Source organism: Bacillus sp. BHET2 (genome assembly GCF_005938125.1).
Lineage (GTDB): Bacteria > Bacillota > Bacilli > Bacillales > Bacillaceae_B > Rossellomorea.
The window spans coordinates 862,528-920,198 of the sequence record NZ_VCQN01000001.1; the positions used below are offsets into that span (position 1 = coordinate 862,528).

Genomic DNA, 57,671 nt, shown 5'->3' on the forward strand with positions numbered 1-57,671 from the left:
TTTATTGCTTTCGATGGGGAAAATATTTTTTTCCGGATTCGCTTAAATGGTGATCCGACCCAGGGACAAGGATTTAGGCAATTCGCATGGGGGGTTTTATTCAATACAACTGGAGACCCTGGTACCTATGACTGGTTGTTAAACGTTGATGGATTAAATGAAGCCATTAATATCTATGAAAACGTTATTAAGGAGTATAACTCCTGGACTGATGCAGCCGAAGGAATCAATGGAGAGCCGAATTTTTCACAACCGATTACAAACTTTGATTATGCTAGGGTGATTTTAGCGGACTCATCCATTGATGGTGATCCTGACTACTTTTTAGAATGGTCTTTACCGGCAGCCACTATTTTTACTGTGATGGGGATCGATGAAACGACTACGATATCCACTATCTACTTCTCCTCTGCCAACTCCAATAACTATAATAAAGACTCCCTCCGCTCAGATGAAGGCTTTGAATTTATCGACGCCTTTACAGACCCCATCACGATTGAGGAAACGGATGTTCGAGCACGTTTGAATGCAACAAAGTCTCTTTCAAGCGGTCCTTCTCAAGTTGAATTTGGTGAAACATCAACCTGGACAGGTACGATTACTCTATCAAATACAGGAAAAGCATTGGCTACCACTATCTTGGCAAATGATGTAATCGGACTGGATAACATTGTAGTTTATTCGATTGATTCAACCTCCCAAGGCAGTGCTGTGCTAAATGAAACGACTAAGACGGTCACGTGGGACGTCGGGAATTTAGACCCTGGGGAATCGGCCACACTTGCATTTACTGCAACTGGTAGCTTTACTGATGATCAGCAAACGACCTTTTTCTTAGATCAAGTAACGGCGGACGGCGTGGATAACCTTTCGGGAGAACCGATTCAATCGAATACAGCCAGTATCCCTATTACTGTTTTCAATAATGCATCCATAAATGGATCAATCATTGATTCATCCAACGGAGAATATGTTTCCGGAGCAACGGTAGAGTTAAAGCAAGGTCCGACAACGATTGCTACAGTAAGCTCAGATGTTAACGGTTTTTATAGCTTTGTTGATGTGATACCGGGAAATTATACAATCGTTGTATCAAATCCTCCAAATTACACTCAAACATCCGTCCCGGTTTCAGTAGCAAGTGGCGAGTCCCTTTCTCAGGATATTTTCCTCTCCCCGGCTACGAGTACCATTCAAGGAACCGTCACAGGTAGCATGGCACCACTAGTGAATGCCACAATCAGGTTATTGAATAATCTTGGAATCGAAGTTGCCACGACTTTGACCGATATTTCTGGAAACTACTCTTTTCCCGCTACCACTCCAAGTTCTTACACCGTTGAAGCGATCGCAAACAGCTTTCAATCTGCACAGCAGCAAGTCATAACCGAGCCAAACGGCATATCCATTGTCAACTTCGATTTACTTCCTGATCCGGGCTCTATTCAAGGGACCATTTATGATTTAATGAACTCCAACCCTATATCGAATGCACTTGTCGAGGTGTTAACGAATCAGGGAGTGTTTGTAGCATCAACAACTTCAGATCCACTGGGATACTACTTAGTAGAGGATCTAGCCGAGGGAATGTACATCGTCCGGGCAAGTGCTGCGAATTATGGATTCAACTCGGTAAGCACCTCTGTTGTTAGCGGTGCGACGACTACTTCAGATGTTCCGTTGCAACCTATACCTGGAACCATTAGTGGAAATGTTACAGACGATGTTAGCAGCCAACCGATCCCCGATGCGATCGTACAAGTCGTCAATTCCTCAGGACAAGTGGTCACGTCGGGTATGACAGATTCATTAGGGAATTATACAATTGAAAATCTAGTCCCCGGGTCCTACTCAATCGTTTTCAGTGCAAATGGATACTCAAATTCCGTCATAGGAGCCGTCGTCACTCAAAATCAAACGACTACTCTCAATGCATCACTTAGCCCGATCGCTGGTCTCGTCATGGGTACCGTAACAGATAATGCAATGAATCCTATTGAAGGGGCATTAGTCACCATCATCCAGAATAATATTCCCATTGCTACTGATATCACGGATCAAAATGGGAATTATGAAATCCCTAACTTAGCACCCGGGTCCTATACAGTAGTGGTCAGTGCTGAAAACTTTACTACAGAAACTGTCGGAGTGATCATTATTAGTGGGGAATCGACCGTAGCTGATGCTGTATTGGTACCTGATCCAGGTACGTTAACAGGCAATGTAACAAATGATTCTGGAGACCCCATTGCCGGGGCAACGGTAAACGTTCAAACTAGTTCCTCTATTATCTTAACGACTGTTACGGACTCGAATGGTAGCTATACAGTGGAGGGATTAGCCCCAGGAAACTATACCATCTCCGCAAGTTCACCAAATTATCAAACACAATTAACAGGAGCCGTCATCGAGTCTAATACAATAACCACAACGAACTTTGTACTTCCTCCAAATCCAGGTACAATCATTGGTCAAATCACGAGTGCACAGACAGGTGATCCCATTTTAGGGGCAAACATTGAAGTAAGGTTCATCGATTCAACTGGAGCCGTAGTATCCACTGTTTTTTCAGATAATAATGGGAATTTTTCAAGTGATCAATTAGCCCCGGGAGTCTACACATTAGTCTTCTCGGCAGATAACTTCCAAACCACAGCGATTTCTGCTTTAGTGGAAGCGGGAGAGACGACTATGGCGAATGTTGCGTTAGAACCGGACCCTGGCTCTATACAAGGAACGATCATCGACGCTATTACCCAAAATCCGATTGCAAGTGCCGAAGTAACGGTGGTAGATGGCCAAGGATTCGTTGTGACAACCGCCATAACCGACGCGTCTGGAGGATTTACAGTCAATGGTTTAACTCCGAACAGCTATAATGTCACGGCTATGGCGAATGGATACCAGAGTAATACAATCGGAGCCGTTGTATTAAGTGGAAATACGACTCCAATCATTATTGAGTTAGAGCAAAATCCAGGGCAAATTACAGGAATCGTTACGCCCGTTGTTCCTGGGACATTGGTAAGGCTCTATAATGCGAATGGTGTCTTCAATTCATCTGTCATTGCAGATGCGAATGGTGCATTTACATTCGATAACCTCGCTCCTGGAAATTATTCTGTCACGGCAAGCGCAAACGATTATATTACTGCTACAACAGGCGTTCAAGTGGTTGCGAATCAGTCATCGCCGGTTTCCCTTTCCATGCAGCCATTACCATCATCGGTTTCAGGAGTGATCGTTGATGCCAGTAACAATCCAATTCAAAGTGCTTTAGTTGAAATTAGAGATGCTGTTGGCACATTAATCGCAGAAACGTATACAAACGCAAACGGGGAATATATCATTACTGGCCTGGGTTCTGGTTCATACACAATAGGAGTATTCGCTGACGGTTATGCTCCATCGTTCACAGGAGTCACTCTTTCAACAGGGGAGATGCTGACCAATATCGATCTCACTCTTGTTTCGGAAAGGGGAGGGATTAGCGGACTGGTGACGAATGCAAATACTGGTGAAGTGATCCCTGGTGCAACCATCACAATCACGGATGTTCAAACTCAAGAAATCGTCGCTGTCACAACAACAACGTCTTCAGGAAACTATATTGTAGGTGACTTGCCTATAGGAGAGAAAATTGTTACTGCATTCAAAAGTGGTTTTTCTACCGCACAAATTGGAGCCATTGTCGTAGGAGGTGAGACGACAGGTGCAAATTTAGCATTAAATCCAAATCCTGGTACCATCACTGGGATTGTAGTTGATCAAAATGGAGATCCCATCCTGGAAAATAATACAACCATCATCATTGAAGATGAAAACAAAACAGTCATCACTTCATTACTAGCAAATCCTGATGGGACCTTTACCGTGCCTGATCTCGCACCGGGCACATATTATGTCGTTGCATCTGCTCCAGGATTTGCGACCTCTACAGTAGCTGCGGTGGTGGAGTCCAATCAAACAACGAATGTAACCAGCGTGTTAGTGCCATTTCCTGTTACCTTAACAACAAATGTAATTGATGCAACCACTTTGCTACCGATTCCAGGTGCTACTGTTACAGTTGAACATACGAATGGAGTAAGGGTAGGAGTCGGTTTAACGAATGAGAATGGCCAAGTGACGTTTAGCAATTTACCAAGTGGAGAATTACTGGTAACCGGGTCTAAAGATGGTTACGGGAGTGACTCGAAATCAATATTTGGTAACCCGGATGATTCCATCACAACGACATTGAGCCTTTCACCGATATCGGCAGGAGTAAATGGTTTTGTAACCAACCGGACAACAGGAGAACCCATTCCTGACACAGTGATACAACTATTCGATGCTACATCTGTTCTTGTCAAAACAGTCCTTACCGATCAATCAGGAGCTTATGTCCTTACAGATCTTTCGCCTGGAAACTATACAATTGTTGTCAACGCAGATGGATTTGGTCCAGAAACAGCGGGAGTTTTCCTGTCGCCAGATCAAATTGCTACGATCAGCTTCGCCCTAACGCCATCAACGTCCATTATTGAAGGGACGGTAACGGATTCCATTACCGGCTTGCCTGTACAAGGGGCAACGATTGTCATTCGTCAGGATGGACCAACAGGACCGATCATTTTCACTACCGTAACAGACGAAAATGGTTTTTATCGAACGACTGAACTCTCATCCAGAGTATATGTCCTAGTAACCCGTGAACCGGAGTACAGCTCTGAAAACGAGACAGTTGTGGTCCGTGATAATCAAATTATCATATTGAACTTTGAACTTACACCTAATGGCGGAAGTTTACGCGGAAACGTTAGGAGTGCAAATACCGGTGCTCCATTATCAAACACATTAATTACGGTGATTAATGCGGATGGGGACATCATTGCCACCATTCCTACTGATATAAATGGCGAGTATTTACTATCAGGTCTGGCTCCTGGAAATTATACGATCACAGCCACAAATCCCAACTATCAAGCAGGTATTCAGCCTGTCATAATTGAGACTTTTGAAACAAAAACAGTTAGTTTTCTTTTGCGAAGTAATCCTGCAAACATCCAAGGTTATATTACGGATGGAGATACCGGCAACAAGCTAATCGGAGCATTGGCAGAAGTGTTCGTTAACGGTGTTTTAGTCGGAAACGCCCTGTCAGATGGGATGGGATATTACCGAATTCAGGGGATTCCCGTTGGAAGAGTGACTCTCAGGGTTAGCTATCCTGGATATGGTACTTCGATCAATACGGTTGATTTACTCCCGGATGAAATACGAACGATCAATGTACCATTATCTAGATTTCCTGCTTCCATCGATGGGCGTGTAACGAATGATGCCACGGGTGGTCCAATTGCAAATGCACGTCTAACCATCACGTTGGAAGGTGAGGATCTACCCATTCAGACCACCTTTACTGATGAATTTGGACGATACTCCTTAGTAGGCTTACCTCCAGGGACCTATCGATTGTTTGTGAGTGCAAGAGGGTATGAGGATGCCTCATTTACAATCATTCTAGCACCGAATCAAGTCCTTCAGTTTAATATTAGGCTTACACCGATAGCCCCTGAGAATAATTTAAGGCCTGAATGCATTTCAATTGATAAGGTATATGATTGGGTCGTGTTCGTGGCTTCTCAAAAACAAACCGTTTTCTTTCCCCAACCTGTGCTAACAGATCGGGATTCACTGAGCTTACTCACTAGTGTCGTTGGAAAACCTGCAGGAAAAATCATCCACCTTGTTAATGGAAATCCTGGTATTGTCAGCATCCGTTTTGATGCAGTTGTTCAAGTTGAAGTAGTGAGTAACAGCGATATGAATCCTATCCTTGTCTTTGATGTTCCGGTCCAATTTGAAGAAGAACTGGCACTATGTACGCCAGAACCATTGACCCTGAATAATATAACCGTAAAAGTCATGGAAACATTTGTTAGAGCAGGTAACACCATTACAAATGAACAATTTACGCTTCTAACGAAATTTTGCGTAGAAGTGGAGAGTATGTACCCAGTGAAGCTTGAAGTGTTAGGGGAATTTTGCTCGCCGAGGACGAATCCCATCACACCGGAAGATCCAGATCTTTGTTCATAAATAAATCAGTAGGGCATCTTCTACGTATCACATGAATGACCAGTATCGACCAATAAAGTAAGGTGAATGCCTTGCTTTTACATAGAACAGAATATCTTCATCAAATGAAGAAGGAGTCACTAAATGATTCTTCTAACTTAAAGATAAAGAAATTACCTATTTTCATAATCTCCATTATTCACGTCTACTCCAAATCTAGCAATTTGCATAGTATAGAGAGAAGGGAGGTGAAAGAATTGAAGAATGATAAATGCATTTCCCCTGGTGTTCCCCTTTATGACGTTCAATATGGACTGGATGCAATCATCCCTATCAATACTCAAGTATCTGCCGGACTTCAAGTCGTAGCGAATGAAACAGCTTTATCACAAGGACTTGATCTTCAAGTTCAATTTACGCTAGTGGACCCTTCACATGTACAAGCTATTACCGTATATGCCCTTGTTGAAGGTGAAGTGATCGAGGCTCAGTTTAATGAACAAGGATTTTTTCGGACTGACATTGGAACAGTAAGAGCAAATGAAACGATTACCACTCTGGTGACGGTATCTGAAGAAGCAAATATCGGTGTAACAGTTGAGCTGATTGAGGCTGGACCGTGTACGGTGCTTTCCAGCGAGTTTCTCGCTGCAGCTGCTGTTGATCTAGCATAATTCGCCTAAATATAATCGCGAAGGGAGGGAATCATATGGCCCATACACAGCATTTAGTCAATTGGGGCTTGAATCCAATCTTGGCAGTTGACGTGCAAACACCTGCACCCATCTTTGTCACTGCCAATGCGGAAGCAGAAGCTCTAGGAAATGAGTATCGGGGAGTTTTGTATCTTTCGAACCCCAATTTAGCCAAGCATCTTGAAATCTGTATTAACGCGGACACTGCACCGGAAGTATTGAAATTCAACTCTGCAGGAATAGCTACGTTGCCACTGGAATTGAATGAGACCGTTTCAACGACAGTCATGGCACGTAGAGTGATATCAGGAGTCATGACTTTACAATTGACCGAATTGGAAACAGGCACCGTAGTAGCAACAAGAAACTTTGTTTTTGATGCACTTTAACCGATTAATAGATGATATAGAATCATAACAGTGTGGAAAAAGTGCTCAAGTAATTTAGCTTTGAGCACTTTTTAAGTGGCTTACATATGAAAGTAAAGAGGAGTACAGTTGAACTCGATGAATGAAATTGTTCTGTTGAGATTTGCTTCTAGTTTACATAATATATATTATAGGAAGTTAAATAAATTATTCGTTTCCAGTCTCGTATCACAAGTATACTGTTAACATTGAGACAACAGAAAAAATTAGGTAGATCATGAATTGTACATTTTCAACAATAAAATCATCGTTATGTAGATTATCGTGACTTTCACTTAAAATTCCATTTATCCAATTTGATCATTATCATTATCAATACTTAAAATTCACAATGGCTCAAGTATAATGTTTTGTTCATTTTCAGTTATTATCCGCTCAATAAATTGTTTTACTCGTTAGGAATATCCAGTTCGATTATCTGATTCGTGAACCATTTCCTTATGCTCGATTTTCATTCTCTTCCATTTAGTTTACATAATAATAATGTAACAATATTTTTTCACTTATTCTTTTTTGCAGTACATACGTATTCAACTTTTTGATTCTTTTCCAACAATTGAGATCAATTACCCTCAAAATTCGCAGCAGCCTCCTTCCTTTCTGTATTTTCACCTATCTTGCTACGCATAGAAAAAAGCATAAAGGGCCTAAATGCGGTCCTCTCTATGCTTGTGCAATCATTTAAGTAAATATTGTCTAGGTGTACCAAAATATAGCGTTTGTTGAAAATCAGGGAATATGGATTCAAAACAGATGATGATGGGTGCATCCAATAGCCATGGATAGTAAGTGTAAAAGCCTTTATCTCCATTTATTATAGCAGTTAAAGCCAGTGGTAACTCCTTTTTGAAAATCATAAAACGTACGTTTGAAAGCTGATGATCGAATTCTCCTCCGCTTACATATACTGTCCCGGTAAATGTATATTGACCAAGATTTCTTTTCCATTCACCCAACACTTCGTCCCTCATTGCCGGATTAATTTTCTCCATTTCATAGTGGCAGCCAATGCTTAAAAATAGTTCGCCAGTCATATCTGAATGGGTGAATGTGTACTTCCTGTTATCAATCGGATTGAAGATAGATGCAGGAGGTAGATACTGAACAGCTAACTTCTCAGGCTTAAAATCACTCATAAGTAAGCCTCCTTCACAAAAATGGGCTTACAACAGAGTATGACAGTAGCCTACAAACGGTTCCGCTTCTAATTTTCTTTCCACATAATTTTAATCAAGTTCCATTTATTCTTGTCATAATACCAATACGAGGTGACCGTGCCGATCCCATCTGCATGATAAGCTCCACTAATTTGCTGGTAGCCTTTCAATCCTTTACCTGGCTTACCAAAGAGTTTGGTAGGGGTGAAAAATGCATATGGTCCAACCATTAATTCCATTGGTTCATTTAATTTTCCATCGGTGTATATCCCCAATCTTTCGTATTCCTCTTTTCGATCGCTTAAATCCACTGTGTAGGATTGATTTGTATCCACAAACGTTATCGATGCTTGATATTGATCTTCAAATTGAGCTTGAATCGTAAGTGGCTCAGGTAACCCGATATCAACCAGTTTATTATTGGCTAACGTATGAAGAGCCATATTGTATAGACCGCCGCTTCCACCCGTTGCAGATGAATACAGCATATCCTTTATTCCATCATGATTTAAATCGTCGAATTGTATTTTTGGTTCATAGCCACCATCATAATCAATCCGTATGTCACTACCCTCTGACGTCGTAATATCTGCCCAGATTTGTTTTAGAAACAAGGCATCAGGAGAAAATGGAATCGCTTTGAGCGTAATCGTATCCTTTTTACCATCGCCGGTTACATCTTTTTTATAAACTTTTAGGGTCATTTCATTCACTGGCTGTTCTTCCGGCGGTTCAGCGGAAAAGTTTCCAGCTATGGCATGGAGTGACATAATAAAAAAAGCACCGAATGCAAATAGTAATTCTTTTCTCATGATTCTCTCTCCTCGTTGAAAAGTATTCTTTAATATTTTCACCAGAGAAGGAAAATCTATGTAAAAATTATTGTTTTTCTTTTCTCAAGTAGGTCATTACCGCTTGTCCAATTAAGTGATTGTTTTCACTGAGTGTTTTAATCATAAGAAGCAGCTCATTTTTAGAATAACTGTCGATTTCATCTATAAGGAATGGCTCATGATTTTCTCCTTTGTAATCCTGCAAATAAAAAACTAGTGCGGCAATATGCTTACAGTAACCACTAAAAGGACAAGTACAAATGCTTTTTTCGAATTGATCTAAATAGACGATTGTATCATAGTCATCCCCTTTTCCATTCACCACTCCATGGACATGAGTAGGAAAAATCACTGTGTCGATGATCCGGTTACCTCTGTAGTACGTTAATCCTCTGTTCATGATTGTTTCATTCACGTGAATCTCCATTTCAATCATTAAATCGCTAAAATCATGCATCGAGTCACCCTCCTAAAAATGAATGTTCAAAAAGACCAACCCACTATAAGGTTGGTCCTTCATGCTATTCTTGTTCTCTTGTCTCAGGCTTTACTTCCCAACTTTCAATTCCTTTTAACCCTTTAATAGAGTTTGAGTAGAAAACGGGATCTTTTCCTTGTTTCTTTTGTTCCCGATAATCTTTTAATGCCGCTATGGCAATCTTGGCTAATAGCGTAATGGCAATAAGATTAATAATCGCCATCAGACCCATAAAGAGATCTGCTAAGCTCCACACGATATCCAGTTTGACAACTGCCCCGAATATCACCATGCCTAAAACGGCCATTCGATAGATGAAAAGGGATACGGGACTGTATTTAATAAACTCGATATTCGTTTCCCCATAATAATAGTTTCCAATAATCGAACTGAAAGCGAATAAGAAGATGGCGACAGCTACAAAGGTATCTGCCCATGAACCTACATGGAAGCTCAAGGCTGCCTGTGTTAATTGAATTCCATCGATTCCAGTCGTATATTGATCAGATAATATAATCATGAAGGCCGTTGCCGTACAGATTAGTAAGGTATCAGTGAAAACTCCGAGCGTTTGAATAAGTCCTTGTTTAACAGGATGAGTCACTCCGGCTGATGCTGCTGCATTCGGCGCACTCCCCATACCTGCTTCATTCGAGAATAAACCACGTTTGATTCCCATCATGATGGCTGCTCCAACCCCGCCACTTGCTACTTCTCGAATCCCGAATGCATTTTCAAAAATCACCACAAACATGTCAGGCAGTAATGTGATGTTGGTGACTAGAATATAGAAAGCCAAAATCAGATAAAGTACTGCCATAATTGGCACAACAAATTGAGTGACACTGGCAATCCGCTTAACTCCACCGAATATAACAAGTGCGGTCAAAACGGCCAGAATGATTCCAACTGTCATACGATCAAATGAATATGCTTCTTCCATTGCGAGTGAAATCGTATTCGATTGTACGGAGTTAAATACAAGACCAAAACAAAATGTAATGATAATAGCGAAAAGGATCCCCATCCAGCGGGCATTTAACCCCTTTTCCATGTAGTAAGCTGGACCACCACGGTAGCCGTCCGTTCCGTCTTTCACTTTGTAGATTTGAGCTAGTGTACTTTCTACGAAGCTTGTCGCTCCACCAAGAAGGGCGATCAGCCACATCCAGAATACTGCTCCTGGTCCACCCCCTGCTATTGCCGTAGCAACACCTGCAAGGTTTCCTGTACCGACGCGTGAAGCAGTACTAATCGTGAATGCCTGGAAGGATGAGATGCCCCGTTTTCCTTCTGAAGAAATCGTAGTCTTATCTGTTAATAATCTTCCCATTTCTCCTAAGTAACGGAATTGTGCGAATTTTGTTCGTAATGAAAAGTATAAACCCAACCCGATCAATGCTACGATCAATATGTAAGACCACATATAATCATTCAATGTGCCTATTATACTTGTTAATAACTCCATTTTTGCTCCCCCTAGTTGTAAGTGTTTATGACCAATAATGTATGAACCTATGTTTGTTTACCCATTCAGACACTTTTTAAATCTACCAAAAAAAAGATGCCTCTTCAACTGATAAATTCATATTGATGAAAGAATATTAATTGTTGTACAATCTTCTGTTGGGATTGTACAACAATGGTGGATGGATATGCATTTCATATTCATCCAATAGCAAAGAAACAGATGTTGGCGCCGGATTAAAAGGTGAAATCATTCGAAAACCGCTTAAACAAAAAAGACCAGATGGGGATCTGGTCTTTTAATGTAGATCTATTCTTTCGATTGGATTAATAGTGATTCTGACCATGTTTCATTGACAGCTCCACTGTCTCCTTCATCAATCACAAATGATCCGTTTGAATAACGATCATTTGGTCTAAGATCTTTCACATGGACTTCGTCTATCTTGCCTTTTTTCGTAATGAGTCCAACTTTATCCGTATCTTTCACTACTTCTATACTAACCACTCGATGTGGATTTGATTTTAATTCACGAAGCATGATGACTCCACGCTTAGCACGGGATGTTTTTTCAAATTCTGCTAATTTCATTTTCTTCACTGCACCACGCTGGGTGGCTAAGAAAATAAAATCTTTCACAGGGTCTCTTATTAATTTTCCAGATACAACAAAGTCATCCTCTTTAAGATTGATACCTTTCACTCCAGCTGCCCTCGGTCCAACAATATTCACATCATCTTCTGAGAACCATAATCCAAAGCTTAAATGTGTAGCAAGGAATACATCATAGGATCCATCGGTTAAGTGCACATCGATTAACTGATCGTCACCTTTTAAATTGATGCCTACAAGAGGGCGTGAGTATCGTTGTGCTTTGTACTGAGGAAGCTCAGATCTCTTGACCATACCGTTCTTAGTAACAAATAGTAAATAATGGGCTGAAGTAAATTCTTTAATCGGAATCGCTTTTAACACCTGCTCATCTCGCTCAATCGGGACGATGTTCCCTATATGCTGCCCAAGATCTTTCCAACGAATATCCGGGAGCTCGTGGACAGGGCAATAGATATAGTTCCCTTTGTTTGTAAACACCAGCAGAACATCGGTTGTATTCATTTCAAATTGACCAAGGAGCCTGTCTGTTTCTTTCATGGCGAGGTCCTGACCGTTAGAAGCAGAATAGGAACGGAGACTCGTCCGTTTCATGTACCCGTCTCGTGTCACCGTAACCATAACATCCTCACTCGCTATCAGAACTTCAAGATTGATCTTGATTTCCTCTATTTCATCTTCAATCTGAGTTCTTCTGACGTCGGCGAATTGCTTTTTAATACCTTTTAATTCTTTTTTAATCACACTATAAAGCTTGCTTTCACTTTCAAGGATTGCCGTCAAATCATCTATTGCTTTCGCCAATTCTTCTGCTTCTGCTTGTAGCGCTGTAATATCTGTATTCGTCAAGCGGTATAGCTGCAGGCTGACAATCGCCTCGGATTGAGCTTCAGTGAATTGGAACTTATGGATCAAATTATCTTTCGCATCGCGTTTATCCTTCGAAGCACGAATGGTTGCAATCACCTGATCTAGAATGGAGAGAGCTTTCATCAATCCTTCGACGATATGCTGACGATCCTTCGCTTTATTCAAATCATGTCGGGTCCTATTGGTGACCACTTCTTTTTGATGTTGAATATAGGCATCCAATAATTCACGGAGTCCCATTAAAGTAGGTCGTCGGTTATGTATGGCAACCATATTAAAGTTGTAAGAAATTTGTAGGTCACTGTTTTTGTATAGATAATTTAAGACTCCTGTTGAATCTGCATCTTTCTTTAACTCAATCACAATTCGCATCCCGTCGCGATCTGTCTCATCACGAACTTCTGCAATGCCCTCCACTTTACGGTCCAGTCGGAATTCGTCCATTTTCTTGACTAGATTTGACTTGTTAATCTCATAAGGAATTTCCGTTATAACAATCTGCTGTTTGCTTCCTCGGATGTTTTCGATTGCTGCTTTTCCGCGAACTACGACTTTTCCTTTTCCAGTTTCATAAGCTTTTTTGATACCTTCTATTCCCTGGATAATACCTCCCGTTGGAAAATCAGGTCCTTTTATGACAGTCATCAGTTCCTCTACTGTACATTGAGGTTTATCCATACGCATAATGGCCGCATCGATGACTTCACCTAGATGATGTGGTGGAATATCGGTAGCATAACCTGCAGAAATCCCTGTTGAGCCGTTCACTAATAAATTAGGGAACCTTGAAGGTAAAACAGTCGGTTCGCTGGATGTATCATCAAAGTTTGGAACAAAGTCCACGGTTTTTTTATCAATATCACGCAAGAGCTCCATGGAGATTGCCGAAAGCCGGGCTTCTGTATAACGCATGGCAGCAGGGGGATCACCGTCAACACTCCCGTTGTTTCCATGCATTTCTACTAAGTAGTTCCGTACCTTCCACGTTTGGCTCATCCGGACCATGGCATCGTAGACAGATGTGTCTCCATGGGGATGATAGTTACCGATGACGTTACCAACGGTTTTTGCTGATTTACGGAAACCCTTCTCCTGAGTATTTCCGTCAACATACATAGCGTATAGAATACGCCTTTGTACTGGTTTCAATCCGTCCCGGGCATCTGGCAATGCACGTTCTTGGATAATGTATTTACTATAACGTCCAAATCGATCGCCTATCACCTCTTCTAGAGGTAAATCCTGATATCTTTCTACATTTGTCATGTATTACCCCTCCTCTGCGACCGTAATATTTTCATTCTCCAAAATGCTTCCGTCTTCTTCCAGCCCAAAGGCAACGTTACTTTCAATCCATTTACGCCGCGGTTCTACTTTATCACCCATAAGCGTGGTTACACGTCGCTCAGCTCGGGCAGCATCATCTATGCGAACCCGGATCAATGCCCTTGTTTCAGGATCCATCGTTGTTTCCCAGAGCTGATCGGCGTTCATCTCCCCGAGACCTTTATAACGCTGGATCATATAGCCTTTACCGACTTTTGAGATGGCACCTTGAAGCTCATCATCCGTCCACGCATATTCTATCTTTTGCTTCTTGCCGGACCCTTTACTCACTTTGTAGAGGGGTGGAAGTGCGATATATATTTTCCCTGCTTCTAATAATGGTTTCATGTAGCGGTAGAAGAAAGTCAGGAGCAGAACCTGGATATGTGCACCATCTGTATCGGCATCGGTCATGATGACAATTTTGTCGTAATTGATGTCTTCTACATTGAATTCAGGACCGACTCCGCCTCCAATCGCATGAATAATCGTATTGATTTCTTCATTTTTGAATATATCCTGGAGCTTCGCCTTCTCTGTATTGATGACTTTTCCTCGAAGTGGCAGGATTGCCTGGAATTTACGATCCCTTCCCTGTTTGGCAGACCCTCCAGCTGAATCACCCTCAACAAGATACAGCTCATTTCGTTGAGGATTTCTTGATTGAGCCGGCGTTAACTTCCCGGATAAGACGGTCTCAGAGCGCTTACGCTTCTTTCCGTTTCGGGCATCTTCTCTTGCTTTCCGAGCCGCTTCACGTGCCTGAGCCGCTCTAATGGATTTCTTGATGAGAAGTGAACTGGTATCTGGATTCTCTTCTAGGAAATAAAGAAGATGTTCCGAAACGACAGCATCTACTGCAGAACGCGCTTCACTCGTTCCAAGCTTTCCTTTTGTTTGTCCTTCAAATTGAAGAAGATGTTCTGGGATTCTGACACTCACGATGCTTGCCAGCCCTTCACGTATATCGGTACCTTCTAAGTTTTTATCACGATCTTTAAGGATGCCTACTTTTCGGGCATACTCATTAAACACTCGAGTCATCGCCGTCTTAGCACCTGCTTCGTGGGTTCCCCCGTCTTTGGTACGCACATTGTTTACAAACGAAAGAATATTTTCTGAGAAACCATCATTGAACTGAAAGGAGAATTCCACTTCAATGGTATGATTCTCCCCTTCAAAGAAAGCAACGGGATGAAGGACATCTTTTTCTTCATTTAAGTATTGGACAAATGCCTGAATTCCACTTTCAAAGTGAAAGACTTCTTTCTGATCATGACGCTCATCGATGAGTTCAATCTTTAACCCTTTAAGAAGGAAAGCAGATTCCCTTAGGCGTTCACATAGGGTTTCATAATTATAAGTCGTATTACTGAATATTCCTGTATCGGGTTTAAAATGGATACAGGTTCCGGTTTTTTTCGTCTTTCCGATCTTCTCAAGAGTTGTTTCAGGCTTACCGCCTTTTGCAAAACGCTGTTCATATTTCATTCCGTCTCTTTCAATCGTAACAACAAGCGATTCAGACAGGGCATTAACAACCGAGGCACCTACACCATGCAGTCCTCCACTAGTTTTGTATCCACCTTGCCCAAATTTCCCTCCCGCATGAAGCACAGTCAAGATGACTTCTGGGGTAGGTTTCCCTAGATTATGCATTCCAGTAGGCATTCCACGTCCTTTATCTTGAACAGAAATACTATTATCTTTATGTATCGTAACAATAATCTCACTCCCGAAGCCCGCTAATGCCTCATCAACTGAGTTATCGACAATTTCGTATACTAAATGATGCAAACCTCTTGAATCAGTAGAGCCTATATACATTCCAGGTCTCTTACGGACGGCTTCTAAACCTTCTAATACTTGAATCGCATCATCATTGTAATCCATGGTCTTATTCTGGTTGGCCACGAACATTCCCCTTTCAATCCTTCTCTAACCGTAATAGCTTGGTTCTTGTAAGCTATTATTGGTTATGTCTCTATTAACTATAACACAAGAACGTTTGTTCGTTTACCTGTTTTAGGCATATTTGAGGTAAACCACTATTGCTTATTGTAGCGTTTTATTTAATTTTCGCAAATGATATTTCCGTGAACAACACTATTTTCACTCTATTTATTTGGTTTTTTCAGCCTTACATAAGCATCATCTTCCAGAAAAAAAACAAGCGGTGAGAACCGCTTGTTACAAGTGAGGATTATTTGGTTAAAGCCTGTTCAACCTTAATACAGCGATCCATTATGACTGTATACTCACGTTCCTTCAAAAAGCGATATGCTTCTTCGTTCATTACACCAAGTTGTGCCCAAAATACCTTTGAGTCGATTTTATCAAATTCTTCCGCGATTTGTGGTAAAAACTCTGACCTGCGAAATACGTTGACGATATCAACCGTTCCATCAATCTCCTGGAGGGAAGATACAGCCTTTACCCCCAAAGCCGACTCTATAGTTGGGTTAACAGGAATAATGTCATATCCCTGATCTTGCATCGCTTTAGAGACCATGTAAGATGTACGTGTTGGATTATCACTCAAGCCGATTACTGCAATGCGCTTTGATTGTTTGAGGATGTCTCCTATTTCCTTGCGCGATGGATTTTCCATAGATGATCACAACTCCTTCATTGATCCTTTTTCTATTATTCATAAACTGTTTCTAAAGTCCTATTCTGCTTTTATACCATATTTCCCTTTATTTTTCATAAATTTATAAAAGTATCTAAATAAAACGAAGTGTCCAGAATAAAACAAGGGAGCTGTTCTTTCATGCGCTACTCACTGTTTTACCCGACACTTCGTTGCATTTTATTTTTCGATCAGTCCTTTAGAAATAAGAAACTCACGCGCTACATCCTTTGGATCTTGTTTATCCATATCCACTTTTGCGTTCAGTTCACTCATCTCTTCTTCAGAGATCTTCCCTGCTAATTCATTCAGCACTTTTTCTACTTCAGGATGCTCTTCTAATACTTCTTGACGAATGATTGGAGCAGCATCATACGGAGGGAAAAACCCCTTATCATCTTTCGTTGTTTTCAAGTTATAACGTTGAATTCTTCCATCAGTAGTAAACGCGGGAATGAGATCCACATCTCCATTTTTAACTGCTTCATACATAATGTTCGGATCGAAACTTTCCTTTTCCTTGAACTTAAATCCGTATGCTTCTGCGAAGGCATCATATCCATCTCCTTGGCGTTCATAAAATTGATGGGGTGCCCCGAAGCTCAAATCCTTCGAGAGAGGCACAAGGTCTGAGAAACTCTTTGCCTCAAAGTCCTGATCTGGTGCATACGCCAAAGTATAGGTGTTTTCAAATCCTAATGGCTTCAACCACGTAACATTAAACTTTTTTTCATATCCCTTACGTACTTGTGAAAGGATTTCATCTGCTGAAGCACCTTCTTTGGCTTGTTCTTTTAGAACCGCTTCAAGACCGGTACCTGTATATTCAACATAGACGTCAATGTCTCCTTTTTCAAGAGCCGGTGTCAGAATCGACACTTCACCTAAACCTTCTTCCACCTTTACATCCAGGTCGGTTTTTTCTTTAAGAAGCTCTGCCATCATTTGTGTTAATATGAATTGCTCTGTCCACATTTTCCCAGAGACTGTGATCGTGTCTTTTCCTCCATCGTTTCCGCAACCTGCGATCAAGATGGATAGTACAATGAATAATATGAATGCTTGTAATTTCTTTTTCATACTTACTCTCCTTTGTATTGGTTTATTTTCGTGCTTTTAGCCCTTTAGGGGTAGTCATTCGTTCAAGTAATTTTAATAAATAGTCAAAACTTAATGCAAGTAATGCAGCAGGAATGGCACCTGCAAGGACTAACGCGTTATTCCAGGTCGAAAGCCCACGGTAGATAAGGTCACCGAGTCCACCTGCTCCTACAAAGGTGGCAAGAGTGGCGACTCCGACCGTCAAAACAGTTGCCGTTCGGATACCAGCCATAATAAACGGAAGTGCAAGGGGAAGCTCTACTTTAAATAAGAGCTGTGTATTTGTCATACCCATCCCTCTTCCAGCTTCTATGACCCCTTCATCCACGCCGATAATCCCTGTATAGGTGTTTCTGAGAATCGGTAAAAGGGCATATACTGTAAGGGCAATGATTGCTGTGGTGCTCCCTGTACCTAAGAGAGGAATAAGAAATCCAAATAAGGCAAGACTTGGTATCGTTTGGAAGACAGCGGTGATGCCAATATAAAATTCTGCTGTCTGCTTCTTTCGCGATATGTAAATGCCTAGCGGAAGGGAAATGGCTATAGCAATGAATATGGACACAAAAGATAAATAAAGGTGTTCAAGCAATCCCGTTAAGATCGCATCGGAACGATTTGAAATCGTATGGATAAAGAATATAGAGAATGTGTTCATATAGAACTCGCCTCCTTACTGTCTTGTGAGGCAATTGCATGAAGAATTCCACTTGTTGTGACGACACCTATTTTTTTATCATTATCCATCACCATCAGGTATTGCTTTTCACTTGAAAGAAGCAGTCTGGCCGCTTCCTGGATGGATGCATCGTAAGGGATCAGGGAATATTCCGATTCTTCCAAGAGTAGATAGTTTGTACTTTCTTCCATGATTTCGATGATTTGCTTATGGGGTCTTTTGAGACTCAGTCTTTCTTCTCCAATAAATGCACGAACAAATTCATTTGCCGGTTCTTTCAACAGAGCAGATGGGGTTGCAATTTGTTCAATCTTACCATCCCTCATTATGGCAATTTCATCCGCAATCTTTAACGCTTCATCAATATCATGTGTCACAAATACAATCGTTTTATGTATAGTGTTTTGAATGCTCTTTAATTCATCCTGAAGCTGTTCACGACTAATCGGATCCAGGGCACTGAATGGTTCATCCATTAAAATGATAGGAGGCTCCGCTGCAAGTGCACGAATCACTCCTACACGTTGCTGCTGTCCACCGCTTAATTCTAATGGATACCTTTTCCGATACACCTCAGGTTCAAGTCCCACCAGTTTCAGAAGCTCTTCTACACGAACTTCATATTTTTCTTTCTTCCATCCTTTCAGACGGGGAATCAGACTGATGTTTTCTTCAATGGTCATATGAGGCAACAATCCGATGCGCTGAATTACATAGCCTATATTCCTTCTGAGCTCTACTTCATCCGTTTGTGATGTATCATTCCCATCAATGAGAATGGTTCCACCTGATGGAGAAATAAGCTTATTGATCATTTTCATCATAGTCGTTTTTCCACAACCACTCGGACCGATTAAAGCAACCAGCTTACCTTTTGGTATCTTTAAGTTGATCCCCTTAATGGCTTCCGTGCCATCTTCATAGATTTTTGTGATATTTTTAAATTCAATCATTTTTCCACCTGCTTTATATACTGAGAAATTTTTCTAAACATAGAAGGGTTACCCTCATTAGACAAAAGGTAAACATGTTGACTAAGAACATGCCTTACCCCCTATAGTTTGTGATGAATACGAAAGGTAAATACTAAATACTTTATTATGTAAGAATTTTTCCATTCAACCATCAAACCAACAGTCCCAAACCAATAAACTATTGTTCACTGGTTTGGGACTGTTTCCTATTCTTCATTAAAATATACTGTTCAACCATAATCCCCGTCATGGTTCCGAGTATCAATCCATTGTTAAGTATGGACGCTACTACTACTGGCATCTCATTAAAAGCAGAAGCTGGTACAAACATTGCTCCGACTCCCACTATAAGGGAGATTCCTGAAACAAAGTGGATTCTTTCCACCTCTTGTTCTTTTCGATATTCCCCAAGAGCAAGACCCACCATTTTAATGAATATAACCGTTGTCACCGCATACCCGACTGGAGCAGGGAGGCTTGCGAAGAGATTCATCACTTTCGGAATCAAGCTTATGATTATAATAATTCCGCTCCCTATTATGAAGGGTACGATTGAGTACATACGTGTAGCTGCAACAAATCCTGCAGATCCTGAAATAGGAACCGAACCTATTGCCGAAAATACACCTCCAAATAGCTGATTCAACCCTGATGCAAAACCGCTCCTCGTGTATCGTTCAAATGTTGGGTGGCCCTTTGCTTTCATAACTTCTTCCATCACTCTTATCGAAGCGATCATATTGGTTGTCAACAAGAAAGTAATGAAAATGGACGTGACGATGACACCTGTATCAAATACCGGCGGTCCAAAAACAAATACTTCAGGCAATGAAAACCAACTGTCTGAAACGGTCGTAGCTTTTCCCAATCCCATAAGGATAAAGATCAACCACCCTGAGAGCATGGCAAGGATGATGGAATATCGCTGAATCCAATTCCGTTTGTGACTGGAAAAATATAACGCCACTAATATGGTCAAGGTACTTCCTAATAAGACGAGCGGTTGAAGGGATTGTCCATCATGCTGAATCCCAAACATTCCTTTAATAAAGGAGCCGCTTAACTGAAGAATCAAGAGCATTAAATAAATGAATGTGATCGTTGGTGTAAATAAAGATGATAACTTCTTAAGTAAACCTGTGGCTGAAAGCACAAAGAATATAACGCCACTGACAATCATTCCCCCTTGTAGCACGGTTAGAACCTCATCGTGACTACTGTAAAGAGTCCCTGAAAATCCTGCATAAATCGCAAATACGCCCCACCAAAGTCCCGCTGGCCCTTCATTTATGGGGAGTTTATGACCAAACAATGCCTGTATGAGACTCGCGATTCCTAAAACAAAAATGGTCCGCTGAATAAAACTAGCTGTGTCTGTAGGAGATAATTGGAACAAATCCGCTATAGCAATGGGTGCTGCGATGGATCCTGCTACCATGAATGCCACCCATTGTAACGCTGATAAAAATAGTTGCATTTTTGTCTACACCTTCATTTCAAATATGTAAAGTCTGTCTATTTTAACATACTTATCCTCTCCTGAAATTATTTTATGAGGAGTATTGGAGGAGGGTGATGAAATATCATCTACCATTAAGAACAGGTACTAATTATTTCATTAAAATTCTCCCTTTCAAAGGGAAAACATGTTAAAATAAGAGCGAAATAGTTATTTTTTCAAAGGAGCAGTGATGATGATTTTTGCCCTTATACTTGTACTATCTTATTTATTAGGCTCTATCCCATCAGGATTACTGATTGGAAAAACGTTTTATGGGAAAGACATTCGAGAACATGGCAGCGGAAATCTAGGTGGAACGAATACATTCAGAACATTAGGTGTGAAAGCGGGAATGGTCGTGACCATTATGGATATCTTGAAAGGAACGGCCGCTACTCTTTTACCACTTATTTTTGCAAGTGACGTTCATATGCTGTTGGCAGGTGTGTTCGCCGTAATTGGTCATATGTATCCCCTATTTGCAAATTTTAGAGGTGGAAAAGCTGTTGCCACATCTGCCGGTGTCCTACTAGGCTATGATCCCATCTTATTTTTAATCTTATTGGCAGTCTTTTTCATTTGTTTATATGCAACGAAATATGTTTCTCTCTCATCGATGATCGCAGCAGTTCTTGCTTTTACGTACTCCATTTTCACTAGAGACATCCCTCTGATTATCGTTGTAGGTATTCTGGCCATTTTCGTTATATACAGACATCGAGCAAATATATCACGGATCAAAAATAAAACTGAACCTAAAATAAAATGGCTTTAATGTGAAAGTGACCTAAGCGACAGGCTTCCTATTGAAGGAGGCTCATTGTTGCAAGGGTGACTTTTTTTATTGTGAGGTCAATGCTCAGGTATACACTGACATTCCTTGGAGAAAGATGAGGGAGAAGATAAAATAAAAAACGATTATACATGCTGTGAGTTTACATAAAATGATCATATTCTTCATATTTTCCCTAAAAAAGCCCCTCTAGAGTCTCATTTTTTTGTAAAATGGAGGTAGTGATTAAATAAAGGATGATGAACATGCATAAAAAACCCTTGGTAATCGGATTAGCCTTTTGTGTACCTTTGTTAGTAGTCATGGGATTTCTACTAATTAAACAATATGGAGATTGGAATAACACGTCAAGATCAGAGGGACATCTTTCTTCATTGTTGCATACTACACGTGAAGTTCAAGCATCCGAAAAAAACATAAAATCAAGCGCTACTCTTGCTGCTATTGGAGATATCCTTCTTCATGATACGGTCTATAATGACGCTAAAGATGATACCGGATATCATTTTACCCCAATGTTTTCGCCTATTAAAGAGATGCTATCCACTCCCGATTTCTTGATTGCCAATCAGGAATCAACTCCAGGTGGTGTTGAACTCGGCATTTCAAGTTATCCGCTTTTCAATAGTCCCAAAGAAATCGTGAAAGCCCTGCAGGATGTCGGTGTAGACGCTGTGACAACTGCTAATAACCATTCCCTCGATCAAGGAGAAAAAGGATTACTAAGTGCGATTGACTATTACGAAAAGATTTCCATGCCATATGTAGGTTCCTTTAAAAATCAAGAAGACAAAGATAGAATTCGTACTTTTAACGTGAATGGAATTAAGCTTGCCCTTCTTTCTTATACGTATGGAACAAATGGAATACCTGTTCCAAAAGGAAAAGATTATTTAGTGAACTTAATTGACGAACAAAAAATGCTTCAAGAAATCAGGAAAGCCAAAAGAATGGATATTGATGTCATTGTGTTAAGTTTGCATTGGGGAAATGAATACCAACGTTTCCCGACCAAAGAACAGGAAAGGCTGGCAAAGTTGATGACCGATAATGGAGTAGATATCATCTTCGGACATCACCCCCATGTACTTCAACCAATTCAAACGTACAAAACGAGTGACGATCGTGAAGCCATCGTGATTTATTCGTTAGGTAACTTCCTATCCGGGCAAAAGGACGATTTCAAAGATATCGGGGGAATGGTCACTGTTCAGGTAGAAAAAACGATGAGTCCGAGCGGTTCAAAAATTACGTATCCGTCCATTGAATTCCACCCTACTTTTGTTTCAGAAAACCACTACAATAACTACCGAATCTATCCTCTCGATTTTGCCGAAAAAAAAGGGTTGATTCGGCATTCAGAAGAAGAAATGGTCTCTCATATGGTGAATGGCTTACCCCAGTGAGAAGGATAGTTTCACTTACCTTTCATGCGTTTAGACATATAAAAAGCGAGCTTTCTAAAAGAGAGAGCTCGCTTTATTAATGTCCTCCAAATATCATTGAATTAAAGAAGATGCCACCAAGAGCCAATATAGCCAATAACCCATTAACGATAAAGAATGTTTTACGGCTTGCCTTGAAGAATAAAGTGACCATTCCATAATAACAAAGTGCAGCGATCATGATAAACGAACCTGCTTCCATTTGATCGCTCGCTTTATGCAATTGTAAGAAAGTTAATACACTTAGACCGGAAAATATAAATGCACCTATGTAATATAATAATGCTTGTGTCTTCATTCTTCTCATCCTTTATGCGTATTAGTAGATGTTCCGACTTTACTATGTATATACTATGTAATGAAACCTTCTTTGTCCAGAAATCTAAAAGATCTCTGGAAAATACCCGTAGAGAAAGGAGTCTCATCAATGAAAATACATATTTCAACCAAAGCTCTTAAGTGGTTTAAAGATGAAATGCTTGTCGACAAAGGCGAGCAAGTTCGTTTTTATGTACGCTACGGAGGTTCCAGTCCTTTGCATGATAGCTTTTCATTAGGAGTGAATAAAGACGAACCTGTTGATCTCGGGGAGCGAATTGAAATTGATAACCGGGAGTTTTTTATTGAAGAAAGAGATTTGTGGTTCTTTGATGGTCATGATTTGTACGTGGAGTTTGACGACCTGCTTCAAGAACCTTCATACGAGTACAAAAAATAATGTAGTTTCTAAGGCTGGCAAGTGCCAGCCTTTTCCTGTTTGCTCCCTTGGACTCCAAATCACTCATTTAGTAAGAAAACGAGCGATATGCTCATGGAGTCCCTCTTTCAGAAGGATGTCGAGTTGAATATCGCCTATTAGATCGAAATGGGGATATCCGTCTTCCCGCTCGTGGATCCATTCCTTTTTCAATCCGTATTTCTCTCCCCACTGAGATAAAGTCTTGATATTAGAGCAACCCACTTTTGTAACAGAACGTGCATTGGGAAATCGATCATCAAGCCAATAATGAGTAAGGAACGCGATTTCACCACGCTTTACTCGTCGCTTCCAATCCCAAAGCTCCTGTTTGTGTAAGCCGAATGCCATTGGGCAACTTCCTCTCCCTCATTATCCGAATGTATGACCCAGGAATAAACGAATCTAAATGAATCCTCATCGTATATGTAATGATGTTTTTTCTTATTTTTTGGCTTTTTCATATGCTTCATGCCAATGGGGGAACATTTTTCGAATGGAAACCGGACGGAAATTTTCCTGTTTAACGCAAACATGTTTCGATTGACCTGTGATGGCCAATTGGTTCTGTCCATTATATATTTCGTAACCATATGTGATACGCAGTCCATCGTATGCTTCTACCCATGTTTTGATAAACGCTTTTTCCCCGTATCGAACAGGGGATTTATAACTTACATTAAGATCAATCACGGGAGATAATATTCCCTCTTTTTCGATATCAGAGTACTTGAATCCAAGATCTTCAATAAGTTGTGTCCTACCCAATTCCATCCAAACAAGATAGTTTGCATGATACACAACGCCCATTTGATCTGTTTCTGCATAGCGTACTTCGATCGTTTTTTCAGCAATCTGCATCTTTACACCCTCTTCATCTAATGATTATCATTATTCATTTTACCATAGTTGTTGTACGCAATGAACCAATTCGCTTACCATTACGAAAGCCTTTCGAAGAGGATAATATTCAATAATATGACCCGGACAGATATGCCTATATTATAAGCTTTTCTGTCCGGGTCATGTGATCTGATCGATCATTTATTCCTTCATTTGGTTCGCTTCGTCTTTTATTTCGCTCCGGAAAGCTTGCAGACTCTCTTTGCGTCGTTCGTTCTTGGCTTGAATTGACTGTAACTGTTCTTCACTGTCAGTACATGCCATGGACTCTTCTGCCCTGTCGATATTTTCTATCGTATGTTGAATCATACCTTGAAGCTTCTCAACATTATCACTACGATTGTCCCTATTCTGCTTTTCCCAAGCCATCCTGCATTCCTCCTGTTGAATCTTTGTGATGAGGGACGGACCTTTACGTCCAATCCAACCAAATATTAATTCAAAGGTAAATGCTATTCACCCTTGGTTTGAATTACCTGTGCATGCTTACCTGATTTGTCTTGCATCTGTTTTCCTTTGTTGCCACCTGCTGCTCTAGGTTGTGTGCCAATGTGGTTTGGTGCAAAATGATTCGGACTTCCTTTTGAATTACTCATAAACTTCACCCCTTTATTAGTATGGTTTCCAAAAGGGGAAGGAAGAAAAGGCGTAATAATTGGCAGTATTCTTTCCAAAGCAAAAAAAATAAGCCTCGTAATTACTTACTCGGCTTTGCCTATTGGTCGTTTTATTTCGAGCCTTGCATCAATTCGCTCTTCAATAGCATCTATCGCATCATGATCTAGTAGGAGCTGTTTCTTATTTTCTTTCACAAGATCTGCAAATGATTTCTTCCGTGGTCTGCGCATTTCAATCCCCTCACTTTCTATTGTGGTTGTATAAGTAGTATATCCAAATGTCAGATATTTTAAACAAAGGTCACAATAGAAGGAATGATTACCCGATTGAGCAGAGCTGTTCAGCAAAGTGTAGGTCCGTCCCTCCACAGTGCGGAAGAGTCAACGTTTAAAACAAAATAGAAGGTCCGTCCCTCATTTGATTAATGCAGTAAAGGATTCAAGGTTGGTGATGGCACCGATTTGTTTGTTGGTGATGATACCTTGTTCGTCGATAATAAAGGTGGTTGGTACGGTCAGAATGTTGTAGGCTTTGTTAATTTTGTCATCCGTGTCTAACAGGATGGGGAACGTTAATCCCAATGCTTTTTGGTATTCTTTGACGTTGTATTGAGGATCGATATTGATGGTTAACACTTCAATGTCTTTACCGAATTTCTTGTAATACTCCTCAATAATGGGCATTTCATCCTTACATGGAGGGCACCAGGTCGCCCAAAAATTAAGTACAACTTTCTTGCCCTTCAATTCGGAAAGTGTAATCGAGCTTCCAGATAAAGTATCAAGTTTAAAATCAATCGCTTTATCTCCGACATTCGCACCAGCAAAATTCTCTGCAGGAATTGCGACTGATTCTTCTCCTTCTTCTATATCGATTAATTGATTATACGCCTCAGGTTGTTGAAACGTATTTTCCATAAAGGCATTTGGGTCTGATTTGTTTTCAATATAGAATGCAGAGACTAATAAAGTGACAAGCAAAACACCGAAAATAGCTTTCAAAGCAGTGCGCTCCCCTCATAGGAATGATGGTACTATCATCTTATGTAAGCTTGTCTCTATTTAGACATGCCTTTTCGGAAGCTGCAAAGGACTATTACCCTTGGAATAGAAAAAAGCTCCGGGAACCCCCGGAGCTTAAAGTATGCATTATGCTTTTAATTTATTACGTAGAACCATTTGCAGGATTCCACCATGACGGTAATAATCCACTTCTACGTCAGAATCAAAACGAGCCAGTACATCAAATTCAGTTGTTGTACCATCTTCAGCTACTGCTGTCACCGTTAAGATATCACGAGGTTTCACATCATTCGTTACATTGACAGAAATTGTTTCTCTACCAGTTAGTCCTAGAGATTCAGAGCTGTCACCCTTCTTGAATTGAAGAGGTAGTACACCCATCATTACAAGGTTTGAACGGTGAATACGCTCATAACTTTCAGCGATAACAGTCTTGATGCCAAGAAGATTGGTACCCTTAGCTGCCCAGTCACGAGAAGATCCCATACCGTAATCTTTTCCTGCAAGCACAGCTAAGCCAGTGCCGTTTTGCTGATATTTCATGCACGCATCATACATAGGCATGATTTCATCTTCTGGCCAGTAAGTAGTGAAACCACCTTCTGTACCAGGAGCAATTTGATTTCTGATACGGATGTTTGCAAATGTACCGCGCATCATCACTTCATGGTTACCACGACGAGAACCATACGAGTTAAAGTCACGAGGTTCAACATTGTTCGCACGAAGATACTTTCCTGCTGGTGTATCTTTCCCGATAGCACCTGCCGGCGAGATATGGTCCGTTGTAACAGAGTCACCGAACTTACCAACAACACGAAGTCCATTTAATCCTTCAATATCTTCTGGAGTTGTTGCCAATCCAGTAAAGAATGATGGATTTTGAATGTATGTTGAGTTGTCATCAAAGCTGTAAAGTGGTTCGTTACTTGTTTTGATCTCATTCCAACGCTCGTTTTCAGAGAAAACATGCTCATATTCTCTACGGAATAATTCAGGAGTAACGGTTGCTTTGACAGCATCTTTCACTTCATCTTGTGATGGCCAGATGTCCTTAAAGAAGACGTCATTTCCATCTTTATCTTTACCTAATGAATCTTTTTGAAGGTCGATATCCACAGTACCTGCTAGAGCGTATGCAACAACAAGTGGTGGTGAAGCAAGATAATTTGCTTTCACTAATGGATGAATGCGTCCTTCGAAATTACGGTTACCTGAAAGCACAGATGTTAATAGTAAATCTGCTTCTGATACAGCCTTCTCAATTTCAGGACGAAGTGGACCAGAGTTACCGATACATGTAGTACAACCGTATCCTACCAGGTTAAATCCGATATCTTCAAGATAAGACAATAACCCTGAATCTCTAAGGTAGCCAGTTACAACTTTAGAACCCGGTGCAAGAGATGTCTTCACGTAATCTGGAACATCCATTCCAAGCTCCACTGCTTTTTTCGCAACTAAGCCGGCACCCAACATAACGTATGGATTAGATGTATTTGTACATGATGTAATGGCAGCGATTCCGATCGCACCAGTAGGCATGACAACATCTTTACCATCTTCTGTTGAATACTTAGCCGTTTTGTTAATTTCAGATGCATCTAGACCAAAGCCTTGAACGCCTTCTTTAGCCGTAATGGATTTATGGAAAGATTCTTTCATATCAGAAAGAGGAATTAAATCCTGTGGACGTTTCGGTCCAGAAAGGTTTGGTTCCACAACAGAAAGATCAATTTCCACTACGTCTGTATATGTTGGTTCTTCTTTCTCAGGAGTGAAGAACATTTCGTTTTTCTTTAGATATTCTTCTACCATATTGATGTGATCTTCATCACGACCTGTTAAGCGAAGATAATCCAGGGATTCTGAATCCACTGGGAAGAAACCGCAAGTAGCGCCATATTCTGGAGCCATGTTTGCAATTGTCGCGCGGTCAGCAAGCGGTAATGTTGCTACACCTGTTCCAAAGTACTCAACAAATTTTCCTACTACACCTTTTTGACGAAGTACTTGCGTCACTTTAAGAGCTAAGTCGGTAGCAGTTGCTCCATTAGGAAGCTCACCTGTTAATTTCACACCGATAACTTCAGGGATTGGGAAGTAAGAAGGTTGACCAAGCATTCCTGCTTCAGCTTCAATACCACCTACACCCCAGCCTAGGACACCGATACCATTAATCATAGTAGTATGAGAATCGGTACCAACCAACGTGTCAGGATATGCTTCAAAATCGCCTTCTGTTGTTTCAACAGCGTGGACGACATTTGCAAGATATTCTAAGTTTACTTGGTGAACGATACCCGTTGCTGGTGGAACAGCACGATAATTTTCAAATGCCTTTTGTGCCCAGCTAAGGAATTGATAACGCTCTGCATTTCGTTCAAACTCAAGGTCCATATTGGCTTGCAGTGCATTTGCTGTACCATATTTATCAACTTGTACAGAGTGGTCAATAACAAGATCGACTGGGATTTCAGGATTGATCTTCTGTGGATCCCCACCGATGTCAGCCATTGCTTTACGTAAAGATGCCAAGTCAACTACTGCTGGTACACCAGTGAAATCTTGTAGGATAACACGTGAAGGTTTGAAAGGAACTTCCGCATCCTTCACTTCTGTAGATCCCCAATTTGCAAGGTTTTCAACATGATCTTTGTTAATCACACGTCCGTCAAATTGACGAAGTACAGACTCTAGCAATACCTTCACACTGTAAGGTAAGCGATTAATTTTTGCAATTCCTGCTTCTTCAAGCGATTTTAAACGATAATAATGATAACGTTTTCCTTCTAGTTCGAAAGAAGACCGTGCATTAAATACATCGTTCTTTGCCATTTCGATTCCCCCTCTAAACTACATCAAACAATAAGTCGAAAAGTTTTCGTTCTAAACGAACTTTTCTCACATTTACATCTTAATACAAGCGATTACATAAGTAAATAACAATAAAGTTATTGTTTTTGATAAGTTTTACTTATCTAAATGATTCATTTCCTTTTGCTTTCAATGAAAATATCGGTATACCAACATTTCCACCCATGACAATTAGTTTCACAACAACAAAATCATTATAGTGATAAAATAAATCTGTTAGCCGTTTCCTCTACTGAAGTCTTATGAAAGGTGGCTTTCTGGTCTTATAGAAGTGATACAAATGGTTTCACAAACATCGTGCACTTCTAGAAGGAGTCAATCAGCACTCGCAACCTTAAATAGTAACAACGTTTACGAAATCAATCTTCAAAAAAAGAATAAACCAATCAATAAAGTGTCAAGAAGACAGACAAAGGGGGAAAAGCGTATTTCTTGTCCCCTGTAGTCACTCCTTTTATTTCCACTACCCTTTTTGGTCCAAAATAAAACCCCGTCTGTGAAACAAGTACAGACGGGGTTTTATTTATTATCTTTACCTAAGCTTCTCCATTCACTTCGCTCACAATAGAAGACAAATCGGATTTGAATTGTTGAAGCTGTGCCCTCTGAGTATCTGAAGCTACCTCTAATGCATTTTTAATTTGTTGATACGCTTCATTCACTTCATTCTTAAGGTGAGCCAGTTGAGTACCGTAGCTTGCTCCATCTAATACAAGTTCATTTATGGTATTCTGTACATCTGTAACGCTTTGGTCTACTGCTTGAAATGCTTGTTGTTTATTTTTATGATAAGGCATGAATCATCTCTCCTTTTTCTGAAATTAGCCTTTTTAGTATGGTCAAAATACTCGAGTTTTATACATAGGTATAAACCGCATTACTCCAAACCATCCTAAAGGTAGGAGGGATGATTCATGAACAAAAATGATAGCAAGGATATGCGTAAAAATGCTCCTAAGCAATCGGGGCAACAGGAACCATTAAGCGGATCTCACAAGGTGAAAAACAGTAATCATTCTCGACAAAAACAACATAGCCATCACGATATGTAATGCTGATAAAAGGGAGAGCAGGTCTTGTTTTTACAACGAGCCTGCTTTCCCTTTCATTGTAGTGAATGTATATTCTTCAATACCTGGATAATTTCTATTTGCTCTTCCCGGGACACGGTACGTAAATCGAACACAACTTTATCTTCTTGAATTCGAGTCACGATGGAAGGGTTTCCTTTTCTGAGTCTATCATGGAGTTGTTGTGAAGAAAGCGTTTTGTGAATGACCGAAATCAAATAAGTATCCAGTTCTACGTCTGGCATCGTCCCTCCACCAACCCGACTCTTTCCTTTTATTATTTCTGAGATGATTCCCGTTGTCATATTATGCATCCGCTCTTCAAACTGAAGAGATTGACTGAAGATTTCTTCTTCATTTTGGCTAATGGCCCTAATTGTCGGATTTTTCTTCTCCGCTTCTCCATTTAAGTAATGTAAAAGGGTCATCTCCAAGGCGGCCAAGGTCATTTTGTCGACTCGGAGTACCCGGGCAAGCTGATGCTTTTTTAATTGATCGATCCATTGTTTTCTACCGGCGATGATACCAGCCTGTGGTCCGCCCAATAATTTATCACCACTGAAAGATACCAGGTCTACACCTTGTTGAATGACTTTCTTTACGACTGGTTCTTTTCCAATGCCAAATATTCCGAAATCATAAAGAGCTCCGCTGCCTAAATCCTCATAATATAAAACATGTGAATGCTGACGGGATAACTGAACGAGGTCAGCGGTAGCTACAGAGGCAGTAAAACCTTTCATGAAGAAATTGCTTTGATGAACTTTCATAACCATGCCAGTCTTTTCATTGACTGCTTCTTCATAGTCCCGCAAATGCGTTTTGTTCGTTGTACCTACCTCAGTAAGAACCGCTCCGCTTTCCTCCATAATCGACGATATCCTAAATGATCCCCCGATTTCCACAAGCTCACCTCTTGAGACAATCACCTCACTTTGCTTTGCGAGTGCAGATAGTATAAGAAAGACAGCCGCTGCATTATTATTTACAACCATGGCTGCTTCTGCTCCTGTCAACTCACATACGAAATTTTCTGCATGAGAATGCCTTGATCCCCTCCTCCCCGCTTCAACATCGTACTCAAGATTGCTGTAGTGACCGGCAACTTCTGTAATTTGTTGAATGACTTCAGAACCTAACCGGGCTCGACCAAGGTTCGTATGCAGGATTGTTCCCGTTGCATTGATGACCTTTCGTAGTGATGGTGAATATACCTTTTGTATAAGCACTTCTGTTTCAGTGAATACCATGTCAACAAAGTCTTCTGACGATGGATGTGGCCCTTCCCAATCATTAGTGAGAATGGTGTCCCGATAGCTATTTATCACTATTTTCAAGAGGTTCGTCCCTCTTTCTTCCGTGAGATTGTGCTGATGAAGGAGTCTATGGAATTGAGTAGCTTGCTGAAATTGATGGATGGATGGTATGTGTCTGACTAGTTGTTTCATGATTGCCCCCCCTTTTTATTCATTACATCTAGTATAACATCCTCACCAATTACTTTAGAACGAATACAATGTGTAAAAGAATCGTTGGGGGTCAAGTGTAAATGGGGAAAGAAAAGGAGGATTTCTACTTAGAGAATTGGGAGGAGAATATGAAAGATTGGCTATTGGACCCTGCTATGGTTCAACTGGATGAGGAAGAATTCCGAGTTGATTTTCTGGATACAACAGAATCGTTAATTATAGAAATCGAAACGGAAAATGTTTGTCCCGAGGAATTAATCATCAAGAAAAAGGATTCACAATTGGTCGTTTCAATACTGATGAAGGACGAAAAGAAAATCAGGGAACGATCCATTCGTTTTCCTTTTTGTTTAAAGAAGCGGGCAATCACCTACTCCATTAAGCATCATACAATTGAAATCAATGTCCCTAAAAAGGAATGCTCCACATCATCTTCCTTTATAATCCGGGTTCAGGGCTTATCGAATGAGTAATCATCATTCTCTAAACAGAAAAAAGGTCTGAGCATTTACTCAGACCTTTTTTCTGTTTATAAAGATTCGATGTCGGAAATGATTTGGTTGATATCAGGAAACACTCCGATATCCAGCTTCGAGTAAATCTTCTCTTCCCCTACGGAAATTTCAAATGCTCCTCCAGAGGATGGTATCAGCTTTAATTCTTTAATGTTTGACCTGAAATGATTGAACAACTGTTCCGCGAAACTCGCGGCTTTGGGTGCATAGTTTCACATCATGCAAAATTCAATCGTCATGTTGACTCTGTTCATTTATATCTGCCTCCTTCTTCAATGAAAGCGTTTTCCCTTTAAGTACTATTTTATAGTAGAGAAAAAACATGTGCAAATGATTCATATTCAGATTTTACGTTATCGTACTTTCAGTTCTTCTTTGCTCAATTGTATTTTTATCCTGTACAATAGAATTATTCATACATAAAGGGGTGAAATGAATGAGCAAGGAAGAAATTATCCGTTTAACTGAACTTTCATCAAAAGCTGGCTGAGGATGCAAACTTAGTCCTAGTGACTTGGCGCACGTGTTGCGTCAACTACCCCCTCAACCATATACAGAAGCATTATTAGTAGGAAGCGAATCATCCGATGATGGCGGTATATATAAGCTGACAGATGATCTTGCCATGGTTCAGACCGTTGACTATTTTACCCCGATTGTCGATGACCCCTTCCAATTCGGACAAATCGCAGCTGCCAATGCACTAAGTGACGTTTATGCAATGGGTGGCACACCGAAAACCGTTTTAAACATTGTCGGCTTTCCGATTAAAAAACTTGGGAGTGAAGTGCTAGCACAGATCCTTGCTGGTGCACAAAGTAAAGTGGTCGAAGCAGGTGCTGTAACAGTCGGAGGTCACTCCATCGATGATCAAGAACCTAAATTTGGCCTTAGTGTAACAGGAATCGTTCACCCTGAAAAGTATTGGACAAATACCGGAGCCAAAGAAGGTGACGTTCTTGTCCTGACTAAACCATTAGGAGTAGGTATTCTAACAACAGGGATCAAGCGTCAGAAGGTAACGCCCGCACAAGAAAGTTCTGTGATCGAGGTTATGAGCATGTTGAATAAATTTGCTGCAGAGATCCTCAAAACCTATAATCCAAGTGCAGTGACAGATGTGACGGGTTTTGGATTAATGGGTCACGCCTTTGAAATGGCCAAGGGGAGTAATATGTCAATGGAGTTTTCCTACTCCTCCATCCCACTATTAAAAGGAACAAGAGAATTAGCAACTCAAGGCGTTATTCCAGGTGGATCAAAAGCAAACCACAAATGGTTAGAAGAAACTGTGAGCTATGAATCATCTCTCACTATTGAAGATCAATGGATTCTTTGCGATGCAATCACTTCAGGAGGTTTGTTAGTAAGTCTACCCCAGGTCCAGGGAGAGGAGTATGTTGAAGAATTACGACATCACTCGATCTCAGCAAGCATCATTGGTCGCGTAAGATCGAAGCAGCCATGGAGTATAAGGGTAGAGAAATAAAAAAGCGGTGATTCCTTTCAGAGAGATAACAGAACTCTCAATAAGGACACCGCTTATTTTTCTTCAGTCATCTTCAAGAATTGTCCGGTAATATTTTTGGAGAGAATTCTTACTTGGTACGGGAACTGATTTTGATCCTTTGAGAAAGAATTGAACCAAATCACCTTTTTATCCAGCACTACGAACGGAATGATGGTCGTTGCTTGTTTCACATGGATTCCCCCTGAAGAATGTATAGGCGTGAGTGCCTGGCTTTGGATGATTACTTTTTTATCCTTTGACACTGATTGTAATACTTCCATCATTTCTAGAGGAATATCATTTCCATCGGCTACATTGACCACAATTTCTTGCTTGGCTGAGATAAAATCTTTAGAAAGCTTCCTATGGTCGTTCGACTTTTCCCATCTCATTTTCTTTGTGGATATAGGGGTTAGGGACTCACTGTTTTCCTTATGGCCATCGCGATGAAGATGATCAATGAATTGATGGGCAGGATTGGAAGGATGAGTCTTCTCCTGAATAAATTGATCATTCCCGATAAGGACCAACTTACCTTTCGCCCTTGTAATGGCAACGTTTAAAAGTCTCTCACTGCCTTTGCGTGTGAGGAGAGCACCCGGTTTCCCGTGGGAAACGCCATCAACGAGATCAAATAGAATCATATCATTTTCCGATCCTTGAAATCCATGAACCGTAGCGGAATATAGATTCCCCCGCTTAGGACTTTGTACTAAATCATCCAGTAAAAGGTTATACCATTTAGCTTGAATTCTGTACGGGGACACAATACCGATTGAACCGATGCCATCCTCCAATGCTTGTAGAGCCAATTGAATTGTCACTAAGCTGGATAGAACATTCCACCTAGATCCTTTCTGGGTTTCTGCCCACTCCGTCCCTTCTTTAAGAGAGAAAAGTGTCGCACCATGGGAAGGAAAAGGATTTTTATTCGTAATACCTGCTCTCATTGCCTCTACTGAGTGGTGATCTCCCACCTTCGAATGGTAAATATATTTATTCGTAAATGCTGAAATACTCGGGTGCATTCTGCGCTGTTCCGGAAGCAATAAGAGCTGAGGGTGATTCAAGCCTCTATCTACCGCATGTGCCACCTGAGCGGAATGAAAGATATCTTCTTTAAGCCACTTTGCCACCATGGGATGAAAAGAAGTAGAAATGGGCGGTAACTGTTTGAAGTCTCCACAAATAATAATCTTCTTTCCGAGTGAGGCAGCATATGCCACTTGCGGGATATAAGCCATGCTTGACTCATCTACTATCACAAGGTCAAATTCATTTTCATACAGGATACGGTCAATTGCAGCTTTCGAGAGTGTTGTGCCGATGACTTTAGCCTCTGTTACGAGTTCTGCTTCCCTACGTTTGAATTTTTCTTTGATTTTTTGATAATGGACTTCAAGTTGTGATAATCTTTCTGAGTCATAAGATGAATAGACTTTCGATAATTTACTTTTCAACCTTCGTCTGTAGGTTTCAACCTTTCCCTTTTCCTCTGAAAGAGTTGGATCTTGTTGTTCCAATAATTGAAGAACACTTAAATCTGTAACGTCTTCACCGTACATTTTGCGATTGGTCCCATAGCGGATCACTTCCCCTGGAATCCAACGATCATGATTGCTAAGGAAATGATGCATCTCCTCTATTAATACATCCACAGCTGCATTACTATGTGAGAGAAGGAGAATCTTTTTTCCTTCTGAATAGTGATAGGATGCCACTCTGGCTAAAGTGTACGTCTTCCCTGTTCCTGGGGGACCCCATAAATAAGTAACGGGATTATACTTACTTCTTACATATGCTTCATGCAAAGGGGTCTTATACGCAGACTGAGGGTGTCCCATCACATTAGACGGAGTGATCACCTGTTGTATACGCTGTGATTTTCCGTGTCTTTCCTTTGCTTCATCCAATCGTTCCATGAGCTTCACGAGGTTGTCCCAAGGTTCATGAAGGAGCTGGCCATATGTTATGGTGTCTCCAAGGAACCGATCAAGCTCTATGATGCACTCTCGCTCATCAGAACTGATGACCACACCTTGATAGGAAGATTGCTTTCGCTTATAAACAACACTGCCTCCCTCAGGAAGCAATGCCCGATAACTAAGCGTGAACCAATAAATATAGGCTTCTTCCTCTTTTCGAATGCATCTGCCTTCTTCGATTGAAATGCCATTGGTTTCCCGTTTTTTCAGCTGTGAAATTTCTATATCAAGAGCCATTTTCCACTCTTCTATCATGTCAGTTGTTTTCATGTTCAATCACCCTTGTCATTCAAAAAAATCACGAAATACTATCATATCAATTAAAATGAAGGGCGTATAGGTTGAATTGCTTATTGAGAATTTTTGTATACCTTGGTTATGTCGGTTGGAACAGAACCCATTGAAAAGAAAAAGAACCGTCTTCACATTCACGGTTCATCGCTATCTTTCACATCGGCTCTATTGTTTTTTTCTCTTTCTCTTTTACAAACTGATCAGCGTAATACATGACATCCTCAACGTACTGTTCGCTGTGATTGTATGCAAATACTGCCTGTTCAACTTTTCCATCAGCTGCCCCGTTTTCAGCCAAATAATTTGCAGCACTAAATATGGCGTCTTCTAATTGAAACGGATCAGCCTTACCGTCTCCATTTGCATCTACACCATATCCGCCATATTTTTCGATAACGTCTGGATCTGTTTTCTCTCTAACTGGGATATTGCCTTTTCCAAGTCCAGAACAGCTAGGGTGGGACCATCCCACAAAGGTACAAGGCATAAACTGCATTGGACCCTCGGCACCGACGGGAGAGACAAGTGTTTTCATTGTTGAAAATTTTGTTTCAACGCGGTGATGGGCAGCCAGTAAATACCACGGGACGCCGTATTCTTCCTCGGCAGCTTTGTAAATCGGGATATATTCAGCCGGCACCTCTTCCTTCCCAAAAGAGCTGAGTTGATAAGAAACCTCCTCTCGATTGACAGCATAATACACTCCTAAGATAAGAAGCGGAATGAGAATGATTCTAAAAGGAGAGGATCGGCTTTTCTTTGTAGGACGTTTCTTTTTAGTTGGATTTTTAGTCATAGAGGGTCGATCCTTTACTGAGTTATTGAGTCCTCTTGTATTTTAATATGAGTAGCACCCAATGGCAATCTATTATGTAAACTTTAAAGAGCTGTTCCCAAACGGTTAAGAGCTTCATTCAATCATACTTTTACTAATTGTGACAAAAAAAGATGACCTCCTCGCCGATTTTCACCGAAACGAGATGAGGTCATCCATCAATTATTCATCTATTTATTGATTAACAAACAAACGCTGCTCCAACGATAATTAACAGGATGAATAAAACTACGATTAACGCAAAACCACCAGCGTAGCCACCACCACCGCAGCCATATCCATATCCAGGGTATCCATATCCATACATCATCAGTCACCTCCAGTTATCTTACTACGATATTAATGTATGTAGTGGACAAATTGTAGGTTAATAAAATCAGAAAACGCTTTTTCAAACCAACGAATATCAGTCAATGAATTCCCATAAATAAAGGGATTTCACTATTTGAAACATACAAAAAATGAGTAAAATGTCTAGAAGAATCCGCTTAAATCATAAAAAAAGCGCCTAGAAAAATCTAGGCGCTCCGGAATTCTTTTAAATTTGTTCTTTCGTTTCTTTCGTCTTTCTAGGCTTAGGTTTAATATATAAGCCCAATTCCTTCTTTTCCTGAGTCAGAGACTTATACAGAGATACCATCATGAGTGCCATAATGATCGAGAATGGCAATGCAGCTACTATCAAGGCGTTCTGTAAGGCCTGTAGGCCACCGCTATAAAGCAGTATCAGAGCGACTGTAGATTGTGCAAGTCCCCATGTTAATTTCACATAGTTCGGCGGAGTCAATGAACCATATGTGGTTTGCATCCCTAATACGAAAGTAGCAGAATCGGCAGATGTAATAAAGAACGTACCAATCAATGTGATGGCAATAACAGAAAGGACTGATGACCATTCGAATCCGTTAAAGACGGCGAACAGAACTTCTTCCGTGTTAAGACCAGTTAGATCTGTACCGGCTTGCTGCATTTCGATAGCTGATGTACCAAATATTGCGAACCAGAAAAAGCTAACAAGTGCAGGTAATAATAGCACTCCTATCAAAAATTCGCGAATCGTTCTTCCTCTGGATACACGGGCGATGAAGATTCCGACGAATGGTGACCAAGAAATCCACCATGCCCAGTAGAAGATCGTCCAACCGTTGATCCAAGAACGATGTTCTGCGTTTAATGGTGCTATTCTAAAGCTCATAGCAGCTATATTTTGAATATAAGCCCCAATAGTATCAGTGAACATATTGAGGATCAACATAGTAGGTCCAATAAAGAATACCAATACCAACAGAATGATAGCGAGTACCATATTTGTATTGGACAAGTACTTGATTCCCTTACTCAATCCTGACCATGCAGAAATCATGAACAGAATGGTTACAATCCCGATAATAATCGCTTGAACGGTGAAATTATTTGGAATACCGAGCAAGTAGGAAAGGCCACCGTTAATTTGCGCTGCACCAAACCCGAGGGTTGTTGCTACACCGACAACAGTAGCGAAAACAGCTAAAACATCAATGACAGTACCTAGCGGGCCATTCACTTTGTCACCAAAGATCGGCTTCAAAGTAGATGAAATCAAGCCAGGTTCATCTTTACGGAATTTAAAATAAGCAAGCGCTAAAGCCACAATGGCATAAATCGCCCACGCATGAATACCCCAGTGGAAGAATGTATAACGCATTGATTCTTTAATCGCCTGGTCTGTCCCGCCTTCTGCCATAGGAGGTGACATATAGTGAGACAGCGGCTCCGCTGCCCCCCAGAATACTAATCCAATTCCCATCCCAGCACTAAACAACATGGCGAACCATGTCCCTTTTGTATACTCAGGCCTCTCATCCGGTTTCCCTAATCGGATCGTCCCCATGGGACTAAAGATTAAGAACACACAGAATATAACAATCACTGTAACTAAAATAAGATAATACCAACCGAATGTTGATGTAATAAATGTTTGCATGTTAGCAGTCACGGTTTCGAACGATTTAGGAGCCATTGCTCCATACGTTACAGCAGCAGCAACTAACACTACTGTAATCCAGAAAACACTTGATATTCTCTTCATAAAATTCTCCTTTCCATAATCTTCATATTTTGTAGTAGCTCTTTTCTGAATGAAGGTTCATACAGTCGATGCATGATGTATCTTCTAATATGTAATCGAGCTGTAGATAGCCAACATGTTGAAAGAGTCTCAGTTAATGCAGATGGGAAAATGTGCATTCTGAGGCGAAGGGAATGATTACTTATTACCTATTCCCTAGTCACTCTGTAATAAAACCAACATTTGTTACCCTATCAGAAAAAAGTTGATCATTGCAAGTAAAAACCATCATTCTTTTTCTTAGTGTTTGTTTTTTTTTCTTTTTCATTCCTATTCTTTTTAAATCAATGATCACATGTGATCAAACGATTATCCTATAGTGAAACTGGAAATGTAAACGGTTCATTTTTTCGTTAAAAAAATGAACTAAAAACAAAAAAGATTCATTGGAATCATGATTATACTTATAGGAAGAAAGGGATTTGTAAGAATAACTCTTTCATATAAGGTCTTCTTCAAGAGAAGAATCAATTGGGAATTTTACTTACTATAAATACGGATGGTTTCTTCACCTTTTTTAAATCATAAATAGTAAGATGTCGATTGAGGAAACATACTAAATAAATCTCAAATGATTTTAAAGAAAAATAGTAATCAAAGTAAAAAAGGACGCCACATGATTGGCGTCCTTACTGAGTCTATTCTTTAATGATTTTCACTTTCACATCTCTAACCCCATATTCAAGGGCATCTTCCTCTTTTTCCATATAAATATCGATACGTTTCCCTTTAATAGCTCCTCCAGTATCTTCTGCGCGGGCATAACCATAGCCTTCAATATACACTTTGGAACCTAAAGGTATGATGGTAGGATCAACGGCGATAACTCTAGCATCCGGGTTCTCGATTAAATCTACACCCGTCTTTGTTATACCAATACACCCTTCGCAATGGGCAGTATAAGCAGTAGCCGTAATGTCTATCTCTTTCACAACATCTTCTTTAGAATCGGTTGTTTTAACAGCTTTTACAGCTTGTGCCTCTTCTGATTCGTTATTCACAGCAAAGCCTTCTTCAAGTAATTGTTGACGTGTGACTACTTCTTCAATCGATACATGATAGCGATTGGCAATCTCCCAGAGGATATCGCCTTTTTCTATATTATGATAATCATTTATGCTAGTATCGTTACTTTCTGCAGAAGCAGAAATAAGTCCCAATGAAAGAAAAACTGTGAAGGAAAAAATGGAAAATAATACTTTTTTCATCTTGTAAGATTCCTCCTTTTATGTTTGGTTAAGAAACCAACAGATGAAATAGTAACATAGACATACCTCAGAAGCATAACAAACTGTTTATAAACCAATAACAATTAGATGACAACCTTGTAATATTTATATTTTTCTTTCTACTATGGGGATTAGGTTGTAAACAATTTCATACTATGGAATAAGTTGTAGGTGATTTATGTATTTAAAAGGATGGTGAGGTAGAGTTCTATGACTAGTAAATGGATTCCGTTTATTTAAAATATCCGGAGAGTTCCTTGAGTATCCCGGCACAAACTGAATAAATGAGCCTGGTAACAGATACTATTTAAGATAACAGCATTCTTTGCATAAAGAACGTTTAATAAGGATAATTGTAGAGAAATTTCATAGACTTCTCCATAAGTTGTAGAAATATAAAAAGACCACCGGGAAATCCCAGTGGTCTTTAATCTATTATTTTGTTTCAAGAATTTTTACATTTACTGATTTTCTTCCCCAATCAGTAGCTTGGTCTTGTGAAGAGATAAATACATCAATTCGGTTTCCTTTGATGGCTCCCCCAGTATCCTCTGCAGTTGCATAGCCGTAACCCTCAACATACACTTTAGATCCAAGTGGAATAACATCCGGGTCTACCGCGATAACTTTTGCATCTGGATTTTCTTTTAGGTTAACGCCAGTTGCTGTTGTACCTGAGCAACCTTCACAATCCGCTGTATAAGCAGTTGCTTCAACAGTTATTTCTTTTACTGATTCTTCTTGTGCAGCTGGTTCTGCTGCTGGCGCTTCAGCTTCTGGAGCTACTTCTGCTTCTTGCTCTGGAGCAGGCGTAGCTGCTGTCTCAGAAGTATTTGCAGTAGCTGAAGGTGCTTTCTTATCGTCTAGATTGATGATTAATTCTTGTCCAGGGACAATAAGGTCGCTTTCAAGGGCATTCCATCCTATTAAGCTATCAACTGAAACTCCATATTGAGAAGAAATTCCCCAAAGTGTGTCACCTTTTTTCACTGTGTAGTATTCCTTAGAAGAAACGGTAAGTTCTTGATCAGGATAGATTATGTGTGAACTCAAGTTGTTCCATGTTTTAAGTTGATCAACTGAAGTTCCGTATTCTTTCGCAAGTCCCCATAATGTGTCACCTTTTTTTACCTCTATGTCTTGTGCTGAAGCGCTAGCTCCACCAGATACTGCAAGGGTTGTAAATGCAGCCACAGAAATAATCGATTTTTTTAGTTTCATAGAAAAATTCCTCCTTATGTAGCTAGCGGTTTATTTATTTTTGCTAACAGAGAAAATACTAACATATGAAAATCTCAATACAATAACAGGAACTTTAACATCGTGCGTCAAGAATATTTCACCATTGTAATAGAAAGCGATTTCCTGCACAAGATATCCTAATGAAGAATATTAAGGTAATAATAAAAGAATATTTTAGTTTTAGAGGATATTTATGGATGTTAATAAGAGATTCTTTTCATATTAACGATAGGAAGATTGGAATTCTGCAAGTGGAATTAGTTCAAGAAACTTTATTATTTATCATAGGGAAAGGATTTTATCTTAACAAGAAGAACTCTTCCCTCTATACTAATAAAAGAGATGTTTTACAGGAGGAATATTCGCATGGAAAACCAAGACGAAAATATTGTACTTTATAAAGATGACCCAGACGAACATAGTGGTCGCTGTGATTGCGGCAATAATATCTTTAAATCCAACGTATTAGATGGGAAATTTTATCGTAAGTGTCAAGAATGCGGTAAAACAAAAATCGTTTAAGTTGATTGTGTTTAACAAATAGAAAAAAGGAAACCGACCAGTGCGGTTTCCTTTTTTCTATTTGTTTATCTTATGAATAATAGTCGAAGCGAACTGTACAAGTTCGTCTGTCGTATGATTAATCTGTCTGATTGCTTCTACTATATGATTTAATTCTGTTTTATTTCGTTTGAACATATCCATATAGTTTTCCATTTCCATCTGGACTGTCATGATCCCGCTTTGAACATTCCCGATTTCCTTACGGGAATTCTCGGTTAAGTCCGTCATATTACGGACTCGATTAGACACTACACCGATTTGTTTATTGCTTTCATTAACAAGCTGATGAATGGACGTGCTAAGTTCCTTTGAATCTTCCGCTAGCTTTCTAACTTCTGAAGCAACAACTGCAAATCCCCTGCCTTCATTCCCCGCCCTAGCGGCTTCAATGGAAGCATTTAATGCAAGAAGATTTGTTTGCTCCGCAATTTGTTGGATGGAGTTAGAGAGCGGAGTAATCTGCTCTGCGATCGTTTTCACCCCTTGAATCTCAGTTAGGAGTGTTTTGATTTGCTCCGTGATGACACCGAAACTATCGATCATATTATCCGTTTGGTCTTTGTTCATTTTAGAAAGCTGAAGGAGATTTTTGCTGCTCTTTTCAGTATTTTCCGATTCAGCTCGAATGCTTTCAGCTTTCGTTGCCGTCTCATTCAAGCTTTGTTCTGTTTGCTTTAAGGATGAACCCAATTCTGTATTCATGTTTAGCATTTCTACTTGGAGCGCCTCGTTCTCATGATGGAGTTTCTCCAGTTCATCCATTCTGCTTTGAATATAGTATTCGGACACAATGCTCGCATCCAGATGAATCCCATGATCAATTGCAACTAAGACCGAAGCGAGTTTGGAAGGCTCGTTTTGATAAAGCTCCACGATTTTTGGAATTAATAAATGCTGGATTGTGGTGTAGGTGGAAATAAACCAGTCGATCGTAACTCCATTCCGATTATGTGTTTTTCCCATACGTTCCCTCATAGCAAAATATTCTTCATTTAATTCACCAGAAAATAAAGAACGGAAATATTCATGAAAGACCTTCTTTAATCTTGCTCGACTTGAATGATTATCAGCGATTTCAACTAAACTTGGATGCTTGTAAAAATGATCGAGAACAGTATCGAGCAATGTATCTGCTAGTTGGTCATATACAGGTAGAACTTCTCTCAATTCATGTAAATGATGTTCCTGAAATTGCATATAATGAAGTCTTTCATTCAATTTCTGATTTTGCAGGACAATGACGTTTGATGTCGGCATGATCACCGTTTCAGTTTTAGATTTCTTCGAGAATAATACTGCCATTTTGAGGTTGCCTCCGATATAAAATGTTATTTTTTGTTTGATTTGTATAATTTTTGTACAACACTAATACCTCTACTTTAACCCAACTTTTTTCCTATGACAATCATTTTGTTACTAATCTTTCAAAAATTCACTTAACCCTGATTCCATTACATATCTACAAACAAACAAATCCAGTCAAACCCAAATAATCCTTAAGCCAACAAAGCTCCGCCATTCTTTTCCTATTGCCCCTCAAGTTATACAAAACTTATACACAAAGAGGGACGGACCTATGATCCTAGGAGCTAGTCCTAGGAATCGAGGTCCGTCCCTCTTTAAATTATTTGGTTAATATGATGGGTTCATCACGGGTTATGATGATGGTGTGTTCGATTTGGGCTACCAGACTGTTGTCAGGGGTAATGTAGGTCCATCCGTCACCTTTTTCCACCACGTTCTGCGCTTTCGTTGAGACGAATGGTTCAAATGCGATGACCATCCCTTCTTTGAGTAACGCGTTATCCCACGGATCGAAATAATTGAGAATATGATCTGGTTTTTCATGAAGGGATCGGCCAACCCCATGGCCAGTCAGATTCATGATAACCGTATACCCATTTTTTCTGGCTTCATTATTAACCGCTTTTCCGATCCCATTTTGTTTGGATCCGGCTCTTGCTTTTTGAAGTCCAGCTTCAAACGATTTTAATGCAGCCTCGCATAAATCTGTTAGTTTAGGATCTCCTTCACCAACAACAAATGATATGCCTGTATCTGCATAGTAACCATTTTTAGAACCGGAAACATCGATATTGACAAGGTCACCCTCATTAATCACTCGTTCCCCTGGAATCCCATGAGCGACTTCCTCATTCACACTAATACACGTAAATCCGGGGAAATCGTACTCTCCTTTAGGTCCTGAAATGGCACCATTTTGCTCAAATAACTTTCCGGCCATCTCGTCTAGCTCTTTGGTGGTCACTCCTGCTTTTGTGTGGGATCGTAACTCATCACGAATCATGGCCACAATCCGGCCGATTTCTTTTAATGCCTGTAATTCTTCATCTGTTTTAACAATCATAAAATCTTCCTTCTCTTTTTAAATTTCCTTCCCTTACTATACATAAACATCCCCTGTTTTTAAAGTGAAAGCTCCCGTCCTTCATTCATAATAATTCAACATACGACAGTCAACATCTCTATCGATTCCTTTTTCAGGTTTTCAATTTCTCGATTTTTTCATTTAAGTAATATAAATCCCACTCCTGCATTTGATCCATATCCATTCCATGCATCACATAATTATGAAAGTCGTACACAATACGTTTCCGTTCCTCAGGGACTTCACGATAAATCATAATCAGTGAATCCATAATGGATAATATCACGGAAATATCTCCTTTTCCATAATGAACGATCTGATAATAGCTATGATAAAGAATTTGGTTGAAGGAAAAGAGTGTTACCAATACTCGTGGACGCTGGTTCTCATCATGTAACGTCACGATGCCGTCCTGTAAGGAATTGGTTTCGCTCAAAATGAGCCCTAAATATTTAATAGAATCCCTTGCTGTATTTGGATCATTGATTCCTGGAGAGATGGCTCTTAAGGCAACTTCTACAATTTTCTGTAGAGAATAAGCGAGATCGTATTCCCCCATCCGATCTCTTCCTATATAAATATATGATCCATAGTCTTCTTCACCGTCATCCTCTCCGTGAATGTGTAAAAGGACTTCTCCTTTTTTTACAAAATCACCAACGCACTTTTCAAAATTGATCAGTACTTTACTCTTGGCAGCGCTATTGACAATGGCATGGAAATCTATGTATTGAATAAAGCCTGATTTATGGGCGGGAAATTCAGATCCCTTTTCATACTGATTAGGAATGGTCTTGTAAGGTTTCACAATTTGATTTTCCTGAATTTTGTGATAATACTCAATTACGTTTAGTGCTTCCCCCTCTAATCCCTCGATTAAACGACTTATCTGAATGGAGGTTGCAATATGGTGTATGAAATAGGCGAAAAAAGCTAAACAAACTATTGCATAGAGAACACCAATAAAAGCAGAAGATACAAGATGCTCCTCCAGACTTTGTCTCATAAACAACAAAGAAATAATCGAATAAATAAAGCCCCCAAGAAATATGCCTAGCCCCCTCATCGTTGTTTTATCTTTAACGAAATTTTGAAGCGTTCTTGGTGAGAACTGAGACGAATATGTTGTTAACACAACCATTACAGTCGAAAAAGTAAACGTAGTCATTGTAAGTAAGGAAGACGCAATCGCACTAAGGACCGTTTGCGCAAGATCGATGCTGGTGAGCATGATAACAGGCAAAAACGGTTCAAGTTTGTGTATCCAGTATGTATCCAAAGATACCGTGACAATGGCTAAAGCCAATGAACCTACACTGTAGAGAGCAGGAACAATCCATATTCCTTTTCGCATGTTCATAAGAATCCTCTTCACAGGTTTGCCTCTCCCTTAGACATAATGGTACTTCCTACATTAGTTTCTCCCTCAATGAAAATATCAAACCAAAAGAAACAGAATAGGAATAATAAACGACATGATCGTTGCCGTCAATGCCATGGCAGCTCCACTTACGGCACCCTCTCTTTCTCCTTCTTTAATGGCCTGAGCAGTTCCTACACCATGGGAAATGACACCGAATGGAAGCCCTCTTGCTATAGGATGTTTGATGGCCATCATATTGAGAATGGACGGGATCGTCATTGCCCCTATCATCCCTGTGACAATAACGACAGTTGGAATTACTTGTATCTTTGCACCGATTACTTGCCCGATATCGACAGCAACAGGGGTCGTAATGGTTTTTATTAATAACGATCTGCTCCAGGCAGATGGTATGCCTAACCAAATGCTTAAATAATAGGTCACAAGCATTGACAACCCACTTCCAACCAGAATTCCGAAAACGATAGGCTGAAAGTTTTCCACCATCAATTTTCTGTGCTGATAAAGAGGATACGCAAGTGCTACAGTTGCGGGACCCAGTAGATAAGTAATGAGGGAAGTTAAATCCGCATACTGTTCGTAAGGAAGATCCACGACGAGTAATGTAATGATAAGCGCAATGGTACTGATAAAGATAGGAATCGTAAAGGGATTGGGCCAAAGACGATGTATCTTAACTGCAATGAAAAAGTAGATGAATGTAATGGACAAAGCGAGTAAGATGCTAATAAGATGGACCATGTTTCCTTTTCTCCTTCCACTTGATTAAACGATCTGCAGATAGAGCTGTGCTAACGAAGCCAATTAATGCGCTAACGAAAAGAATGATAATCAGTTTCCAGCCATACTCTTTAAAATACGAACCCAAGACGATGGCACTAACGGATAACGGAAGGAAAAAGAAGGAGAAGTGTCTTAAAAAGAACCCTGACCCGTCAATAAGTAAACGTTCATTCACCACACCACTCAGCAATAATAGAAACAATAGAAGCATTCCGATAATGCTTCCTGGAATGGGTAAATGGAGGAACGCTGCAACCCACTTGCCCAATTCATAAAATAAGCAAAGAATGGTAATCTGTATGATGACTCGAATGGCTTGCATAAGCATCTCCTCTCGTAATATTCCTTCCGATTTTAACACAAATGGGTACAAAAACGAGTAAATTAGGAACGATAAGAAAAGAGCACAGGGAAGTCCCCTATGCTCTTACATAACGAAATGTATTGTTTTAACGTCAATAAACAATATTATAAAACTTTAACGAAAGCTTCTGCCGCTGATTGACTGGACTGTGGGTTTTGGCCTGTCACAAATTTCCCATCTGTTATTACATGGTCACTCCATGCATCAGATTTTTCAAATTGAGCCCCTTGCTCTCTTAATTTAGTTTCTAATAAGAAAGGCATTAACGAGTCAAGGCCAGTCTGCTGCTCTTCTTCGTTTGTAAATCCAGTCAAGCTTTTCCCGTCAACCAACCATTTCCCATTTGAAAGTTTTGTGCCTACAAAACCGGCAGGTCCGTGGCATACTGAACCAATTGCCTTATTGTTTTCTGCAAAGTGGGCTAATGCCTGTTGAAGCTCTGGACTGTCAGGTAGGTCAAACATTGTTCCGTGTCCTCCAGGAAGGAAGATGCCTGCATATTCATTTACATTCAACTGTGAAAGGACCATAGTTTGATCAAGTTCCTTCGTAATACCCTTCCATTTCTCCACCTGTTCATCATCAAGACTATTCGGGTCTAATGGGATGCGTCCTCCTTTCAAGCTTGCCACATCTACTTCGTGACCTTGATTCTTGAATTCTTCATATGGTTCAGCGAACTCGGATAACCATAATCCTGTTTCGTGTTCATCATCAATTTTGCTTTCATTGGTTAAAACCATTAATATTTTTTTCAACGTATACCCTCCATTTTAGTTAACTCATTTCCTACTCTATTGTTTATCCACTTTTCTCTGAATTAAACTTCAAGTGGGTATTTTTCTCGTCATACCCAGGTATAAGTTAACCTTTCTCTATTAGCTTCGTGTTAAAAGACCGCTCCTTAAATGATGAAATAAAATTGAACAAAACCTCCTGCTAAAAAAGATGTATCCAAAGACGAACAATCTGTGAAAATTGATCGGGTTCAGTGAACGGAATGTAAGCAGGTGGTCTATTTAATGAAGTATTTTATCTATCTAGAATTCCTCAATTAACCATGACATTGGTTGAAAAACAGATGATGAATAATCCTGCTTTCAAAAAGTTTCTCGGGTATTGGGAAGAGAGTTGGACGTAGAAAACATTGCATGACATTTCTCATTCATATAATCACTCTACCACCTTTTATCAAACGGTTAATTAATATCAAATTGGAATTGAATTTTCTTTTGAGCTGGATCCCAGCTAAGGTAGGCTGAAAACTCCTTCTCTCCTTTTTTAAAGCCATCAATTCGATCGGATTTTCCATTAGTTAATACTTTTTTGACAATCGTCTGGGAGATTCTCTTTTGTAGAATGGTTTTAGAAATCGTAAAGCTGCATTTCGTTTTTTGATAATTGGAGCACCCATAGAATTTTCCTTTGTCAATTACCTTTCCGCCACATTTCAAGCAGGTGCCGACGCTAGTTTTTGAGGCTCTTTTTCCTTTCCCTCCTTTTGTTCGTTGGATGGAATCTGTATCGAGGTCCATGAAGTTCCAGGTTTTGGATTCGTGCAGAGCGCTTTCCACAAGCCGCTCACTTAATTTTTTTACTTGCTCCATAAATTCAGGAGCAGAGGCTTTGCCTTTTCCTATCTCTTGGAGACGCTGCTCCCACTTGGCCGTCATCTCAGCAGACGCTAACACATTTTCCCCTATTGCACGAATGAGAACCTTTGCTTTATCTGTCGGAAATACAATGTTTTTCTGAATATCAATATACTGTCGATCCTTGAGCATCGTAATAATCCCTGCCCTCGTTGCTTCAGTCCCGAGACCTTCTGTTTTCTTTAACACCTTCTCAAGCTCATCATTGTCCATGTATTTCCCTGCTGTTTTCATCAATGTAATCAGCTGTCCCTCAGTGTACCTTTTTGGAGGCTGCGTTTTCCCTTCCTTTATACCGACCTTTTTTACATTCCCTGTATCATCTTGTTTTACATTTGGCAGTAGCGGTTCTTCCTCTTTTTCATCTTGCATGAGGACCTGTCTCCATCCCTCCTTGAGAATCTGTTTACCTTTAGATACAAACTCAGCCCGCTCATCTACAACTGTCGTAATAGTAGTATAATTCATTATTGCTTTATCATGATGTGCTGCAATAAAACGTTTAACTACAACATCATAGATCTTCTTTTCATCTGGTGATAAAGTTTCGGGATCTGTTACTTGTTCGGTTGGAATAATGGCATAGTGATCAGATACCTTTGATTCGTTCACAAATCTCTTGTTGTTCAACAAGCTTGAATGTGGGGTAGGGATCCAATTACTATAAGGGCTGAATTTTTTAAGCTTACCTAATATTTCCGGAAATGTTTCAGCCTCACCTTTCGTTACATATTGAGAATCTGACCTTGGGTAGGATACTATACCTTTCTGGTAAAGCTTCTGAAGGATATCCAGTGTTTTCTTAGGGGAGAACTTAAACATTTTGTTAATCGTCGCTTGAAGAGCCGAAAGATTGAAAAGTAAAGGTGGGGAAAACTCTTTTTGCTCTATTTTCATCTTTGCTACATGTGCTGGCTTGTTTTGGCAGAACGTTGCAATTTTATCCGCAAGTTCCCGGGATTTTATTCGACTTTCCCCGTCTTTTTCCCAGGTTCCCTCATAAACGTGTTCTCCTATTTGAAAGCTAGCCTTCACTTCCCAAAAAGGCTCACTTTTAAAACGGTCAATTTCTTCATCCCTTTTCACAATTAAAGCAAGCGTAGGTGTCTGTACCCTTCCGGCTGAAAATACATCTGACATCCCTTGTTGTTTCAGGAGAATACTATAGACCCTTGAAGCATTCATTCCCACAAGCCAATCGGCACAGGTACGGGAATACGCTTCATAGTAAAGCGGTCTCATTTCCGCCTCTTCTCTTAATTGTTCAAATCCCTGTACAATGGCCTTCTCTGTTAAGGAAGAAATCCATAGTCTTTTCATCGGTTTTTGAACCTTAGACATGGAGATGATGTTGCGAATGATTAATTCCCCTTCTCTTCCTGCATCACCTGCGTGTATGATTTCCGTTACTTCATTTCTCTTTAGAAGCTCTTTAATGACAGAGAATTGTTTCGCTTTAGCCCTTTGCAACTCATACTGAAATCTAGGGGGAATGAGAGGGAGTTCTTCCAAATTCCACTTCTTCCATTTACTTTCATATTTTTCTGGTGCTTGAAGTTGAAAAAGATGTCCCACTGCCCATGTTATATAAGCTCCTTTAGGGAATACATCGTTTGAATGAACTTCAATATATCCTTGCCGCTTTCTGTGTGAAAAAGGCTTTGCAAGGGTTGCTCCTTGGTCGGGTTTTTCAGCTATTACAACTTTCATAACATTCTCCTGTTCTTGTTTATTGTTTCATTTATTATAACATGATTTCCAGAACTCTTGTTCTATATTATGGAAGAAATGATGATTGTAAATCCCCTTTCTAATTTGTAATCATTTGATTACAAATTAGGAAGTCATATTCACGTAAATCCATCGTTCACAACTTTACTATCCAAACAAAAAAGGCTGGCACCTGTTCGCCAGCCTTCCCATTGTTATTCGATGATTTGTAGCTCTTTTGGATATTTGGTTAACGTTACGTGCCCATCTTCTGTAATGAGAACATCATCTTCAATTCTTACTCCACCGAGTTCAGGTACATATATGCCAGGCTCGATTGTATAAGTCATTCCTTCTTTTAAGATTCCATCATTTAAATGACTCATGGATGGAAACTCATGGACGTTGATTCCTAATCCGTGACCGATTCGATGAGGGAAAAATTCTCCGTAGCCGGCATCTGTAATGATGTCACGGGCTATTTGATCCAGATCACCAATTCGATTACCGGGCTTACTTGCCTGAAGAGACGCCAGTTCAGCTTTCAGTACAGTGTTGTAAATGTCTTTTTGTTTATCAGAAACCGACTTATATGCGAATGTTCTGGTGATGTCGGATGTATATCCTTCTAGAACAACGCCAAGATCGAATAATACGAAGTCGCCAGCTTTTAACGTTCGATCACCTGGGTTTCCATGTGGATCTCCCGCTTTTTCACCGAAGAGGACCATCGTAGAAAACGACATTTCACGAATGCCCTTTTTCTTTAATTCATACTCGATTTTTGCAAGAACTTCCATTTCTGTAATACCTTCTTGTAGTGCCCCTACTCCCACTTCGACACCGAAATCTGCCATTTTAGCTGCCCGGCGCATGATTTCGATTTCACTCTCATCCTTCACGAGCCGCATCTCATTCAGTTTATCCTCAACATTCACAACAGCTGGTGAGTGGAACATGCTTAAAAATGCTTGAGATCGTCCGTATGTTACAACTTCATTCTCAAAAGCTACTTTGGCTCCATCTATACCTCTCGTTTGAATGGCTTGTTTTATAAACGCCCATGGATCCTCATGGTCAGAATAACCAACCACTTCGCTGTTCCATCCTGCGTCCTTTACCTGACGCGCTTCCATACCAGGTACCACAACAAATGGTTCAGCATCTGGGAATACGAAGAGGCCCATTAAGCGTTCATGTGGATCTGTGTGAAAGTTTGTTAAATAAAATACATTTTCTGTTGAATTAATAAATGCCGCATCAATATTTTCTTCCTTTAACCAGGTTTTCAATATTTCTAATCGTTGTTTCAATGTGAGTTCCTCCTTGATTTACATGATGTTATGTATCCGATTAACATGAGCATATCTATGCTAACATATTTTCTTGAGAGTTTGAAATAATCACGTTTGAAGGAAAGGATCACATATCTTAAAGATAATGTGCAATTCGTATAGAGAGGTAAGTGACATCACGACGAAAAGGTTTCTTCTTGAAGAATTTTTTGGGGAAGGCTTGAGTTTTCCTACCTCTATCCTATAAGAAACGGAGGTCGTGTGTGATATAATCTGATATATACAGTGAATGTAGGGTGGGAGTGGCCACTTCCTTATAGAAGGAGGTGGTGCTTATAGTGACAACGTATGAGGCGTTAACGCTAATGATTACCTTTGGCTCTTTAATTGTCTCAATCATTGCCATAGTTATTTCGAATGACAAAAAGAAATAACCCCACCCTCATGAAGCGCCTAAACTTTGAAGGGTAGAGTTATTATCTTTCTCTATTGGGCCACTGCTTTCCTTGCAGTTTGCTGTATAGCAAGAGACATTGGTTGCCGCCAGTGTCTCTTGTTTTTTCAGTATGCTCTACTTTTAAGATAGTATAAATTCAGCCGGAATGCAAGATGAGGACAAATCATTTTAATGAAAAAATAAAGCCTATAGAAAGAGCTCTCCAAGCCTTATATCTTAATAAACCGTTTCTGTTTTCTTGGGTTTACGAACAAATGCCATGATGCCGGCGATTAAGAACAGAAGTCCCGGAACAAAGCCGAATCCGACTGTTCCAAGTCCAATCACTAGTGAAGCGATGATGAACAGGATTCCAGATAGTACCGGCTTTCTATTTTTAACAATAGTTAAGACGGCAATGATTCCCAGGATAGAAGCAATGATTCCCAGGATTACAAGATATGAGCCCATTGATTCAGCCGCAGCCATTATGGAATCTATATCACCTGCAGTCATTCCTGAAGATTGCATATTTGGATCATTTTCCATTCCCTCTTTAAGTTGGGACATGGTTTCATTACTGTTCGTTCCCATACTAAAAACAATTCCGATAATAGAAAATAATGCAGAAAGAACAATTCCGATTATCCCCATGACTACTTCTCCAGTACGTTTTACCATTCTAATTCTCTCCTTTAGTATCAATTCTCTATAGTATATTGTGCTAAATCAAGACTATTCCAGAGTAGCCTGTTTTAGCTTCTTGCTCATATAGGATTCGAGGAGGAACTGATCTTCCGGGAATCCTAGGGGTAGTTCGCTTAACTCTTGGAGTGAAATCCATTCGATTTTATGTATAAGTTGATCAGGGTCTTGAAGAGTTGCCTGTCCGCCTAGAAGATGAACTTCATAATAATGTATCGTAGTGGAGATGCCTCCTTCATTTCCCGACTTCGTATACAGGTGCTTACCAATCTCAACTTTATAACCGGTTTCCTCCCATACTTCCCTTTTGCAACATTGTGAAAGAGTTTCGCCTATTTCAAGACCTCCAGAAGGAACCGACCATCGCTTCTCTTCTTCCTCTTTTCCCTGAAGAACCATCAATAAACGTCCTTCATGCATACAAAGTGCAGAAGCACCTTTTCATTCTTTCATTTTTCCACCTCATTTCTGCTCTTATCACCACTCATTTATTAGGAATTGAATCTCCTACTAGCATATTCGTTCTTTTGACAAAATTCTCCTTCTTTCGGAATAAATTCTTTATATTCAGATTTTTCATCCATTTCACTGCTTTTTCCAATACTATTTTATGCGGAGATTTTTGAGAATAATATGCTCGATTATTCTCCATGGAAGGATGCTTTTAATAAGTAAAATCAACCGGATACCTTTTCCAACGGGAATTCTAAAGTTTCTATTTTTATTTAAGGCCAGATCTCTTACGACATTGGCTACCTCCACCGGGTCCCCAAGAGATTTAGTTCCAGCTTCAATTTCTGCATTAATCGCTTTCATGTAGAAAGAATAGGGTGAATTCTTTTCTAAAGAGCGTGAAGATACTTTCTTCCCTGAAGTCCATATCCTGGTCTGGTAAGAACCTGGCTCAATAAGATGAACGTCAACTCCAAAAGGCCTCATTTCAATCCGGAGACTTTCACTGTATCCTTCAAGTGCATGCTTTGACGAAACATAAGGGCTGAGCCCAGGAAACCCGATTCTTCCACTGATACTGCTCATATTGATGATTTTCCCATTTCCTTGCTCTCTCATGAATGGTAGGACAAGTTGTGTGATTCTCATAACCCCGAATACATTCGTTTCAAATTGCTCGCGGTATTCCTCAATGCTCACTTCTTCTGCAAATCCCCCACCTGCATAACCTGCATTATTGAGAAGCAGATCGATTTTGCCGATTTTTGAAAGAAAGCGTGCAAAATTGTGGATGGATTCTTCTGAAGTTACATCCAATTGATGAATATGTATGTTGTGTTCCACTCCTAATTTGCCTGCCTGCAACAACAAATCCTCACTTTGTATTGGATCTCTCATAGTTGCCATGACGTTAAATCCTATTTGAGCTAGTTCCAATACAGATAGTAAACCAAATCCACTATTTGATCCCGTCACGATCGCGATTCTTCCCTCCAATATAACCCCCTCCTCTTCTATCATTTTATCAATGATTGTCCCCGCCAGGTGTGTATCAATTAAACATACAAAAAAAGGGCTGGCTTCATCCCATTGAAGCCAGCCCTTTTAAACGAGGAAGTCGTGTCAATTTCTACTTTTAATCTACAACATCTATATGATTCCCACAACTTCATTCAGGAGCGATATATAGTTCTCTCAGTAAATGCCATGCATCATTTACATGATTTCACCTTATTTCATCAAATCATATAATTGTAGGCATAAATGATTGTGCATGATTTCACCCGTTTAAACTCGTTTTTTCCACATCTTTCATTTTAACAACCTATTCCAATTCGAAAAACGGCAGAATAGATACTACCGTTTTTCAAACTTAAGACTGCAAATCAACTGGTACCACTGCATTTACTAACTCTTTCTCTAAATCTGCAGTATATTTCTGTTTTTGCTCGTCATTCCACGTTAATAACTTCGCCATCGCTTCAATTACTGGCTCTTTCCATTTCTCAACCCATTTACGATCAAAGAATAGAGCTCCGGTTCGTCTAATGAAGAAATCTACCGGGGTCGCCGCCATTTCTTCCTGAATCGCATAGATCAGTTGAGCGTATAAATGTGGAGGGATTGACTGGCCATCAAATGTACCACTATAAGCGTGAGCTAATTTATAAAGCTGATCAACATTTGAGCCGTACATTGTTGCAAGCCTTCTACCCTCTTCCTCTGTTAAACCATATTGACTTGCATCTCCTGATTTTTGGTCAATAAAGCGCTTGAAATGCTCCGAGCCACCCACATGACCTCCTGAGATTGGCATATGCTTTGTGGATGAAGCCGGGAACTTCAGCTTTTGTTCTTCTTTTAGCCTTTTCGAAACAAGATCAACGACTGTTTCCCCCATTTTCCGATAGCCTGTCAGCTTCCCTCCGGCAATGGTGATAAGTCCACTTTCCGCTTCCCAGACTTCATCTTTACGGGAAATTTCAGAAGGGTCTTTTCCTTTTTCAAATATCAAGGGACGGACTCCAGCCCAACTTGACTCAACATCTTCTATTCCGACGGAAACCTCCGGAAACATGAAATGGATCGCATTCAATATATAGTCTCTATCTTCTGATGTCATATGTGGAGCTGCTTTTTCCTGCTCAAACAGCGTATCAGTCGTCCCTACATAAGCTTTTCCATTACGTGGAATCGCGAATACCATGCGCCCATCAGGTGTGTCGAAATAAACAGCCTGTTGAAGAGGGAATTTGCTCTGGTCAATAACCAGATGCACTCCTTTTGTCAGGCGAAGTTGTTTATTGTTTGTACTGTAATCTTTCCCTCGAACGTCATCAACCCAAGGGCCCGCTGCATTAACAAATTTTGAGCCGTGGATTTCAACTGTTTCACCAGATACGAGATCTTCTGCTTCAATACCCACTACTTTTTTATCCTCATATAGGAAACGTTGTGATTTCATATAGTTAAGGACCGTCGCTCCATGGGCGACTGCTTCTTTCATGACTTCTATCGTTAAACGGGCATCATCGGTGCGATACTCTACATAGTAGCCGCCTCCTTTAAGACCGTCTTTCTTGACTAGAGGTTCTTTTGTCAGTGTTTCTGATGTTGATAGCATGGAGCGTCTTTCGCTTTTTTTGACTCCAGCAAGGTAATCATATACTTTCAAACCGATCGAAGTGCTGAATTTACCGAAGCTTCCTCCCTTATGAAGGGGTAATAGCATCCATTCCGGCGTAGTGACGTGAGGTCCATTTTCATAAACGATTTCACGTTCCTTGCCTACTTCTGCCACCATTTTCACTTCAAACTGCTTTAAGTATCTCAGGCCACCATGAACCAATTTGGTTGAACGACTTGACGTGCCAGCGGCGAAATCCTGCATTTCGACAAGGGCAACTTTCATCCCCCGTTTGGATGCATCAAGAGCAATCCCTGCTCCGGTAATCCCGCCTCCTATTACAATCAGGTCGAATTGGTTTGAAGATAATGTATGTTTTACTTCTTGTCTAGCAGTACTTGAAAATGTCATAGTATGTTCCTCCCGATATAAATTAATTGTCTTAACTCCCACTCTACTTGTATAACCATAAAAAAAGAGACCGAAACAAACATTATGGTGATTCGCTCCATAATGTACGTTTGGTCTCTCTTGGTCTCTAACCGATTTATTAACTTGAAGTCAGTATACCATATGTTCCTTAAGAATTAAAGTTTATTTGAAAGCCATGGCAGCTTTCACTGCTTTTTTCCATCCGCTATACAGTTCTTCCCTTGTTCCATCCGCCATTTCCGGTTCAAACTGTTTGTCTTTATTCCACTGCTTCGAAATTTCTTCTTTATTTTCCCAGAAGCCAACCGCAAGCCCTGCTAAATATGCTGCTCCAAGAGCCGTGGTTTCATTTACCACCGGACGTTCAACAGGGACAGATAATAGGTCACTTTGGAATTGCATTAAGAAATCATTTTTAACTGCTCCACCATCGACCCTAAGCTTCTTAAGGGAAATTCCAGAATCAGCTTCCATTGCTGTCAGAACATCTTTGGTTTGATAAGCAAGAGATTCTAAAGTAGCTCTCACAAAATGTTCTTTAGAGGTCCCTCTCGTTAAACCGAATACTGCCCCACGCACGTCACTGTCCCAATAAGGAGTTCCCAATCCCACAAAGGCAGGGACAACATATACTCCATCTGTCGAGTCGACTCTTTCGGCATACCCTTGGCTATCTTTGGCATCCTTTAGCATACGAAGACCATCTCTCAGCCATTGAATGGCTGAACCTGCTACGAAAATGCTTCCTTCAAGAGCATATTCAACCTTGCCGTCAATTCCCCATGCCAAAGTCGTTAACAGACCATTATCAGATTTCACAGCTTTTTCTCCAGTATTCATAAGCATGAAGCAGCCTGTTCCATACGTATTCTTTGCCATTCCTTCTTCATAACACGCCTGTCCAAACAACGCGGCCTGTTGATCGCCTGCTGCACCGGCTATAGGGATCTCTCTTCCGAAGAAGTGGTAAGGTACCGTTTTTCCATACACTTCCGATGAGGGACGGACCTCTGGTAGCATACTTGAAGGTACGCCAAGGATATCGAGAAGCTCTTGATCCCATTTCAGTTCGTGAATATTATACATCAGTGTACGGGATGCGTTAGAATAATCTGTTACGTGAGATTTTCCGCCAGACATTTTCCATATTAGCCAAGTGTCGATCGTACCGAACAGCAACTTACCTTGTTCCGCTTTTTCTCTGGCTCCTTCCACATTATCAAGGATCCATTTCACCTTCGTACCCGAGAAGTAAGCATCGACCAGAAGCCCTGTTTTGTCTCTGAAGGTATCATTATGACCCGCTGATTTTAATTGATCACAAATGCCTGCCGTTTGTCTAGATTGCCAAACGATTGCGTTGTAAACAGGTTCTCCGGTTTCTTTATCCCATACCACAGTCGTTTCACGC

The 57,671-nt window shown here is 40.2% G+C and carries 51 protein-coding genes and 2 pseudogenes (2 of these 53 only partly in view); 11 read left to right on the forward strand and 42 right to left on the reverse strand.

The window, feature by feature from the left end:
* The 3 genes from FGG79_RS04555 to FGG79_RS04565 form a co-directional block, all read left to right on the forward strand.
* Positions 1–6,084: the 3' portion of a carboxypeptidase regulatory-like domain-containing protein gene (locus tag FGG79_RS04555; protein WP_138776552.1), read on the forward strand. The gene continues 126 nt to the left of window position 1, outside the view; only the last 6,084 of its 6,210 coding nucleotides appear in the window; the start codon falls outside the window, past its left edge; the stop codon is at positions 6,082–6,084.
* A 236-nt stretch (positions 6,085–6,320) separates the two neighbouring features.
* Positions 6,321–6,737, forward strand: coding sequence for a hypothetical protein (locus FGG79_RS04560; protein ID WP_138776553.1), 417 nt, complete (start codon positions 6,321–6,323; stop codon positions 6,735–6,737).
* Between the two features lie 35 nt (positions 6,738–6,772).
* Positions 6,773–7,147, forward strand: coding sequence for a hypothetical protein (locus FGG79_RS04565; protein ID WP_138776554.1), 375 nt, complete (start codon positions 6,773–6,775; stop codon positions 7,145–7,147).
* 716 nt (positions 7,148–7,863) lie between these two features.
* Here the strand turns inward: FGG79_RS04565 and FGG79_RS04570 are convergent.
* The 11 genes from FGG79_RS04570 to FGG79_RS04620 all read right to left on the reverse strand — a co-directional run bounded on the left by FGG79_RS04570 (position 7,864) and on the right by FGG79_RS04620 (position 20,793).
* Positions 7,864–8,322: a staygreen family protein gene (locus FGG79_RS04570; RefSeq protein ID WP_138776555.1), complete on the reverse strand. Its 459-nt coding sequence runs from the start codon at positions 8,320–8,322 to the stop codon at positions 7,864–7,866.
* Positions 8,323–8,390: 68 nt separating this feature from the next.
* Positions 8,391–9,155, reverse strand: a complete 765-nt coding sequence (locus FGG79_RS04575; RefSeq protein ID WP_138776556.1) for a hypothetical protein — start codon at positions 9,153–9,155, stop codon at positions 8,391–8,393.
* A 67-nt stretch (positions 9,156–9,222) separates the two neighbouring features.
* Complete coding sequence (locus tag FGG79_RS04580; protein ID WP_138776557.1) at positions 9,223–9,633, reverse strand: SWIM zinc finger family protein; 411 nt, start codon at positions 9,631–9,633, stop codon at positions 9,223–9,225.
* A 64-nt stretch (positions 9,634–9,697) separates the two neighbouring features.
* The gene (locus tag FGG79_RS04585; RefSeq protein ID WP_138776558.1) at positions 9,698–11,122 is read right to left on the reverse strand and encodes an alanine/glycine:cation symporter family protein; all 1,425 of its coding nucleotides are present in this window, start codon (positions 11,120–11,122) and stop codon (positions 9,698–9,700) included.
* Positions 11,123–11,431: 309 nt separating this feature from the next.
* The gene (gene parC / locus FGG79_RS04590; protein WP_138776559.1) at positions 11,432–13,870 is read right to left on the reverse strand and encodes a DNA topoisomerase IV subunit A; all 2,439 of its coding nucleotides are present in this window, start codon (positions 13,868–13,870) and stop codon (positions 11,432–11,434) included.
* A 3-nt stretch (positions 13,871–13,873) separates the two neighbouring features.
* Positions 13,874–15,844 carry a DNA topoisomerase IV subunit B gene (parE, locus tag FGG79_RS04595; RefSeq protein WP_346764015.1) on the reverse strand — a complete coding sequence of 657 codons (1,971 nt, stop codon included), beginning with the start codon at positions 15,842–15,844 and terminating at the stop codon, positions 13,874–13,876.
* A 289-nt stretch (positions 15,845–16,133) separates the two neighbouring features.
* Positions 16,134–16,541 (reverse strand): CoA-binding protein, encoded by a 408-nt coding sequence (locus FGG79_RS04600; protein WP_138776561.1) that lies wholly within the window; start codon positions 16,539–16,541, stop codon positions 16,134–16,136.
* A gap of 201 nt (positions 16,542–16,742) precedes the next feature.
* The gene (locus tag FGG79_RS04605) at positions 16,743–17,642 is read right to left on the reverse strand and encodes a glycine betaine ABC transporter substrate-binding protein (RefSeq protein WP_138776562.1); all 900 of its coding nucleotides are present in this window, start codon (positions 17,640–17,642) and stop codon (positions 16,743–16,745) included.
* A 22-nt stretch (positions 17,643–17,664) separates the two neighbouring features.
* Positions 17,665–18,321: an ABC transporter permease gene (locus FGG79_RS04610; protein ID WP_138776563.1), complete on the reverse strand. Its 657-nt coding sequence runs from the start codon at positions 18,319–18,321 to the stop codon at positions 17,665–17,667.
* Positions 18,318–19,295 carry an ABC transporter ATP-binding protein gene (locus tag FGG79_RS04615; RefSeq protein WP_138776564.1) on the reverse strand — a complete coding sequence of 326 codons (978 nt, stop codon included), beginning with the start codon at positions 19,293–19,295 and terminating at the stop codon, positions 18,318–18,320. Before FGG79_RS04615 ends, FGG79_RS04610 begins: the two co-directional genes overlap by 4 nt.
* Before the next feature lie 199 nt (positions 19,296–19,494).
* Entirely contained in the window at positions 19,495–20,793 is a 1,299-nt protein-coding gene (locus FGG79_RS04620) for a purine/pyrimidine permease (RefSeq protein ID WP_138776565.1), read from the reverse strand.
* Positions 20,794–21,007: 214 nt separating this feature from the next.
* Here FGG79_RS04620 and plsY point away from each other — a divergent pair, with 214 nt between their 5' ends.
* Both plsY and FGG79_RS04630 read left to right on the forward strand, forming a co-directional pair.
* Positions 21,008–21,592 carry a glycerol-3-phosphate 1-O-acyltransferase PlsY gene (plsY, locus tag FGG79_RS04625; protein WP_171050803.1) on the forward strand — a complete coding sequence of 195 codons (585 nt, stop codon included), beginning with the start codon at positions 21,008–21,010 and terminating at the stop codon, positions 21,590–21,592.
* A gap of 263 nt (positions 21,593–21,855) precedes the next feature.
* Complete coding sequence (locus FGG79_RS04630) at positions 21,856–23,016, forward strand: CapA family protein (protein WP_171050804.1); 1,161 nt, start codon at positions 21,856–21,858, stop codon at positions 23,014–23,016.
* 76 nt (positions 23,017–23,092) lie between these two features.
* Here the strand turns inward: FGG79_RS04630 and FGG79_RS04635 are convergent, their stop codons facing one another.
* Positions 23,093–23,353: a hypothetical protein gene (locus tag FGG79_RS04635; protein ID WP_138776568.1), complete on the reverse strand. Its 261-nt coding sequence runs from the start codon at positions 23,351–23,353 to the stop codon at positions 23,093–23,095.
* A gap of 129 nt (positions 23,354–23,482) precedes the next feature.
* On the opposite strand from FGG79_RS04635, the gene FGG79_RS04640 reads away from it, so the two are divergent.
* Complete coding sequence (locus tag FGG79_RS04640) at positions 23,483–23,773, forward strand: HesB/YadR/YfhF family protein (protein WP_138776569.1); 291 nt, start codon at positions 23,483–23,485, stop codon at positions 23,771–23,773.
* A 63-nt stretch (positions 23,774–23,836) separates the two neighbouring features.
* Here the strand turns inward: FGG79_RS04640 and FGG79_RS04645 are convergent, their stop codons facing one another.
* The 8 genes from FGG79_RS04645 to FGG79_RS04680 all read right to left on the reverse strand — a co-directional run bounded on the left by FGG79_RS04645 (position 23,837) and on the right by FGG79_RS04680 (position 30,008).
* A complete protein-coding gene (locus FGG79_RS04645; protein ID WP_138776570.1) occupies positions 23,837–24,142 on the reverse strand; it encodes a hypothetical protein in 306 nt (101 codons plus the stop codon).
* 93 nt (positions 24,143–24,235) lie between these two features.
* Positions 24,236–24,652, reverse strand: a complete 417-nt coding sequence (locus FGG79_RS04650; protein ID WP_138776571.1) for an acyl-CoA thioesterase — start codon at positions 24,650–24,652, stop codon at positions 24,236–24,238.
* A gap of 183 nt (positions 24,653–24,835) precedes the next feature.
* Complete coding sequence (gene tlp / locus FGG79_RS04655; protein WP_138776572.1) at positions 24,836–25,063, reverse strand: small acid-soluble spore protein Tlp; 228 nt, start codon at positions 25,061–25,063, stop codon at positions 24,836–24,838.
* 83 nt (positions 25,064–25,146) lie between these two features.
* Positions 25,147–25,290, reverse strand: coding sequence for an acid-soluble spore protein N (locus FGG79_RS04660; protein ID WP_138776573.1), 144 nt, complete (start codon positions 25,288–25,290; stop codon positions 25,147–25,149).
* 105 nt (positions 25,291–25,395) lie between these two features.
* The gene (locus tag FGG79_RS04665) at positions 25,396–25,542 is read right to left on the reverse strand and encodes an FbpB family small basic protein (protein WP_138776574.1); all 147 of its coding nucleotides are present in this window, start codon (positions 25,540–25,542) and stop codon (positions 25,396–25,398) included.
* Between the two features lie 183 nt (positions 25,543–25,725).
* Positions 25,726–26,313, reverse strand: coding sequence for a peroxiredoxin family protein (locus FGG79_RS04670; RefSeq protein ID WP_138776575.1), 588 nt, complete (start codon positions 26,311–26,313; stop codon positions 25,726–25,728).
* Positions 26,314–26,460: 147 nt separating this feature from the next.
* Positions 26,461–29,172, reverse strand: a complete 2,712-nt coding sequence (gene acnA, locus FGG79_RS04675; RefSeq protein WP_138776576.1) for an aconitate hydratase AcnA — start codon at positions 29,170–29,172, stop codon at positions 26,461–26,463.
* 575 nt (positions 29,173–29,747) lie between these two features.
* Entirely contained in the window at positions 29,748–30,008 is a 261-nt protein-coding gene (locus FGG79_RS04680) for a hypothetical protein (RefSeq protein ID WP_138776577.1), read from the reverse strand.
* A 117-nt stretch (positions 30,009–30,125) separates the two neighbouring features.
* On the opposite strand from FGG79_RS04680, the gene FGG79_RS04685 reads away from it, so the two are divergent.
* Positions 30,126–30,263: a small acid-soluble spore protein P gene (locus FGG79_RS04685; protein ID WP_138776578.1), complete on the forward strand. Its 138-nt coding sequence runs from the start codon at positions 30,126–30,128 to the stop codon at positions 30,261–30,263.
* Between the two features lie 53 nt (positions 30,264–30,316).
* On the opposite strand, the gene selA is transcribed toward FGG79_RS04685, so the two are convergent.
* Positions 30,317–31,729: an L-seryl-tRNA(Sec) selenium transferase gene (gene selA, locus FGG79_RS04690; RefSeq protein ID WP_138776579.1), complete on the reverse strand. Its 1,413-nt coding sequence runs from the start codon at positions 31,727–31,729 to the stop codon at positions 30,317–30,319.
* Positions 31,730–31,830: 101 nt separating this feature from the next.
* Between selA and FGG79_RS04695 the strand changes: the two genes are divergently transcribed.
* The gene (locus FGG79_RS04695; RefSeq protein ID WP_138776580.1) at positions 31,831–32,223 is read left to right on the forward strand and encodes an Hsp20/alpha crystallin family protein; all 393 of its coding nucleotides are present in this window, start codon (positions 31,831–31,833) and stop codon (positions 32,221–32,223) included.
* A 56-nt stretch (positions 32,224–32,279) separates the two neighbouring features.
* On the opposite strand, the pseudogene FGG79_RS22345 reads toward FGG79_RS04695, so the two are convergent.
* Positions 32,280–32,465 (reverse strand): annotated as a pseudogene (locus tag FGG79_RS22345) (Rdx family protein); the annotation flags it as partial.
* A gap of 236 nt (positions 32,466–32,701) precedes the next feature.
* Between FGG79_RS22345 and selD the strand changes: the two are divergent.
* Positions 32,702–33,754 carry a selenide, water dikinase SelD gene (gene selD, locus FGG79_RS04705; protein ID WP_138776582.1) on the forward strand — a complete coding sequence of 351 codons (1,053 nt, stop codon included), beginning with the start codon at positions 32,702–32,704 and terminating at the stop codon, positions 33,752–33,754.
* 53 nt (positions 33,755–33,807) lie between these two features.
* Here the strand turns inward: selD and FGG79_RS04710 are convergent, their stop codons facing one another.
* The 6 genes from FGG79_RS04710 to FGG79_RS04735 all read right to left on the reverse strand — a co-directional run bounded on the left by FGG79_RS04710 (position 33,808) and on the right by FGG79_RS04735 (position 41,446).
* Positions 33,808–36,030 carry a DEAD/DEAH box helicase gene (locus tag FGG79_RS04710; protein ID WP_138776583.1) on the reverse strand — a complete coding sequence of 741 codons (2,223 nt, stop codon included), beginning with the start codon at positions 36,028–36,030 and terminating at the stop codon, positions 33,808–33,810.
* Between the two features lie 178 nt (positions 36,031–36,208).
* Complete coding sequence (locus FGG79_RS04715; protein WP_138776584.1) at positions 36,209–36,850, reverse strand: lytic transglycosylase domain-containing protein; 642 nt, start codon at positions 36,848–36,850, stop codon at positions 36,209–36,211.
* A gap of 220 nt (positions 36,851–37,070) precedes the next feature.
* A complete protein-coding gene (locus FGG79_RS04720; RefSeq protein WP_106298454.1) occupies positions 37,071–37,196 on the reverse strand; it encodes a YjcZ family sporulation protein in 126 nt (41 codons plus the stop codon).
* Between the two features lie 231 nt (positions 37,197–37,427).
* A complete protein-coding gene (locus FGG79_RS04725) occupies positions 37,428–38,957 on the reverse strand; it encodes a glycine betaine uptake BCCT transporter (RefSeq protein WP_138776585.1) in 1,530 nt (509 codons plus the stop codon).
* Between the two features lie 677 nt (positions 38,958–39,634).
* Positions 39,635–40,204 (reverse strand): 3D domain-containing protein, encoded by a 570-nt coding sequence (locus FGG79_RS22255; protein WP_138776586.1) that lies wholly within the window; start codon positions 40,202–40,204, stop codon positions 39,635–39,637.
* Positions 40,205–40,660: 456 nt separating this feature from the next.
* Positions 40,661–41,446 carry a 3D domain-containing protein gene (locus FGG79_RS04735; RefSeq protein ID WP_138776587.1) on the reverse strand — a complete coding sequence of 262 codons (786 nt, stop codon included), beginning with the start codon at positions 41,444–41,446 and terminating at the stop codon, positions 40,661–40,663.
* Between the two features lie 387 nt (positions 41,447–41,833).
* Here FGG79_RS04735 and FGG79_RS21675 point away from each other — a divergent pair, with 387 nt between their 5' ends.
* The gene (locus tag FGG79_RS21675; RefSeq protein WP_171050805.1) at positions 41,834–41,989 is read left to right on the forward strand and encodes a DUF8096 family protein; all 156 of its coding nucleotides are present in this window, start codon (positions 41,834–41,836) and stop codon (positions 41,987–41,989) included.
* A gap of 57 nt (positions 41,990–42,046) precedes the next feature.
* Here FGG79_RS21675 and FGG79_RS22400 read toward each other — a convergent pair whose 3' ends face one another.
* The 9 genes and pseudogenes from FGG79_RS22400 to FGG79_RS04775 all read right to left on the reverse strand — a co-directional run bounded on the left by FGG79_RS22400 (position 42,047) and on the right by FGG79_RS04775 (position 51,626).
* Positions 42,047–42,793, reverse strand: a complete 747-nt coding sequence (locus tag FGG79_RS22400; protein WP_481747265.1) for a methyl-accepting chemotaxis protein — start codon at positions 42,791–42,793, stop codon at positions 42,047–42,049.
* A 15-nt stretch (positions 42,794–42,808) separates the two neighbouring features.
* Positions 42,809–43,333: pseudogene (locus tag FGG79_RS22405) on the reverse strand (protoglobin domain-containing protein); the annotation flags it as partial.
* A gap of 322 nt (positions 43,334–43,655) precedes the next feature.
* Positions 43,656–44,399: a type I methionyl aminopeptidase gene (gene map, locus FGG79_RS04745; RefSeq protein ID WP_138776589.1), complete on the reverse strand. Its 744-nt coding sequence runs from the start codon at positions 44,397–44,399 to the stop codon at positions 43,656–43,658.
* Between the two features lie 133 nt (positions 44,400–44,532).
* A complete protein-coding gene (locus FGG79_RS04750; RefSeq protein ID WP_138776590.1) occupies positions 44,533–45,780 on the reverse strand; it encodes a DUF2254 domain-containing protein in 1,248 nt (415 codons plus the stop codon).
* 78 nt (positions 45,781–45,858) lie between these two features.
* Positions 45,859–46,545 carry an LrgB family protein gene (locus FGG79_RS04755; protein ID WP_138776591.1) on the reverse strand — a complete coding sequence of 229 codons (687 nt, stop codon included), beginning with the start codon at positions 46,543–46,545 and terminating at the stop codon, positions 45,859–45,861.
* Positions 46,529–46,909, reverse strand: a complete 381-nt coding sequence (locus tag FGG79_RS04760; RefSeq protein ID WP_171050806.1) for a CidA/LrgA family protein — start codon at positions 46,907–46,909, stop codon at positions 46,529–46,531. Before FGG79_RS04760 ends, FGG79_RS04755 begins: the two co-directional genes overlap by 17 nt.
* Before the next feature lie 146 nt (positions 46,910–47,055).
* Positions 47,056–47,694 carry a type 1 glutamine amidotransferase domain-containing protein gene (locus tag FGG79_RS04765; RefSeq protein WP_138777592.1) on the reverse strand — a complete coding sequence of 213 codons (639 nt, stop codon included), beginning with the start codon at positions 47,692–47,694 and terminating at the stop codon, positions 47,056–47,058.
* Between the two features lie 456 nt (positions 47,695–48,150).
* Positions 48,151–50,313 (reverse strand): DNA topoisomerase III, encoded by a 2,163-nt coding sequence (locus FGG79_RS04770; protein WP_138776593.1) that lies wholly within the window; start codon positions 50,311–50,313, stop codon positions 48,151–48,153.
* A gap of 215 nt (positions 50,314–50,528) precedes the next feature.
* Positions 50,529–51,626, reverse strand: a complete 1,098-nt coding sequence (locus FGG79_RS04775) for a M24 family metallopeptidase (protein WP_138776594.1) — start codon at positions 51,624–51,626, stop codon at positions 50,529–50,531.
* A gap of 320 nt (positions 51,627–51,946) precedes the next feature.
* On the opposite strand from FGG79_RS04775, the gene FGG79_RS22070 reads away from it, so the two are divergent.
* Positions 51,947–52,042 (forward strand): putative holin-like toxin, encoded by a 96-nt coding sequence (locus FGG79_RS22070; RefSeq protein ID WP_224940763.1) that lies wholly within the window; start codon positions 51,947–51,949, stop codon positions 52,040–52,042.
* A 239-nt stretch (positions 52,043–52,281) separates the two neighbouring features.
* Here the strand turns inward: FGG79_RS22070 and FGG79_RS04780 are convergent, their stop codons facing one another.
* The 5 genes from FGG79_RS04780 to glpK form a co-directional block, all read right to left on the reverse strand.
* Positions 52,282–52,725, reverse strand: a complete 444-nt coding sequence (locus FGG79_RS04780) for a DUF4064 domain-containing protein (RefSeq protein WP_138776595.1) — start codon at positions 52,723–52,725, stop codon at positions 52,282–52,284.
* Between the two features lie 54 nt (positions 52,726–52,779).
* Positions 52,780–53,169: an NUDIX hydrolase gene (locus FGG79_RS04785; RefSeq protein ID WP_138776596.1), complete on the reverse strand. Its 390-nt coding sequence runs from the start codon at positions 53,167–53,169 to the stop codon at positions 52,780–52,782.
* Positions 53,170–53,352: 183 nt separating this feature from the next.
* Positions 53,353–54,198, reverse strand: coding sequence for an oxidoreductase (locus FGG79_RS04790; RefSeq protein ID WP_138776597.1), 846 nt, complete (start codon positions 54,196–54,198; stop codon positions 53,353–53,355).
* A 376-nt stretch (positions 54,199–54,574) separates the two neighbouring features.
* A complete protein-coding gene (locus FGG79_RS04795) occupies positions 54,575–56,239 on the reverse strand; it encodes a glycerol-3-phosphate dehydrogenase/oxidase (protein WP_138776598.1) in 1,665 nt (554 codons plus the stop codon).
* 183 nt (positions 56,240–56,422) lie between these two features.
* Positions 56,423–57,671 carry the 3' portion of a glycerol kinase GlpK gene (gene glpK / locus FGG79_RS04800; protein ID WP_138776599.1) on the reverse strand. 242 nt of this gene lie beyond the right edge of the window, so only the last 1,249 of its 1,491 coding nucleotides appear in the window; the start codon falls outside the window, past its right edge; it ends in the stop codon at positions 56,423–56,425.

What these genes read in the sequence shown, in the direction of transcription:
- FGG79_RS04780 (WP_138776595.1), bottom strand. Translation starts at nt 52,725, where the DNA reads ATGGTAAAACGTACTGGAGAAGTAGTCATGGGGATAATCGGAATTGTT.
- FGG79_RS04565 (WP_138776554.1), top strand. Translation starts at nt 6,773, where the DNA reads ATGGCCCATACACAGCATTTAGTCAATTGGGGCTTGAATCCAATCTTG.
- FGG79_RS04770 (WP_138776593.1), bottom strand. Translation starts at nt 50,313, where the DNA reads ATGAAAGTTGTAATAGCTGAAAAACCCGACCAAGGAGCAACCCTTGCA.
- FGG79_RS04755 (WP_138776591.1), bottom strand. Translation starts at nt 46,545, where the DNA reads ATGGTCCATCTTATTAGCATCTTACTCGCTTTGTCCATTACATTCATC.
- FGG79_RS04640 (WP_138776569.1), top strand. Translation starts at nt 23,483, where the DNA reads ATGAAAATACATATTTCAACCAAAGCTCTTAAGTGGTTTAAAGATGAA.
- FGG79_RS04680 (WP_138776577.1), bottom strand. Translation starts at nt 30,008, where the DNA reads ATGCCTTATCATAAAAATAAACAACAAGCATTTCAAGCAGTAGACCAA.
- FGG79_RS04765 (WP_138777592.1), bottom strand. Translation starts at nt 47,694, where the DNA reads ATGGTTTTAACCAATGAAAGCAAAATTGATGATGAACACGAAACAGGA.
- FGG79_RS04760 (WP_171050806.1), bottom strand. Translation starts at nt 46,909, where the DNA reads ATGCAAGCCATTCGAGTCATCATACAGATTACCATTCTTTGCTTATTT.
- FGG79_RS04710 (WP_138776583.1), bottom strand. Translation starts at nt 36,030, where the DNA reads ATGAAAACAACTGACATGATAGAAGAGTGGAAAATGGCTCTTGATATA.
- FGG79_RS04715 (WP_138776584.1), bottom strand. Translation starts at nt 36,850, where the DNA reads ATGACTAAAAATCCAACTAAAAAGAAACGTCCTACAAAGAAAAGCCGA.
- FGG79_RS04635 (WP_138776568.1), bottom strand. Translation starts at nt 23,353, where the DNA reads ATGAAGACACAAGCATTATTATATTACATAGGTGCATTTATATTTTCC.
- FGG79_RS04645 (WP_138776570.1), bottom strand. Translation starts at nt 24,142, where the DNA reads ATGGCATTCGGCTTACACAAACAGGAGCTTTGGGATTGGAAGCGACGA.
- tlp (WP_138776572.1), bottom strand. Translation starts at nt 25,063, where the DNA reads ATGGCTTGGGAAAAGCAGAATAGGGACAATCGTAGTGATAATGTTGAG.
- FGG79_RS21675 (WP_171050805.1), top strand. Translation starts at nt 41,834, where the DNA reads ATGGAAAACCAAGACGAAAATATTGTACTTTATAAAGATGACCCAGAC.
- FGG79_RS04575 (WP_138776556.1), bottom strand. Translation starts at nt 9,155, where the DNA reads ATGAGAAAAGAATTACTATTTGCATTCGGTGCTTTTTTTATTATGTCA.
- FGG79_RS04570 (WP_138776555.1), bottom strand. Translation starts at nt 8,322, where the DNA reads ATGAGTGATTTTAAGCCTGAGAAGTTAGCTGTTCAGTATCTACCTCCT.
- FGG79_RS04650 (WP_138776571.1), bottom strand. Translation starts at nt 24,652, where the DNA reads ATGCAGATTGCTGAAAAAACGATCGAAGTACGCTATGCAGAAACAGAT.
- selA (WP_138776579.1), bottom strand. Translation starts at nt 31,729, where the DNA reads ATGAAACAACTAGTCAGACACATACCATCCATCCATCAATTTCAGCAA.
- FGG79_RS04695 (WP_138776580.1), top strand. Translation starts at nt 31,831, where the DNA reads ATGGGGAAAGAAAAGGAGGATTTCTACTTAGAGAATTGGGAGGAGAAT.
- acnA (WP_138776576.1), bottom strand. Translation starts at nt 29,172, where the DNA reads ATGGCAAAGAACGATGTATTTAATGCACGGTCTTCTTTCGAACTAGAA.
- FGG79_RS04720 (WP_106298454.1), bottom strand. Translation starts at nt 37,196, where the DNA reads ATGTATGGATATGGATACCCTGGATATGGATATGGCTGCGGTGGTGGT.
- plsY (WP_171050803.1), top strand. Translation starts at nt 21,008, where the DNA reads ATGATGATTTTTGCCCTTATACTTGTACTATCTTATTTATTAGGCTCT.
- FGG79_RS04615 (WP_138776564.1), bottom strand. Translation starts at nt 19,295, where the DNA reads ATGATTGAATTTAAAAATATCACAAAAATCTATGAAGATGGCACGGAA.
- parC (WP_138776559.1), bottom strand. Translation starts at nt 13,870, where the DNA reads ATGACAAATGTAGAAAGATATCAGGATTTACCTCTAGAAGAGGTGATA.
- FGG79_RS04785 (WP_138776596.1), bottom strand. Translation starts at nt 53,169, where the DNA reads ATGCATGAAGGACGTTTATTGATGGTTCTTCAGGGAAAAGAGGAAGAA.
- FGG79_RS04795 (WP_138776598.1), bottom strand. Translation starts at nt 56,239, where the DNA reads ATGACATTTTCAAGTACTGCTAGACAAGAAGTAAAACATACATTATCT.
- FGG79_RS22255 (WP_138776586.1), bottom strand. Translation starts at nt 40,204, where the DNA reads ATGAAAAAAGTATTATTTTCCATTTTTTCCTTCACAGTTTTTCTTTCA.
- FGG79_RS04605 (WP_138776562.1), bottom strand. Translation starts at nt 17,642, where the DNA reads ATGAAAAAGAAATTACAAGCATTCATATTATTCATTGTACTATCCATC.
- FGG79_RS04735 (WP_138776587.1), bottom strand. Translation starts at nt 41,446, where the DNA reads ATGAAACTAAAAAAATCGATTATTTCTGTGGCTGCATTTACAACCCTT.
- FGG79_RS04750 (WP_138776590.1), bottom strand. Translation starts at nt 45,780, where the DNA reads ATGAACATGCGAAAAGGAATATGGATTGTTCCTGCTCTCTACAGTGTA.
- FGG79_RS04630 (WP_171050804.1), top strand. Translation starts at nt 21,856, where the DNA reads ATGCATAAAAAACCCTTGGTAATCGGATTAGCCTTTTGTGTACCTTTG.
- FGG79_RS04685 (WP_138776578.1), top strand. Translation starts at nt 30,126, where the DNA reads ATGAACAAAAATGATAGCAAGGATATGCGTAAAAATGCTCCTAAGCAA.
- FGG79_RS04725 (WP_138776585.1), bottom strand. Translation starts at nt 38,957, where the DNA reads ATGAAGAGAATATCAAGTGTTTTCTGGATTACAGTAGTGTTAGTTGCT.
- FGG79_RS04585 (WP_138776558.1), bottom strand. Translation starts at nt 11,122, where the DNA reads ATGGAGTTATTAACAAGTATAATAGGCACATTGAATGATTATATGTGG.
- FGG79_RS22400 (WP_481747265.1), bottom strand. Translation starts at nt 42,793, where the DNA reads ATGGATGAACTGGAGAAACTCCATCATGAGAACGAGGCGCTCCAAGTA.
- map (WP_138776589.1), bottom strand. Translation starts at nt 44,399, where the DNA reads ATGATTGTTAAAACAGATGAAGAATTACAGGCATTAAAAGAAATCGGC.
- FGG79_RS04660 (WP_138776573.1), bottom strand. Translation starts at nt 25,290, where the DNA reads ATGAGTAATTCAAAAGGAAGTCCGAATCATTTTGCACCAAACCACATT.
- FGG79_RS04580 (WP_138776557.1), bottom strand. Translation starts at nt 9,633, where the DNA reads ATGCATGATTTTAGCGATTTAATGATTGAAATGGAGATTCACGTGAAT.
- FGG79_RS04620 (WP_138776565.1), bottom strand. Translation starts at nt 20,793, where the DNA reads ATGCAACTATTTTTATCAGCGTTACAATGGGTGGCATTCATGGTAGCA.
- FGG79_RS04665 (WP_138776574.1), bottom strand. Translation starts at nt 25,542, where the DNA reads ATGCGCAGACCACGGAAGAAATCATTTGCAGATCTTGTGAAAGAAAAT.
- FGG79_RS04610 (WP_138776563.1), bottom strand. Translation starts at nt 18,321, where the DNA reads ATGAACACATTCTCTATATTCTTTATCCATACGATTTCAAATCGTTCC.
- FGG79_RS04600 (WP_138776561.1), bottom strand. Translation starts at nt 16,541, where the DNA reads ATGGAAAATCCATCGCGCAAGGAAATAGGAGACATCCTCAAACAATCA.